The sequence below is a fragment of the Aromatoleum evansii genome, assembly GCF_012910805.1.
Classification (GTDB): domain Bacteria; phylum Pseudomonadota; class Gammaproteobacteria; order Burkholderiales; family Rhodocyclaceae; genus Aromatoleum; species Aromatoleum evansii.
Map to the genome: position 1 here is coordinate 1 of NZ_WTVK01000043.1, position 47,604 is coordinate 47,604.

Here is a 47,604-nt window from a genome sequence, read left to right on the forward strand (position 1 = left end):
GACCGGGGAGGGGTTGGGGGAGAAGTCCCCGCCTGCACGAAACCGGTGTGGTGCTCAGTTTTTCTTTGCGGCCGGTACGCAGATCAGCACCGAGACGATCGCAATCACGCAGGCGACGACGCCGGTCATGATCCCGCCGAATGCGGCGCTTGCGAGCCCGTCGGGGTTGGTCGAGATCATCGTGCCGTACACCACCGTGGCGATCGCCAGTCCGAAGCTGCCACCGAGCGAGCTCGCCATCTTGTAGATGCCGGATGCCGAACCGGCCTTTTCCGGGGGTGCTTCGCCGACCGCGATGTTGGTCGAAGGGGTGGCCGAGACGCCGAAGCCCAGACCCATCAGCGCAAGGCCGACCGCCACCAGCACGAGATACAGGGTGCCGTCGATGAAGGTCAGCGCCTGCAGGCCGATACCGATTGCCGCGAGCGTGCAGCCGACAAGCATCGGGCTGCGTGCGCCGAACTTGCGGCCGATCTTCTCGCCGACGCGGATCATCACGAGCGTCGCAGCGGTGTAGCCGAGGGTCAGCATGCCGGCATCGAAGGGAGTGAGACCGCGGCCCTGCTGCAGGTAGGTCATCAGGATCATCAGGCTACCCAGCGTCGAGTTCAGCATGAAGTTCGAGATCACGGCACCGTTGTAGGAGCGGCGGTTGAGCAGCGAGAGATCGACCAACGGCGACTTGCGGCGTTTTTCGTAGATGGTGAAGGCGAGCAGCACGACGAAGGCGATGACGAAGCCGCTGACGATCAGCATGTCGGTCCAGCCCAGAGAACGGCCCTTGGTGATGCTCAGATTCAGGGTCAGCAGGCCCACGACCAGCAGGGCGAGGCCGATGAAGTCGAAGCGCTGGTCGCGAGGCCCGTGCTCGTTCTTGCTTTCCGGCGTCTCGGCCATCGCGTACAGGGCGATCAGCGCGACGGGGATCACGAGCCAGAAGGACCAGCGCCAGCCGAGGTAGGACGCGACCGCGCCACCGAAGATGTTGCACAGGCCACCGCCGCCCCACGACGAGATCGACCAGAAGCTCAGCGCGCGCAGGCGTTCCGGGCCGGTGTAATAGGCATTTACCAGCGCCAGCGTGGAAGGCATGATCATCGCGGCGGCGATGCCCTGTAGCGCGCGGCCGATCGTCAGGATGGTGGTGTTTTCGGCGAGGCCGCACACTGCGGCGCCGATCATCGCAACCACCAGGCCCGCGCGGGCGACCTTAACGCGTCCGATCTTGTCGGCGATACTGCCGGCCGGGACGATGAAGACGCCCGACATCAGGGCGGTGATGCTGATCGGCAGGCCCAGTTCGTCGGCCGTGATGCCGAAGGCGCTGCTGATCGTCGGCACCAGGGCCGTGATAGCGAGTGCAAAGAGCCAATAAGTCGATACGCCGAGACACATGCCCAGGATCAGGCGATTGGTACCCCGGTAACCGGATGCCAGGGCATCTACTGACGCCCGGGTCGTGGCTAGTGCATTGGACATGATGCTCACCTTTAGTTTTGGCTGACTCGATTCGCTGCCGATGCGTGCGGCGCTTGATGCGCTGGTGCAGTCGGCGCTCGGGTGTCGAGGCTTAAGTTGCATGCTTCAACAGTTGCAAAACTAAACCAACAAGTTGCACGAAGCAACTAATAGTGAGTATGTGTTGACAATTGTCAAAAGAGCGTGCGGCGGCGTGGGGGCACGAACGGGTGGCGCAGGTCGTGGATAGGCGTCGAGCCGTCCCTGACCGCAGCGAGAAGAGGCTCGGCATTCGTGCCCGAAAGGCGTGGGACCTGGCGGCGCTTGAGGGCTTGCCGGCGGAAGAGGGAACCGCGTGCGGGAATGAAACGCGCGGGTGGTGCAGGCGCCGGAGCGGGCGCCTGCAAGGTGGGCTCAGGCCGCTTCGAAATGCTCCAGCATCAGCTGCAGGCTGGTGACGCCGTTGTATTCGTTCGGCGCCAGGCGGAAGGCCGCGCGGATCTGCTGCGGCGCGCCCTCGGCGAAGTTGAAGCGGATGCCGTCGAAGCGCACGTTGTTCTTCGACAGCTGAAGCTTGAGGTGCTTGTCCTTCAGCAGGCGCTGGTTGTCGACGCGGAACACGTCGTCGAACAGCGGTGCCGGGAAGCCCTGGCCCCAGATGTCCTGCTCGATCAGCCGTGCGGCTTCCAGGCTCATGTAACCGGTTTCGAGCGGCCCGTCGGTGTCCAGCGTGCGCGTCAGGTTGGCGGGTGCCACGAGGGACTGCACCGTCTCCTCGAACACGCGCTGGAAGCGGTCGTAGTCCGTCTCGCGGATCGTCAGGCCTGCCGCCATCGAATGCCCGCCGAAGCGCAGGATCAGATCGGGATATTGCTTGCTCACCAGATCGAGGGCGTCGCGCAGATGCAGGTTCTGGATCGAGCGGCCGGAGCCCTTCAACTGCCCCTCGTCGCCGCGGGCGAAGGCGATCACCGGGCGGTGCAGCCGTTCCTTGATCCGGCCGGCGACGATGCCGATCACCCCCTGGTGCCAATCCGGCTCGAACAGGCTGACGGTGGCGCAGTTGCCCGGGTCGAACTCCGCCAGGCGCAGCAGGGCGCCTTCCTGCATGTCCTGCTCGATGCTGCGGCGTTCGCGGTTGAGCCGATCGAGCTCCTGTGCGATGTTGAGCGCGCGGCCCATGTCGTCGGTGACCAGGCACTCGATGCCGAGGCTCATGTCCGACAGGCGGCCAGCGGCGTTCAGGCGCGGACCGAGCCCGAAGCCCATGTCGAAGGTGCTCGCACGCAAGGCGTCGCGGCCCGCCACCGAGAACAGCGCGCGGATGCCGGGCTGCATGCGGTCGGCACGCATCCGCGCGAGGCCTTGCGACACGAGGATACGGTTGTTGTGGTCGAGCTTGACGACGTCCGCGACCGTGCCGAGGGCCACGAGATCCAGCAGTTCGCCGAGGTTAGGCTCCTGGCGCCCGGCAAACGCGCCACGTTCCCGCAATTCGGCGCGCAGCGCGAGCATGGTGTAGAACATCACGCCGACGCCGGCGAGCGACTTGCTCGGAAAATCGCAACCCGGTTGGTTCGGGTTCACGATCACGTCGGCGTCGGGCAGCGTGTCGCCCGGCAGGTGGTGATCGGTGATCACCGTCGCCATGCCGTAGCTGCGCGCCGCAGCGACGCCCTCCACGCTGGCGATGCCGTTGTCGACGGTGATCAGCACGTCGGGCTCCATGCGTGCGGCCAGCTCGACGATGGCGGGCGTCAGCCCGTAACCGTACTCGAAGCGGTTCGGCACCAGGTAGCCGACGTCCGCACCGAAGGCCCGCAGGGCCCGCACACCCACTGCGCAGGCGGTTGCCCCGTCGCAGTCGTAGTCGGCGACGATCACCATGCGTGCGCCGGCCTCGATTGCATCGGCCAGCAGCTCGGCCGCTTCGCGCGCCCCCTTCAGGGCCGCGGGCGGGAGGAGCGCCTTGAGCGAGTAGTCGAGCTCTTCGCGGCGCGAAATGCCGCGCGCGGCGTAGATGCGGGCCAGCAAGGGGTGGGTGCCGGCGTCGATCAGGCGCTGCATGGAGCGGGGCGGGATCGCCCGCGGCTGGATTCGGGTCATCGTGTGCCTGGGGCGTGAGGAGGGGCGAGGTCGGCCGTGCCACCCGGCAGCGCCGCGGCTGCGGGTGCGATCGACTTCAGCAGGGTGTCGAGCGAGAGGGGCTTGCGCCAGAATTTCCATGCGTCGGTGGCGCGCAGCTCGAGCGTGAGCGTTCCGCGGTCGCCCGGCGCCGTGAGCTTCAGCGCGCGCAGGCGCTTGCCGCGCAGGGCCGCTGCGAGCGGCGCGAACCAGTCCTGCTCCAGCATCGTCAGCCGCTTGCGCCAGCTGTCGATGTCGAGATGCCGCGCGGGGAGCAGCAGGTCTTCCAGTACGACCAGCGAGTCGCCTTCCAGGGCCTTGGCGCAGTCGGGCGCGCCAACGGCGGTTCCGGCGGCGAGGGCGAAGCCGCGCACGAGCGGGTCGGCGGTCTGGACCATGCTCGCGCCCGGTTGCGCGGCGGCGCGAAGCGTGCCCGCTCCCCAGAACCACAGGCTGTTCGCCGGCCTGCGACCGGCCGCCTCGCGCGCCTGATTGACCGGATGGTTGTGCAGCACGATCTGCAGTTCGTTCATCGTGCGCTGCCACAGGCGCGCGTCGTCGCCTTCCGGAAGGAAGTCGCGGATGGGGCGGCCGACAACGTCGTGCAGCGGAAAGAAGCGCGCACGGGTCGTTGCTCTCAGGCGCAGGTACCAGCGGTTCGGCGTCGCGGCCTCGAAGCTCCCGAGGTCGCCGAAGGTGTCGTTCAGTGCCGCGACGAGCACGGCAACCTCTTCCGGCCGCAGCTCGTCGGCCGGAAATTCGCCGAGCAGCAGGTGCTCGCGTGCGAACGAGAGGTTGACCGGGTCGGCGCACAGCCAGTCCGTGTCGGCTGCAGCTGCGGGGAGCGCGGGTTCGCCGAGCCGGCGCAGGGCGGCGAGGGGAAGCGCTCCGGCATCGGCGGGGTAGCCCATCAGACGCGCGAGCTGCGCATCGAGCGGCTCGAAGGGCGCGAAGCTGCGCCGTCCCAGGCCGAGCAGCCATGCGAGCGAAGTCAGTTGGAGGCCCGAGGCGGGCCCGAGGGCGGAGACCGCCGGCCAGATCAGGCCGGGGACGACAAGATGAATCTGCATGGGACGCCGGGTGAAAATCCGCGGCGCAGAGTCTAGCACACCGGCCCGTCCCGCCCGAGCGCGGCACGCCGCGCGCAGGCGGAGTCCGGGGGGCTTAAGCCTTCTTCGCCCAGGCCATGCAATAGCCGTTCGGAGAGATCTCGGTGTCGTTGGGGAAGACCTTACAGCCACCCGGGGCGGTCGGCGAGGCGCCCGGGACGAACAGGTTGCAGTTTTCACACTTCTTGTCGCCTTCGGGCGTGTCCTTGTATTTCATCGAAGTGCGAATGCCTTCGTTCTTCGCTGCCAGGGCGACGATCGGAATCATTGCGAGGGTCATGCCACCCATCTTCAGCATGTTGCGGCGGGACTGATTCATCGGACTCTCCTGTTATCGCCCAGGTCGGGCGACATGTATTATCCATATGGGATTTATATATTCCAATTGAATTGAATGTCGAGTCGCCCGCATGCGCGTGGTGCAGCGCTATCAGCCGGGTGATCTGCCCCGGAAACGATGCGGGCGCCGCGGGACCATCGGTGCTGGTCCGGGGCGCCCGTCAGGTATCGGGATGCGCTTGCGGCATCCGCCGCGGCTTACTTCCCGCGAACGAGGACCAGCGAGGTGGTCGCGAGGCGAACCAGGTCCTCCGCGACGTTGCCGACGAACAGGCGCGCGAAGCCGCGGCGCCCGTGCGTTCCGGCGACGATCACGTCAGCCTGCCAGGCATTGGCGCCCTCGACGATCCACTCGGCAACGCGCTTGTGCGCCAGTTCGATCTTGTCGTCGCTTTCGAGCAGCGCCGAGTCGGCCAGCACGCCGGCGTCGGCGGCCTTCTTTACCGCGGCTTCGAGCAGGGCGTTGCCGGCCTTGCGCATCGCTTCCTCGACCTGCGCGACATCGAGCAGGGCCTCCAGCCCGACCGTGCTGCGCACCGGGGCTTCGTCGGCGACGTGCACGATGCGCAGGGCAGCTCCCAGAGCCTTGGCGAGCGTGATTGCTTCGTCCAGGGCGGCATTGGAGGTCGCGCTGTCATCGACCGCGACCAGAATCCTCTTGTACATGTGATGCTCCGATGAATACGGGATGATGGGTTTTCGCGCAGGGCCGGCGCCGCCCGCTAACGGGGCGCCGGCCGCTGTCGCCGACCTTTACGGCGTGGGTACCAGCAGGGTGAAGGGCGGCACGTACGCCTGCAGGGTCACCAGCAGCCCGACGAGGATGGCCAGCGCGATCGAGTGGAAGAACACATAGCGCAGGATGTCGCCTTCATGTCCGAACCAGCGGGTGGCGGTACTCGCCACGACGATCGACTGGGCATCGATCATCTTGCCCATCACGCCGCCGGAGCTGTTCGCCGACGCCATTAGGATCGGGTTCAGCCCGAGTTGTTCCGCCGTGACCTTCTGCAGGCCGCCGAACAGCACGTTCGCCGCGGTGTCCGAACCGGTCAGCGCCACGCCCAGCCAGCCGAGGAGGGTGCCGAACAGCGGGTACAGCGCGCCGGTGTTGGCGAAGGCGAGGCCCAGCGTCGCGTCGAGGCCCGAGTAGCGGGTGAGGTAGCCGAGGCCCAGCATGATCACGATGGTCAGCAGCGACATCTTCACCAGCTTGATCGTGCGCCAGTAGACACCGAAGAGCTGGCCCAGGCTGAACTTCATCAGCAGGCCGGAGACGATCGCGGCGATGAAGATGCCGCTACCGGTCGCCGACAGCCAGTTGAAGGTGTACACCGCCGCCTCCTTGTGCGGGGCGGCCACGACCGGCGGAACCTTCTCGATCAGGTTGTGCAGGCCGGCGAAGGGGATCTTGAACACCGAGAGCGTGTCAAGCCACTTCTTGAAGTCCGGGATGCCCCAGATGAACACGAAGACGGTGAGAACAACCCAAGGCATCCATGCGGCGATGATGGCGCGGCGGTCGGGGCGCACGTTCGACGCGGGCGTGGCGGGCTCCTGCGGCACCTGGCTCGCCGAGTCGTCCTTGCGGCCCTGCAGCGCGGTCGAGGTCCACACCTTCTTCGGCTTCCACACCTTCAGGAAGAGGATCAGCGTCACCATCGATACGATCGCCGCCACCACGTCCACCAGCCAGGGACCGTGGAAATTCGACACGAGGAATTGCGGGATCGCGAACGACACGCCGGTCACGAGGATTGCGGGCCAGATCTGGATCATGCCGCGGAAACCGGCGAATGCCCAGATCAACCAGAACGGCACCAGCACCGAGAAGAACGGCAGCTGACGGCCGATCATCGCGGAAAGCTGATGGAGGTCGAGGCCCGTGACGGCGGCCAGCGCGATCACCGGCGTGCCGAGTGCGCCATAGGCCACCGGTGCGGTGTTGGCGATGAGGGCGAGGCCCGAAGCGGCCAGCGGCGAAAAGCCGAGGCCGATCAGGATCGCGCCGGTCACGGCGACGGGGGTGCCGAAGCCCGCGGCGCCTTCGAAGAACGCGCCGAAGCTGAACGCGATCAGCAGCAGCTGCAGGCGGCGGTCATCGGTGATGCCGGTGAGGCTTTGCTGCAGCACCTTGAACGAACCGTTCTCGGTCGTGAGCTGATGCAGGAAGATGATGTTGAGCACGATCCAGCCGATCGGCAGCAAGCCGAACATGGCGCCGTACAGCGTGGCATTGCCTGCCATTGCGGCCGGCATCCCGAACACGAAGATCGCGATCAGGAGTGCGCTGCCGAGGCCCAGTGCGGCGGCGACGTGGGCTTTCATGTGCAGGAAACCGAGGCCGACGAGCATCACGACGACGGGAATCGACGCGACTGCGCTGGAGAGCCAGATGTTGTTGAATGGATCGTAAAGCTGTTGCCAGACCACGTTGGTGTGCCCCCTTAATTGTTTGAAGGACCGTGAACGTCGTTCCCGGTGCGCGGCAAACGATACGAAGAAGTTGTCTGACAAGCTACGGGGGTATTCCCTGTCGGGGGAAACCCCAATGGAATTCCGGCCTGCTCGTGGGGCGGCGGACACGCGAGTTCCCAATTCCGCCGCGCACAGGGCACAATGCCGGGTTTCCCGAAAAAGCAGACGGTTTCCGCCCCAAGCTATGCGATACGAATTACTGGTTGGGCTGCGTTACACGCGGTCGCGAAAACGTGCGCAGGGCCGCAATCGCTTCATCTCCTTCATTTCGCTCGTGTCGATGCTGGGCACTGGCCTGGGCGTTGCGGCGCTGATCGTCGTGCTGTCGGTGATGAACGGTTTCCAGGAAGAGTTGCGCACGCGCATCCTGGGGGTCGCGTCGCACATCCAGATATCGGGCCCCGGCGGCGAGCTGGAATCGTGGCAGCAGGTGGCGGACGACGCGAGCCGCCATCCGGACGTGCGGGCAGCGGCGCCGTATGTGCAGGAACAGGCCATGCTGTCCTTCGAGCAGGCGGTGCGCGGCACGCTCGTGCGCGGGGTGCTGCCGGACGCCGAGGACAAGGTCGCCGACTTCGCCCGCCACATGCGCGCGGGCAGCTTCCGCGCGCTGCAGCCCGGGCGCTTCGGCATCATCCTCGGGCGCGACCTGGCGTTCGCGCTGCGCGTGCAGGTCGGAGACAAGGTGACCCTGATCGCACCGCAGGGGCTCGTAACCCCCGCCGCAGTGCTGCCGCGCGTCAAACAGTTCGAAGTGGTGGGCATCTTCGAAGCGGGAATGTACGAATACGATTCCGGACTGGCGCTGGTGCACATGCAGGACGCACAGGTGCTGTACCGGCTGGACGAGCGCGTGAGCGGCGTGCGTCTCAAGCTCGACGATCTCTTCGCCGCGCCGCGCGTGGCGCGGGAACTGGTCGGATCGATGGAGGCGGACCTCGCCGTGAGCGACTGGACGCGCAGCCACGCCAACTTCTTCCGTGCCGTGGCGCTGGAGAAGACGATGATGACGATCATCCTCTTCCTGATCGTCGCGGTCGCGGCCTTCAACATCGTCTCGACGCTGGTGATGGCGGTGCAGGAAAAGTACGCGGACATCGCCATCCTGCGCACGCTGGGCGCGAGCCCGGGCTCGATCATGGGGATCTTCGTGCTGCAGGGCGCGATCATCGGACTCGTGGGCCTCGCGGGCGGCGTGATCGGCGGCCTGCTGCTGGCCAACAACCTCGACGTGATCATCCCCGCGCTCGAGACCCTGACCGGCGCGACGCTGTGGAACAAGGAAATCTATTACATCAGCGAGCTGCCGTCGAAGGTGCTGACGTCGGACGTCGTCACTATCGTGTCCGTGTCCTTCGTCCTGACCCTGGTTGCGACCCTGTATCCGAGCTGGCGCGCGAGCCGCGTGAACCCCGCGGAGGCGCTGCGCTATGAATGAGCCGATGAACGAAACCGTGCTGGCCTGCCGCGGCCTGACCAAGAGCTTCCGCGAGGGCGCCGATGCCGTGCGGGTGTTGCAAGACGTCACACTGGAGGTGAAGCGGGGCGAGCGGTTGTCCATCGTCGGGGCCTCCGGTTCGGGCAAGAGCACGCTGCTGCATCTGCTGGGCGGGCTGGACGTGCCGGGCGCGGGCTCCGTCGAGCTGATGGGGCGCGAGTTCTCGCGCATGTCGGACGCCGAGCGGGGGGCGGCACGCAACGAGAGGCTGGGCTTCGTGTACCAGTTCCATCATCTGCTGCCCGAGTTCTCGGCGCTCGAGAACGTGGCGATGCCGCTCTACATCCGGCGCCTGGACCGTGCCGACGCGGAAGCGCGCGCCGAAGCCATGCTCAAGGAAGTCGGGCTCGGCCACCGCCTAGACCACGCACCGGGCGAACTCTCGGGGGGCGAGCGCCAGCGCGCCGCGATCGCGCGGGCTCTGGTGACGCAACCGGCCTGCGTGCTGGCGGACGAGCCCACCGGAAACCTGGATCGCAAGACTGCCGAGGTGATCTTCGACCTGATGCTGAGCCTCAACGAGCGGCACGCGACCAGCTTCGTCATCGTCACGCACGACGAGGGGCTTGCACGCCGCACGCAGCGCACCCTGCGCCTCGAGGACGGACGCCTGCTCTGATCGCGTGCGGCGGCTGCCTGGCGGCTTTCAGGAGCCGGAGCTGCGCCGCGCGCGGCGGCCGTGCCAGGCGCGGATCAGCCACACGCGCCAGGCCGCCTTGACGCCGATGTAGCCGACGAGCGAAAAGACCGCCGCGAGCACGATCAGCCCCAGCGCCAGGGGCTTGCCCAATCCCACCATCCAGTCCGCCAGCGCGCCCAGCCATTGGGCGAACTGCAGTTCGCCCATGTCCGGCGGCTGCACGAAGCCGTTGGTGCTCATGCCCATCACGCGGCTGCCGACGCCATATGCGAGCACATACAGGGGCACGATGGTGAGGGGATTGGAGTACAGCGTGGTCACCACCGCGAGTGGCAGATTGACGCGAAACATCACGCATCCTGCTGCTGCCGCGAGTGCCTGGAAGGGGCCTGGAATCAAGCCGCAGAACAGGCCCAAAGCGATCGCTCCCGCAGCGGAGTGGCGATTCAGGTGCCACAGGCGCGGGTGGAGCAGGGAGTTGGCGAAGGGGCGCAGCCAGCGGTTGCTGTGCACCGATTCGTGATTCGGCAGGAAGCGTTTGATCGTGTTGCGCATTCTCGCTGTGGGCGTCGAAGTCCTGTTTGTCGTGGCGACGGCCGTCCGGATCGCTCGGCGCGCGGCCCTTGCCCGCGCTCGCTTCTGCGCGCATGATCCGGGTTTATGCAAATGGCAATTTTCGCGTTCGCTGCGGGCGTCTGGGCCGGGCAGTACCAGGCGCAGTTGCCGTCGCATTCCTGGCTCGCCGCACTATCGGGCGGTTTGACCGTCATCTGCGTCGTCGCGTTTCAATGGTACAAGTCCGGTGTCGCGCGCGCGAACCTGTTTCGCGCACTGATCGTGGCGATTGCGCTGGCCATCGGGTTCGCGTGGTCGAGCTGGCGTGCAGTGTGGCGGCTCGCCGACGAACTGCCAAGAGCCGTCGAAATGCGCGACGTGGAGCTGACGGGTTTCGTGGCCGAGTTGCCGGAGCCGGGCGGGCAGGGGGTGCGCTTCGTCCTTCAGGTCGAAAAGGCGTCCGCCGCTGTGCCCGAACGCGTGCTTCTGTCGTGGTACGCAGGCGAACGGGGTGAGGGCGCGCTGCCGTCGCTGCGGCCCGGCGAGCGCTGGCGCTTTACCGCCCGTCTCAAGCGGCCCCACGGCCTCGCGAATCCCGAACTTTTCGATTACGAGGCGGCGTTGCTCGAACGCGGAATTCGCGCCACCGGCAGCGTGCGCGCCTCGCCCGCGCCGGTCCGTATCGACGAATTCGTGGTACGGCCGGCAACGCTCGTGCACCGCCTGCGCGACGCCATCCGCGCGCGTTTCAACGCCGCGCTGCCGGGTGCCGACTATGGCGGGGTGCTCGTCGCGCTGGCCGTGGGGGATCAGCGTGCCATCCCCGACGAGCAGTGGGCGGTATTCCGCAACACCGGGATCAGTCATCTCATAAGCATATCCGGGTTGCATGTATCGATGATCGGCCTGCTCGTCGGCTGGCTGGCCGGAAAGGCATGGCGCCGGTCGCAGCGGCGGATGTTGCGGGTTCCGGCCATGAAGGTGGCCGCGGCCAGCGGGCTTGCCGCAGCGGCCGTCTATGCGGTCCTTGCCGGCATGGGCATCCCCACTCAGCGCTCGCTGATCATGATCGCCGTAGTCGCGGTGGCGATCCTCGGCGGGCGGGCGCCATCCGGCGGTATCGTGCTCGCGCTCGCATTGCTGTGCGTGCTCCTGTTCGATCCGTGGGCGGTGCTGGCGGCGGGGTTCTGGTTGTCCTTCGGCGCCGTCGCTATCCTGATGTTTCTCCTCGGCGGCCGCGTCCGTGCGGAGAAGGGTTGGCGCGCGGCGGTGGCGGGCCAGCTCGGCATCACCCTCGCGATGATCCCAGGGTTGGTCATCCTGTTCAATGGCTTCTCCATGGTTTCGCCGCTCGCCAATGCACTGGCGATCCCGCTGGTGAGCTTCGTCATCACGCCGCTCACGCTGCTGGCCATCGTCCTGCCCTTCACGAGCCTGCTGGAGCTGGCGCACTGGTTCTTCGGCGTGCTGATGGTGGTCCTCGAATGGCTGTCGGCCCGGCCCTTCGCGATGTGGTCGCAGGCCGCGCCGCCCGGCTTCCTCGCGGCAACGGCGCTCATCGGCGTCGGGTGGCTGATGCTCCCGCGCGGCACGCCGGGACGTGCGGCGGGGGCGCTGGCCATGCTGCCGATGCTCGCATGGGTGCCCGAGCGACCCGCTTACGGGGCGTTCCGCATGACCGTGCTGGATGTCGGTCAGGGGACGGCGGTGCACGTCCGCACGGCACGTCACGAACTCGTCTACGACACCGGGCCGGCCTACCGTCAGGGTGGAGACGCGGGGATGCGGGTCCTGCTTCCGTATTTCGGTGCCGCAGGTGTCAGGCGCATCGACCGCCTCGTCGTCTCGCACGACGACCTGGACCACTCGGGCGGCCTCGCGACCCTGCTCGCCGCCGGCGTCGTGAGCGGGGTGATGGCCAACTTCGATCTGCCTGCGCCTTCGGACGGTCGGCTGCAACCGCCCCGGCGCCCATGTCTGGCGGGCGACGGCTGGTCCTGGGACGGTGTGGACTTCCGTGTCCTTCATCCCGACGAGAGGGAACTCGACACGGGCTCGGACAACGACGCCTCCTGCGTGCTGCGAATTTCCGCGCATGGCGGCTCCGTGCTGCTGGCAGGCGACATCGAGCGTGCCGCCGAGCGGCGTCTGCTCGCCCGGGCGGGCGAATCTCTGGGCAGCACCGTCGTGGTCGTGCCGCACCACGGGAGCAAGTCCTCGTCCGGCGAGCCGTTTATCGCGGCCGTCGCCCCGCGTGCAGCGATCCACTCGGCGGGCTACCTCAATCAGTTCCATCACCCGCATCCGGGCGTGCTGGAGCGCTGGTCGGCGGCGGGTGCGACGAACTGGCGCACCGACGGGCAGGGCGCGATCCTTGTCGATGTCGGTGCGCGCGAAATCGAGATCACCTCCTGGCGCGATGTTGCGAGGCGCTACTGGTACGGGAGGTAGGCGTTCGTTCTGTTACACTTGAGAGCCCTGCCGAGCACACCGGGATTCCGATTCAATGAGTCTGCTAGATACCCTGCGCCGTCTGCTGAGGCCCGAACCGCCCCCTTCGCGCGCCGTGCAGCCCGTGGTGGACCGGCCGTGGCATGGCGTGCGAGAACGGTCGGTGCAGTGCATCGGTCCGCACGGGTTTCATCGCATGGCGTATGTGGAATGGGGCGACCCGGCCAACCGCAAGGTGCTGGTCTGCGCGCACGGTCTCACGCGCAACGGGCGCGACTTCGATTTTCTCGCCCGGGCACTGGCGGACGACTACCGCGTGGTGTGCCCCGACGTGGTGGGGCGCGGTCGCAGCGACTGGCTCGGCGTGAAGTCCGACTACGGCTTCCCGCTGTACGTTGCGGATATGGTGACGCTGCTGGCGCGGCTGGATGCCGACACGGTGCATTGGGTCGGAACATCAATGGGCGGGATCATCGGCATGCTGCTCGCCAGCAGGCCGCACACGCCGATTTCGCGGCTCGTCCTCAACGACGTCGGGCCGGTGATCACGGCGGCCTCGCTGCGACGCATCGGCGAATACGTCGGGAATGCGCCGAAATTCGGCAGCATGGCCGAGGCCGAGGCCTGGATCCGCGTCGTGAGTGCCCCCTTCGGTCCGCTCACCGACGATCAGTGGCAACACCTCACGCGTTATTCGGTGCGTCCCGTCGAGGGAGGTTTCGCGATGGTGTACGACCCCGGGCTGGGCGATGTCTTCCGCGCGGCACCCGTCGTGGTCGATATCGATCTGTGGGATGTGTACAAGGCGATCCAGTGTCCGACGCTTGCGATTCGCGGCGCCGAATCGGATCTGCTGACCCCCGAGACCTTCAGCCGGATGGGCGACACCGGGCCGCGGGCGCGCCTGGCCGAGATACAAGGGGTGGGGCACGCGCCGGTGCTGATGGACCATGAACAGATCGCGCTGGTGCGCGATTTCCTGCTCGAACGATGAGGCGCACGGTGCAGGAGGCGGGCACACGATGAGCAGCATCTCGACGCTCGACTGGGTTGCGCTCGGCTGGTTTCTCGCGGCCTGGGCGGGCTATGGGTGGCTATCGGAAAACAGCCGCTGGTCGCAGCGCGGCCTGATGGGCGTAAGCCATCGCTTCCGGCTCGACTGGGCGCGCGAGATGCTCGCACGCGACATGCGCGTCAGCGATGCGGCATTGGTGGGCAACCTCATGCAGAGCGTGTCCTTCTACGCGAACACCACGATCTACATCATCGCCGGTCTGCTCGCCGTGCTCGGGGCGCTCGACCAGGCGATGCGCTTCACCGCCGACCTGCCTTTTGCGCGCGCCACCTCGCGCGAGCTGGCCGAACTGAAGCTGCTGCTGTTGCTGACCGTGTTCGTCGTCGCCTACTTCAAGTTTACGTGGTCGCTGCGCCAGTTCAACATGCTCTCCATCCTCATCGGCGCGAGTCCGACGAATCCCGACGGGGCAGGGCATGAGCGCATGGTGCAGCGGGTCGCGATGGTGAACTCGCTGGCCGGCGACGAGTTCAATCGCGGTATCCGCGCCTACTATTTCGGGCTTGCGGCAGTTGCCTGGTTCATCCAGCCCTGGCTCTTCCTGTTCCTGACCGCGCTGGTGGTCGTGGTGCTGTACCGTCGTGACTTTGCTTCGTCGGTACTGGTGGTGCTCGACCGCGACGGCGCCTGAGGCGGCCGCGCCCGGCCCGGACGAATCAGTCGTCGCTTGCCGGGCGCGCCAGTCTCAGTGCAGGTGGCGGGGCGCCTGTTCGCCGTGCTCGTCAGGCATCTCCGCGTGCACGATCTCGCCCTCCGGTGAGGGGTAGAGCGGTGCACCGCAGTCATCGCAGTATTCGAGCGGGAAACGGTGCTCGAGGTTCACGATTTCGGTGACGCCGCAATCGCGCAGCACCGCCTCGATTTCGGCGTGCGAGTCGGTCGTCTCGTCTTCCGCGCCGAGCAGCGGCCACACGACGCCGTGAACGACTTCTTCCTTGCCGCGCAGGGTCAGCCCGACGCGGTACTCCTCGAGTTCGCGGTCGTAGAAGGGCGCGATCACGGCGCGGACGTTCGCGGCCGGCGTATCCAGCTCGGCGCCGAGGAAGGCCACCGAGGCGCGGATCGCATACGGGCGGCTGTCCTTGTCGGCCTGGCGGCTGGCAGCGAAATACGCTTCCGGCAATACGACTTCCATTGCACAGCCCGGCAGCAGGGGGGTGAGGCAGGCACCACCCTGCATGCGCCACTGCGTCATGCATTGCTCGCGCGTACGGTCGGACTGTTGCCAGGCGAACAGCGCCTCGCCCTTGGGTACGGCGATTGCGGCGAGCAGGTAACGCGTGTCGGACAGGAACTGCGCCGTTTCGGGCATACCTTCGGTGTCGATGCGCAGGTCCTTCCCGGCGACGGCAGCACGCCCTAGCTCGGCGGCGAACGCGGCAGTGGCGCAGTAGCCCTGTGGCAGCTGGTCGGGGCTGAAGAGGAAGTCGGCCAGCGCCAGTTTCACTTTGTCGGCGAGGACGTGGGCCTGCAGGTGCACCCGCAAATTCGCCAGAACGGCCGCGGAAACGGTGCTGGACGGGATGCGATAGCGCGACCATGCCAGCACCGGTGCGGCGATGAGCAGGATGTCGTGATCCGGGGAGATGCCGGACGCGCTCTCCGCACGCGACTCGATGTAGTCGGCGAGTTCGTCGTAGGCGCGCGGGTCGGCGGCGTACAGATGGTCGAGCGCAGCATTCAGGGTGTCTTCGCCGCCTTCCTCGAGAATGCGGTCGAGGCTCTCGCACAGCAGCCGGTCCCAGTAGCGGTCTTCCGCGCGGCTGCCGGATTCGGCCAGGCCCGTTGCGAGCCAGATCAGGTTTTCGGCGTCGCGGCCCAAACCACCGCGGCGTTTTTGACGGGGTCTCTTCATGGAAATTCCTGTTTGGGGGATCTTGCAGCGCCTGCGCAGTTCAGTACGCAGGTTTGTTGAGCCTTACGGCCTGTAGGATGGTAGCCGAAATCTCCTCGATCGATTTCGTCGTCGAGTCGAGCCAGGGGATGTTCTCGCGGCGCATCAGCTTCTGCGCAGCCTCGATCTCGAAGCGGCAGTTCTCGATTGCGGCGTATCGGCTGTTCGGGCGGCGCTCCTGGCGGATCTGCGAAAGCCGCTCGGGCGCGATCGTGAGGCCGAACAGCTTGCCACGGTGGCGGTGCAGTTCGCCGGGCAGCTTGTTGCGCTCGAAGTCCTCGGGGATGAGGGGGTAGTTCGCGGCCTTCACGCCGAACTGCATCGCCAGATAGAGGCTGGTGGGCGTCTTGCCCGAGCGCGACACGCCGACGAGGATCACGTCCGCGTCGGCGAGTTCTCCGTCCGTCGAGATCCCGTCGTCATGCGACATGGCGAAGTTGATCGCCTCGATCCGCGCCTTGTAGTCCTGGCTCTCGGCGATGCCGTGGAAGCGTCCCACCGTGTGGGTCGAGCGCTGGCCGAGTTCGGCCTCCAGCGGCACGATGAACTGCTCGAAGAGGTCAACGAACAGGGCATCGACGTCGCGCAACCCGCTTTCGGGGTGCGGATTCACGAGGGTGCTGAAGACGATCGGGCGGACGCCGTCGGCCGCCCGTGCCTCGCGGATCTGGCGGGCAGCGTCGAGTGCCTTGTCGAGGTCGTCGACGAAGGGGATGCGGACCTGGCGCAACCCGGAATTCGGGAACTGCGCGAGCAGGCTGTGGCCCAGCGTTTCGGCCGTGATGCCGGTGCCGTCGGAGATGAAGAATACGGTCCGGGGAGGATTTTCGCTCATGGTGGGGGCCAAAGATCGTTACATACGGGAAAACCTGTCATGCGGCAAAGCAGCAAAATTCGCTAAAATCACATTTTGCTTTCTCCCCAACGAAACCGGAAGGCCATTCATGACCCGTTATGTCATCCCCTTCACTGAACTGCGCATGTCGGACGTAGAGCAGGTCGGTGGCAAGAACGCCTCGCTCGGCGAGATGATCAGCCAGTTGCCCGCCAGTGTGCGGGTTCCTGGCGGATTCGCCACCACTGCCGATGCGTTCCGCGAGTTCCTCGCCCACCAGGGGCTCGCGGAGAAAATCCGTGCGGCGCTCGATGCGCTGGATGTGGATGACGTCGAAAAGCTGGCGAAGACCGGCGCGCAGATCCGCCAGTGGGTTGTCGATACCCCCTTCCCGGCCAAGTTGGAAGAGGAGATTCGCGCAGCGTACACCGCACTGACCGCTGAAGGCGAGGGCAGTTTCGCGGTGCGCTCGTCGGCGACCGCCGAGGACCTGCCGGACGCGTCGTTCGCCGGCCAGCAGGAAACCTTCCTGAACATCCACGGCTACGAGAACATCCTGCACGCGATGAAGGAAGTGTTCGCGTCGCTGTATAACGACCGTGCGATCGCCTACCGCGTGCACAAGGGCTTCGCGCACGCCGACGTGGCGCTGTCGGCCGGCGTGCAGCGCATGGTGCGCTCGGATACCGGTGCCTCGGGCGTGATGTTCACCATCGACACCGAATCGGGCTTCGACAACGTCGTGTTCATCACGGCCTCCTACGGCCTTGGCGAGACCGTCGTGCAGGGCGCGGTGAATCCGGACGAGTTCTATGTGCACAAGCAGACGCTGGCGCAGGGCAAGCCCGCGGTGATCCGCCGCAACCTCGGCTCCAAGCTGATCAAGATGGTCTTCGCCGACAAGAAGGAAGCCGGCAAGTCGGTGCGCACCGTCGACGTGCCCGAGGCCGACCGCGTCAAGTTCTCGCTGACGAACGAGGACGTGCTCGAACTGGCGCGCTACGCCGTGGTGATCGAGCAGCACTATGGCCGCCCGATGGACATCGAATGGGGCAAGGACGGCCAGGACGGCAAGCTCTACATTCTCCAGGCGCGCCCCGAGACGGTGAAGAGCCAGTCCAACGGGCTGGTGATGGAGAAGTACCGCCTCAAGCAGTACGGCAAGGCGCTGACGCACGGCCGCGCGATCGGCCAGAAGATCGGCGTCGGCACCGTGCGCGTGGTTGCCGATGCGTCCGAGATGAGCCGTGTGCAGGCGGGCGACATCCTCGTCACCGACATGACCGACCCGAACTGGGAGCCGGTGATGAAGCGCGCCAGCGCGATCGTCACCAACCGCGGCGGCCGCACTTGCCACGCCGCGATCATCGCGCGCGAGCTGGGCATCCCGGCCATCGTCGGTTGCGGCAACGCGACCGAAGTGCTGTCGGAAGGCGACTCGGTGACCGTGTCGTGCGCCGAGGGTGACACCGGCTACGTCTATCGCGGCAAGCTCGATTTCGAGGTGATCACGACGGACATGGGCAACCTGCCCGAGATCCCGGTCAAGATCATGATGAACGTGGGCAACCCGGAGCTCGCCTTCGAGTTCGCGCAGATCCCGAACGGCGGCGTCGGCCTTGCGCGCCTCGAGTTCGTCATCAACAACATGATCGGGATCCACCCGAAGGCGATCCTCGAACTGAACCAGGTCCCGGCCAGCCTGCGCGACGAGATCCTGCGCCGGTCGCGCGGCTACGCGACGCCCAAGCAGTTCTTCATCGAGAAGCTGGTGGAAGGCGTGGCGACGATCGCTGCGGCCTTCTATCCGAAGCCCGTCATCGTCCGCATGTCCGACTTCAAGTCGAACGAGTACCGCAAGCTCCTGGGTGGCGAGATCTACGAGCCGGAGGAAGAAAACCCGATGCTGGGCTTCCGCGGCGCCTCGCGCTACATCGCGCACAGCTTCCGCGACTGCTTCGAACTCGAGTGCATCGCGATGAAGAAGGTGCGCAATGAACTGGGGCTGACCAACGTCCAGATCATGGTGCCCTTCGTGCGCAACGTCGAGGAGGCCGCCGGCGTCGTCGACCTGCTCGCGCGGCACGACCTCAAGCGCGGCGTGAACGATCTCAAGCTCATCATGATGTGCGAGATTCCGTCCAACGCCCTGCTGGCCGACCAGTTCCTCGAGCACTTCGACGGCTTCTCGATCGGCTCGAACGACCTGACCCAGCTCACGCTGGGCCTGGACCGCGACTCGGGCCTGGTCGCCCATGCGTTCGACGAGCGCGATCCCGCCGTGAAGCAGCTGCTGTCGATGGCGATCAAGTCCGCCAACCGGCTCGGCAAGTATGTCGGCATCTGCGGCCAGGGGCCGTCGGACCACGCCGATTTCGCCGAGTGGCTGATGGACGAGGGCATCCAGACGATCTCGCTGAACCCGGATACGGTCGTCGATACCTGGCTCAAGCTGTCCGAGCACGCGGGCAAGTAAGACCGCTCCCGGCGGAAACAGGAACGGCGGCCGCGGCCGCCGTTTTCATTCTTGCGCCGCGCGCGTCAGAGCGCGGCGGCGATGCGCGTGCCCTGGTCGATCGCTCGCTTTGCATCCAGCTCCGCCGCAACGTCGGCGCCGCCCGCCAGATGGACCTCGACTCCCACAGCCTGCAGCGGTCCCTGCAGCTCACGCAGCGGATCCTGGCCGGCGCACACGACAATCGTGTCGACGGGCAGGAGCTTGTCCTCGTCGCCCAGCCGCACATGCAGGCCGGCGTCGTCGATCTTCGTGTAGCTGACGCCGGCAAGCATCTTCACGCCCCGCCGTCCAAGCAGTGTGCGCCGGATCCAGCCGGTCGTCTTCGCGAGGCCGTCGCCGACCTTGCTCGGCTTGCGCTGCAGCAACCACAGCTCGCGCGTACGCGCTTCCTCCACGGGCGGGCATAGGCCGCCACGCGCCGCGTAAGTGGCGTCGATTCCCCATTCGCGGCGGTAGTGCTCGATGGGGTCGTCGGCGAGATCGGCATGCGTGAGCAGTTCGCTGACGTCGAAGCCTATCCCGCCCGCGCCGATCACCGCCACCTTGCGCCCCACCGGCTTGCGGCCGGTGATCACGTCGATGTAGCTGGCGACCATGGGATGGTCGATGCCGGGAATGTCCGGCGTGCGCGGCGTGATCCCGGTGGCAAGCACCACGCTGTCGAAGCGGCCGGCGAGCTCCTCCGCGGTGACGCGGTGGTTGAGACGGATCTCCACCCCTGCCTTCTCCAGGCGCCGGCCGAAGTAGCGCAGCGTCTCGGCAAACTCCTCCTTGCCGGGAATCCGCTTTGCGAGGTTAAACTGGCCCCCGATCCGCTCCGTTGCCTCGAACAGCGTCACGGCGTGGCCGCGTTCGGCCGCAGTGGCGGCAGCTGCCATGCCCGCGGGGCCGGCGCCGACGACGGCGACGCGCTTCCGCGCCGGCGCCGGGGCGATCACCAGCTCCGTTTCGCGGCAGGCGACCGGGTTCACGAGGCAGGTGCAGGGCCTGGCCTCGAAGATGTGGTCGAGACAGGCCTGATTGCACGCGATGCAGGTGTTGATCTCGTCGCCACGTCCGGCGGCCGCCTTGGCGACGAAATCCGGGTCGGCGAGGAAGGGGCGCGCCATCGACACCATGTCGGCGTCGCCGCGGGCGAGAACCTGCTCGGCGACCTCGGGGGTGTTGATGCGGTTCGAGGTGATCAGCGGGATGCCGACCTCACCCTTCATGCGGCGCGTGACCCAGCTGAAGGCGGCTCGCGGCACCATCGTCGCGATCGTCGGAATGCGCGCCTCATGCCAGCCCACGCCGGTGTTGATGAGCGTCGCTCCGGCGGCCTCGATGGCCTTTGCGAGCGAGACGATCTCCTGCCACGGTGCGCCGCCGTCGACCAGGTCGAGCATCGAGATGCGGTAGATGATGATGAAGTCGGGGCCAACGCGTTCCCGCACGCGCCGCACAATCTCGACCGGGAAGCGATGGCGGTTCTCCATGCTGCCGCCCCAGCGGTCGGTGCGGTGGTTGGTGTGCAGAACCGTGAACTCGTTGATCAGATAACCTTCGGAGCCCATCACCTCGACGCCGTCGTAGCCGGCATCTCGCGCCAGCGCAGCGCAGCGGGCGTAATCCTCGATGGTGCGTTCGATGTCCTCTTCGCTCATCTCGCGCGGCGTCACCGGCGAAATGGGCGCCTTAAGGGCCGACGGTGCCACCGAGCCGCGGTGATACGCGTAGCGGCCCGTGTGGAGGATCTGCATGCAGATGCGTCCGCCCTCGGCATGCACGCTCTGCGTGATCAGGCGATGCTGCGCGACTTCCTCGTCGTTCGTCAGTGCGCTTGCGCCGGGGAAGATCAGGCCGTCCGAATTGGGCGAGATACCGCCTGTCACGATCAGGCCGACTCCGCCGCGTGCGCGCGCCGCGTAGAACGCGGCGAGCTTCTGGAAACCGTTGCCGGACTCCTCCAGCCCGGTGTGCATCGAACCCATCAGTACGCGATTCTTGAGCGTGCAGAAGCCCAGATCGAGCGGCTGGAGCAGGGTCGGGTAGGCGTTCGCGGCGGTCATTCGGGTCTCCTCGGAATTCGATTCTTGGGTGTCGGAACGTACGGTTCCGTATTGTGCCGTCCGCGTGATGATAGTGCCTGCAGTGGGGGCGGACCAGTGGGTCGCGCTTGAAGCATCGTGAGCCGCAAAGCCGCGTGAATGGCCGATCGGGCTGATTCGGGAGTGATCGGGGTGGTTCCGGCTTGACGCATCGTATTGATTTGGTGATAGAATTCGCCGCCTTTGTTCCGGCGTTTTGGATTTGCACGAATGGATTTGGCCGGGATCCGTTTTCGCCCATCGCACGCGTAGCGTGTGCGATGCCTGGTCAATGTCTCTGCTTGGAGGAGACGGATGGCTTTTGTCATTCTTTCCGCCGGAACGCTAACGCAGTCGAAAGTGCGCACGATCAGCGCACGGGCGTTCCTGGCTGGTGCGAGCATCGCGGTCCTGGCCGCGCTCGGTGGCGGGTTCGCCCTCGGGTACGGCTTCCAGTCGCCCGCGAACTCCGCCGCATCTCAGGAAGGTGCTGCCGACCCTTCCGCGAGCCCTGAAGCACGTCTGCTCATCGGCCGCTTCGGCGAGCTCGCGGGGCGGATGGTGCAGCTCGAGGCTGAAGCCAAAGGGCTCGCCAACCGCATCGGTGTCCTGAGGGATTTCGAAAGCCGCCTCAGCGAGAGCGCCGACGCGGAAAGCAAGTCGGGCCGCATTGCCAAGACGCCCCCGGCGTCGTCCGGTGGCCCGCTGCTCGATCCGAGCTCCGCGTTCGTGCCTCGCGTCACCGATCCGGTCACTGCGCTGCTGCGCTCGCCGCTGATGTCCGACTCGGACGGCGCCGGCAAGCTCTCCGACGAACTCGAGCGAATGGAGCGCGACATCGAACGCGTCAGCGAGACCTTCGCCCATCTCGACGGCCTTGCAACCTCGTTCAGCCTCGCGCAGATGGCGTTCCCCGGGCGCGCGCCGGTTCCCGATGTCGAGGTGAACTCCAATTTCGGCAACCGGCTCGACCCGTTCCGCAACCGTCTCGCGTTCCACAGCGGTGTCGATTACCCGGCCCCGCGCGGCACGGCCATCGTCGCCAGCGGTGGCGGACGCGTCGTCTACGCGGGCCATCGCGTCGAATATGGCAAGACCGTCGAGATCGATCACGGTGGCGGCCTCGTGACGCGTTATGCCCATGCATCCAAGGTCCTGGTCACGCCCGGGCAGATCGTGATGCCGGGGCAAAAGATCGCGGAGGTCGGGTCGACCGGCCGCTCGACCGGTTCGCATCTGCATTTTGAAGTCATCAAGGATGGCCTCGTGGTCGATCCCGCTGCCTATCTGGCGCGATTCTGAGTGGAGCCGATGAAGCCGTCGCGGCGTTCGCCGAATCACGACCTGACGCGTAATGAATATGCACTGAGTCCGGCAAGCCGCGGTGTCGGCCGCATGGCGTTCGTGCTCGGGGCCATGCTGGTGGTGGTGCTGATGGCGGTCGTCGGGCTGCGATTCTTCGAAAATAATCTTGCGCCGACATCCTATCTTTCCGATGTGCGTGCGGAAAACCTCGAACTAAGGAAGGAGCTTGCCAAGCTTCGCCTCGAGCTCGAGGTGGAGCTGGCGACGCGCAGCGAGCTGGAGCGACAGGTCGCAACGCTCAACGAACAACTGAAGCAGGTTGGCGACGAACTGGCGTTCCTTAAATCCGCCGGGGCGCGCAAGCCTGAAAAATGACCCGCCGCGCCGGCGTGGGACTGGAAAGGGGAGACAGGAACGATGTTCTTCGGACGCAAGGGCAAGCGCACGATCGAGATGACCAAGCTTTCGAGTCTGGTTGCGGACAATCTCGAGATCGTCGGTGATGTGATCTTCTCTGCCGGGCTGAGGGTCGACGGCCGCATCCAGGGTAACGTGATCAACAAGGAAGGCGAGCGCAGCCTGCTCGTGCTCAGCGAGAAAGGCTCGATCAACGGGCGCGTGCGGGCCTACGACGCCGTGATCAACGGCGTGATCGAGGGAGATCTCGAGGTCGAGCATTTCCTCGAACTGCAGGCGAACGCGCGGATCTCCGGCAACATCATCTACCGTCAGCTGCAGATGGAATGCGGCGCGGTCGTCGATGGCAAGCTGGAAAAGCTCGAGGATGGTGCCTCGGGCGCGAAGAATGTGATCGAGCTCACCAGCTCCACGCCGGCATCGGCCGCTCGCTAGTCGGGGCACACGCCACCGGCGAATCAGGCAGCGCTTCCGCGCTTGTCGTCGCGTGCCGCAAACTGGTCCGCGGTTGACGTGTACTCCTGCAGCCAGCCCAGCCGCAGGAAGATCATCCACGCCGCCCAGGCTGCGAACCACGTTGCATAGAAGCTGAAGACGATATCGCTCAGGAAATGCCCGCCCTGGGCAATCCTGCCAAGGCCGAAGAGTGTTCCGACTGCGAGGCCGATCAGGGTCCAGCGCCGCCGGGCCGCGACCCCCCCGAGAAATCCGAGGCTCACCAGGTAATAGCCGGCGGAGGCGTGACCGCTGACGAAGGAGCAATTGTTGTCGCACTGGTCCGACGGTTGCGTCGCGGGCGTGAACGCCTTGGTTCCGCCGAACTGTTCAACCTTGTAAGGGCGTGCGCGGCCCCAGTAGTCCTTCAGGGCGACGTCGATCAGCAGGCCCGGGCCGAGAAGCAGCGCGGCGATCAGGTAGGCAACCTGGATGCGACGTTTCTGCCCGGTCGCCCCGCGCTGCATCGAGTAGGCGAAGAGTGCGATGAACAGGCCGATGATGGTCGCCTTGGACATCAGCGGGATGCCGCGGTAGAGCGATTGCACGAGCGGGTTGTAGTCGCCCGAGAAGCCGCGCGCGGAGTCGTAGAACGCGCGCGATACCGCGAGATCGAGCTCGGGCCACACCGTGAACACCACGGCGCAGACGGCCATGGTCAGGGCCATCCAGACGGTCAGCCGATTCATGCGGAGGCGCCCCGGCGGCGCAGGCGAGTCGTTCGCGGGGGTTGCAGCGGCGGGCGTTCTGGGAGCATGCGGTACTTCCTTCGTCGATGCCGGTTCTGGCATGGCGCTCAATCGGGCAGCTTGCGCACGAGTGCGACGCCGCCCTTGCGGTAGAGGATGTCGACGCCGCTGACCGGAACACGGTCGGTGCGCGTGATCGCGAGTTCGCCCGCAGTGGGGGCGCGGTCAGGTGTCACGGCCTGTCGATAGACGCTGAAGCTCGGGGCGTAGTAGCGCCATGCGACGACGGGCTCTCCGGTCTTGCGTGCGAGCAGTCCGGCTTCCTTGACGGGGCCTTGCAAGACCGCGCCGGCCCAGGGGACGACCACCCCCGCGAGGACGATGACCTGGATGACGGCGGCGGCGCCGACCTTCATCCACGCTGCGGCGTTCCAGCGCAAGGCCAGCCAGATCCACGCAAGCAGCCCGCCGACGGCGACCAGGTAGTATTCGGGGGTGGCCTCGGTCAGCGCGAGCGCGAGCTGGGCACGGTAATACTCGTTGCCGGCCGCGCTGGCGGCGAGCGCGTCGAAGATCAGGGGCAGGAACGGCAGCAGCGCGAGAAACAGGGTCGGGGCGAGCAGATGCAGCGGGGCCCGGCGCAGCTCGTTGCGGTGGACGGCGATCAGCAGGAACAGCGGCGTCGAGCCGTAGAGCACGTAGTGCGGGAGCTTGGTGCCGGACAGGGAAAAGAAGGCGACGACGAAACCGGCCCAGATCCACAGGAAGCGGCGCACCCCGGTATCCAGGTCGCCGCGCATCTGGCGCAGGGTGCCGAACAGTGGTCCCGTCCACGGCAGCAGGAGCAACGGCACGGCAATCACGTAGTAGAAGAGGCTGCCGGCGTGGCCTTCCAGCGTGCCGGTGAAGCGCTCGACGTTGTGCTTGAGGATGAAGCCGTCGATGAAGGCCTGTCCGTGAATCGCCAGGGCGGCGGCATACCAGGGCACGACGATCGTCGCGAGGATGACCAGTCCGACGGGGTCGAACACGGCGCGCGCCCAGCGTTTCCATTCCCCGCGGCTTGCGCAGTACAGCAGGCTCACGGTGCCGGGGACGATAAGCGCAATCGGGCCCTTGGTCAGTGCGCCCAGTCCGATCCACACGAAGCTGCGCAGCAGCGGGGCGCGGCGGCCGGATTCGAGGTGCCGCCAGGCATCGAACAGCGCGAGGGCTAGGAGCAGGTTGAGCAGGGCGTCGGCCGTCGCGGCGCGAGCGATGGCGAAGGGGCCCAGCGCGCTCGACGCGACCGCGAGTGCAGCAAGGGCGGTGCTCGCACCGAAGCGCTCGCGCGCGAAATGCCAGGTCGCATAGCTCCACAGCACCCCGGCTACCGCTGAGGGCAGGCGGAAGCCCCATTCGGTGGGGCCGAACACCAGGTAGCCGAGCGCCTGCAACCAATACACGAGGATCGGCTTGTCGAAACGGTTCTCGCCATTGAGGTAGGTGGAGAGGAAGTCTCCGCGCTCGAACATCTCGCGCGTGGCTTCGGAGAAGGCCCCTTCGTCGACGTCGAACAGCGGCGCGCCGCCCAGTCGCAGGAAGAAGGCGGCGAACGGAAGCAGGAAGATCGCAAGGGCCAGCGACGCGCGCGGCTGGGGCAGGGAAGCCGCGGGTGTGATCATCGGTCGCCTTTCCTGTGCCATCCGTCTACGTCGTCGAGCGCAGTGCGCGGCCGCGCTAGATAGGCGCGGGAGCTGCCCGATTCGTAATACACGCGCGCCAGCAGTTCCGCGAGCACGCCAGAGGTCACCATCTGCACGCCCGCGATGACGAGGAAGAAGCCGCCGAAGAGCAGCGGCCGGGTGCCGATGTCCTCGCCGAGGAAAAGCTTGAGGGCGAGGAGGTAGCTGAGGATGAGTGTGCCAAGCGCACCGAGGCCGATGCCGATGCCGCCGAAGAAGTGCCCCGGGCGCGTGCGGTAGCGCATGAAGAAGTAAACGAACACCAGATCGAGCACTACCCGGAAGGTGCGCGAGATGCCGTACTTAGACTGACCGAAGACGCGCGCATGGTGCGTCACGACTTCCTGGGCGATGCGGCGCGGGGTCGTCACGGTCGCCAGCCAGGCGGGAATGAAGCGGTGCATCTCGCCATACAGGCGCACGCTCTTGATCGCGCTGGCGCGGAAGACCTTGAGGCTGCAGCCATAGTCCTTGAGGTGCACGCCGGTCATGCGCGCGATGAGGCGATTGGCGATGCGCGAGGGGATCTTGCGCAGCAGCAGTCCGTCCTGGCGATCCTTGCGCCATCCTGCCACGAGGTCGAGATCCTCGCTCAGCAGTCGCTTGACCATGCGCGGGATGTCGATCGGGTCGTTCTGCAGGTCGCCGTCCATGGTGACGATGACGCTGCCGCGGGCGGCGTCCAGTCCGGCCTGCATCGCCGCGGTCTGCTTGAAGTTGCGCATCAGTTCGACGATACGCACATGCGGGCCGTACTTGGCGGCGCAACGCGCGAGTTCTGCGGGTGTCGCGTCGGAACTGCCGTCATCGACGAGCACCACTTCCCAGGGGCAGGGATAGGGGCCCAGCGCGAGGTGGATGCGTTCGAGCAGCGGCTCGACGTTTTCAGCCTCGTTGTACATCGGCACGACGACCGAAAGGGTGTGCTCGGGCATATCCGCGGGAATCTGCGGTTCGGCAGGCGGCAAGGGCGACTTGTTCATGCGGATCAGTGTCTTCAGGAAAGATGCGGGCGATCGGGGTCTCTGGCGGAAGCGGCGCGCGCCGGCACGAGCCAGGCGAGGGCGCCGGATGCTACCGCACAGGCGATGACGAAAAGGTGAAGGGCGAGAGCGGCCTGCAGGCCGCTCGCGAACGGGACGCCGTTCGGCAGCATCGCCGCCGCGGAGCCCGCCTCGTAGGTGCCGAATCCGGCGACCCCCTGGACCGGGAGGATGGCGGCAAGTTCCGCGCCCAGCGCACCGGCCGCGCCGACGGAAAGGGTCGCCGGGACCAGGGAGGCGAGGAGCCAGGCTTGGGTGGCGAGCTTCACGGACCAGTTCGCGAGCGTCCAGATCCAGCCGAAACGCGCGTGCCGTGTCGAATCGGCGAAGGCATTGCGCAGCTTGGCGAGTTTCGCCGCCGCGCCGCCGCGCTCGGCCCAGGCGTGCGGGGCACGCGCCCAGCGCGGCAAGTACCACGCGAAGGCGACCAGGGCCGTGATGCCGGTGAGGCGCAGGGGCAAGGGCAGGCCCGGCCAGACGGTGACGGCCACGACGGCGACGACGAGGGCGTCCTGTAGTCGAAACCAGAACAGCGAGGCGAGGGCGCGGGCCAGCGGTGTGCCGAAGTTGCGTCCGAGCAGGACGGGGAAGGCGGCTTCGCCGCCGCGGAAGGGCACGACGTTCACCATCGCGTTGTGGATCAGCACGATGCGCAGGCAGGTTCCGAAACGGCCTCGCGCATCGGAGCGGAACTCGTCGTACACGCGGCCCGCGCGCAGGGCATAGCTGGCCGCAAAACCGGCCAGTGCCAGCGTCGCGGCGAGCGGGTCGAGGCGCCGGAACGCATCGCCGAGACCTTGCCAGCGGCCGTCCCATGCGAGCCATGCCAGCAGCGCGAGGCTCGCGGCGATCGCAAGCAGGCGCTTCATGCGTCGGCCCTTTGTGGTTGGGGGCCGCGTGCGAGCGCGACGGCGATGCCGCCGAGGCCCCAGGCGCAGAGCACGTACTGAATCCAGCGCCCCTCGGGATAGCCCAGCTCCTCGAAGAATATCGAGATCGAGAAGGCGGCAAGCAGGGCGGCGAGCACGCGCCAGCCCGTGCGCCTCTCCCAGAAGCGCCAGTGCGAGGACCACCACACTCCGAACGCGCCGCAGAGCCAGCCGCCGGCCGCGCCGGCGAAGATGTCGAGCGGCCAGTGCGCCCCGACTGCAACGCGGGAGAAGGCGACGGCCGAGGCAAGCGCCAGCGCGGACAGGGCAACCAGTCGCCGGCCCGATTGCACCGCGCACAAGGCCGCCACGGCTGCGAAACCGAAGGCCGTGGCAGAGTGGCCGGACGGGAATGAGCCGGTGCGCAGCACTTCGCCGATCACGTTGAAGTTCTCCGGGCCCAATACGGCCGCAGGCCGTGCTTCGTCGAAAAATTCCTTGGCGCCATGCGTGTAGAGCGCGCCGGCCGGAACCGCCAGCAGGGCGGAAGCCGCCCAGCGCGGATACCAGGCGAGGAAACCGGCGAGCACCGCGAAAGCGCCGGAGGTTGCGCCGAGATTGGTCAGTCCGGCCCACACGAAGGCAGGCAGCGCCGCCGCCGCGCCGTTCCAGCCCAGGAACCACTCGCTGTTGCGTCCGCTTGCCAGCGTCGCCAGCGCACACAGCGCGAGGATGGCGGCGGGAACCGCGATCCAGCAGGCGCTTTCGCGCGAGCGACTGGGCGAAGGCAAGGGGCGTGTGCTCATCAGGCTGCGTCGGACAAAACACATAATTCTACCCGATCTGCGCGCGCAAGCCTTGAACGGGTCGGCTGTGCACGCGGGCGGGGCGCCGTGGCGAGGGTTGCGGGGGAGGGAAACTACCTGCGGGAGCGGGCGCGACCGTCGGGTATAATTCCGCTCTTTCCGTACGTCGAACACCTGTTCGCGTCCTTCCCGATCCTTCGCACCGACTCAAATGGCCGAAATTCTCAAGCTGCGCGGCGCTCCGGCGCTCTCTTCCTCCCGCCTGGAGCGTCTCTCGCGTACCGTTGCCGAAGCGCTGCCCAAACTGAAGGGGCTCGCAGCCGAACACTGGTACCTCATCGAGATCAAGGAGCCGTTGAACGCCGCGGAACTCGAGCGGCTGGTCGATCTGCTGGGCGCGGTGCCCGCGACGCCGCAGGCGCCGGCGGGAACACCCGTCGTGGTCGTGCCGCGCCTTGGCACCATCTCGCCGTGGTCGTCAAAGGCCAGCGACATCGCCCGCCAGTGCGGTTTCGACAAGGTCGTGCGCATCGAGCGCGGTATCGCCTATTCTCTGGACGTGCGGGGCGGCCTCGACGACCGGCAGTTCGCCGCGGCGCTCCCCCTGCTGCATGACCGCATGACCGAATCGGTGCTGCAAAACGTCGAGGCGGCCGAGGCGCTGTTCCATCACTACGAGCCCAGGCCGCTGACGACCGTCGACGTCATCGGCGGCGGCCGTGCCGCGCTCGTCGCGGCCAACGGCGAGTTGGGTCTTGCGCTGTCCGACGACGAGATCGACTACCTCGTCGACAACTTCACCCGCATGGGGCGCAACCCGACCGACGTCGAGCTGATGATGTTCGCCCAGGCGAACTCGGAACACTGCCGCCACAAGATCTTCAACGCGGACTGGGTCATCGACGCACGCACGATGGACAAGACCCTGTTCGGCATGATCCGCGAGACGCACAAGGCCCATCCCGAAGGGACGGTCGTCGCCTATTCGGACAACGCCTCGGTCATCGAAGGCGCCGTCATCGACCGTTTCTACGCGGACGCGGACGGCCAGTGGCGCTTCCGCGCGGAAGAAACCCACATCCTCGCCAAGGTCGAGACGCACAACCATCCGACCGCAATCTCGCCCTTCCCGGGCGCGGCGACCGGCGCGGGCGGCGAGATCCGCGACGAAGGCGCGACGGGCCGAGGCTCCAAGCCCAAGGCCGGCCTGACCGGCTTCTCGGTGTCGAACCTGAACATCCCCGAATTCGTCCAGCCCTGGGAAAAGCCCTACGGCAAGCCCGAGCGCATCGCTTCCGCGCTCGACATCATGATCGAGGGACCGATCGGCGGCGCGGCGTTCAACAACGAGTTCGGGCGTCCCAACCTCGCGGGCTACTTCCGCGCCTTCGAGCAGGAAGTGCAGAGCGAGGTGCGCGGCTACCACAAGCCGATCATGATCGCCGGCGGCGTCGGCAGCATCCAGGCTCAGCAGTCGCACAAGGTGCAGTTCGCGCCCGGCACGCTGCTGATTCAGCTCGGCGGTCCGGGCATGCTGATCGGTCTCGGCGGTGGTGCGGCGTCCAGTATGACGACCGGCACGAACACCGCGGATCTCGACTTCGCGTCGGTCCAGCGTGGCAATCCGGAAATCGAGCGCCGCTGCCAGGAGGTCATAGACGCGTGCTGGCAGCGCGGTGAGGCGAATCCCATCCTCGCGATTCACGACGTCGGGGCCGGCGGTCTGTCGAACGCGATGCCGGAACTGGCCGATTCCGCGAGTCTCGGTGCGCATTTCGAGCTGCGCGAAGTACACATCGAGGAGCCGGGCATGAGCCCGCGCGAGATCTGGAGCAACGAGTCGCAGGAGCGCTACGTGCTCGCGATCGCGCCGGAGAGCCTGGACGAATTCCGTGCCATCTGCGAGCGCGAGCGCTGCCCCTTCGCGGTGCTCGGCAAGGCGACGGCCGACGGTCACCTCACCGTGAGCGACCGCCATTTCGACAATAAGCCGGTCGACATGGAAATGCAGGTGCTGCTCGGCAAGCCGCCGAAGATGACGCGCAACGTGTCGCGCCGCGCCGTGCACGTGCCGCCCTTCGACGTCACCGACGTCGACCTGAAGGAGGCCTGCCTGCGCGTGCTGCGCCTGCCGACCGTGGCCTCCAAGAACTTCCTCATCACGATCGGCGACCGCTCGGTCGGCGGCATGACCGCGCGCGACCAGATGGTCGGCCCGTGGCAGGTGCCGGTGGCAGACGTTGCGGTCACCGCCATGAGCTTCCACGGCTACAAGGGTGAAGCCTTTGCGATGGGCGAGCGTACGCCGGTTGCCTGTCTGGACGCCGTGGCGTCCGGGCGGATGGCGGTGGGCGAGGCGATCACGAACATCGCCGCGGCGGACATTTCCGACCTCGGCAAGGTGAAGTTGTCCGCGAACTGGATGGCGGCTGCGGGGCATCGCGGCGAGGACGCGAAGCTCTACGACACCGTCAGTGCCGTGTCGCAGTTCTGCCAGGCGGCGGGGCTGTCGATTCCGGTCGGCAAGGATTCGCTGTCGATGAAGACGGCGTGGAGCGAGGAGAGCCAGGACAAGCAGGTGGTCGCGCCGCTGTCGCTGATCGTCACCTCCTTCGCGCCGGTCGAGGACGTCCGCCGCACGCTTACGCCGCAACTTAAGTTCCCCGAAGGCGTCGAGACCGAGCTCATGCTCATCGACCTCGGCAATGATCGCAACCGCCTCGGCGGCTCGGCGCTGGCGCAGGTGTTCGGTTCCGTCGGCGAACATGCGCCGGACGTCGATGCGGAACAACTGGCGAAGTTCTTCGCGCTGATCCAGCAGTTCCGCCGTGACGGGCTGCTGCTCGCTTACCACGACCGCAGCGACGGCGGCCTGTTCGCGACGCTGTGCGAAATGGCCTTCGCGTCGAAGTGCGGCCTGTCGGTCGTGCTCGACACGGTGTGCTACGACCTGTACATGAACGACGTGGATGGCCTAGACAAGAAGCCGGACACGATCAAGGGCCGCCTCAACGACCGTCTGTTCGGCGGGCTGTTTGCGGAGGAGCTCGGCGCGGTGATCCAGATCCGCCGCGAGGATCGCGCGCGCCTCACCACGCCGCTGCGCGAGGCGGGGCTCACCTACCACTTCCTCGGCGAACCGAACGAGCGTGATGAGCTGCGCTTCTGGCGCAACGCCAAGCTCGTGTTCAGTGCGCCGCGCGCGGAACTCCATCAAACCTGGTCGGAAACGAGCTACCGCATCGCGCGCCTGCGTGACGACGCCGATTGCGCGCGCGAGGAGTTCGAAGCCCTTGCGGACCTCTCCAATCCCGGCCTGAGTGTCGTCACCAGCTTCGACCCGACCGAGGACATCGTCGCGCCCATGATCGCGACAGGCGCCCGTCCCAAGATCGCGATCCTGCGCGAGCAGGGCGTGAACTCGCAGGCCGAGATGGCCGCCGCTTTCGAGCGCGCAGGCTTCGCTCCGTTCGACGTGCACATGTCCGACCTGCAGGCGGGCCGCCGTCACCTGTCCGACTTCCACGGCCTCGCGGCCTGCGGCGGCTTCTCCTACGGCGACGTCCTCGGTGCGGGCCAGGGCTGGGCGAAGTCGATCCTGTTCAACGCGGCGCTGCGCGAGCAGTTCGAAGCCTTCTTCGGGCGCAGCGACACCTTCGCGCTGGGCGTGTGCAACGGCTGCCAGATGATGGCCAACCTGGCCGCCATCATCCCCGGTGCCGAGCACTGGCCGACCTTCCACCGCAACCGCAGCGAGCAGTTCGAGGCGCGTTTCGTGATGGCCGAGATTCCCGAGAGCCCGTCCATCCTCTTCGGCGGCATGGCGGGCAGCCGCATGCCCATCGTGGTCAGCCACGGCGAGGGCAGGGCGGTGTTCGCCCGGGAGGCGGATCGCGGCAGCGTGATCACCGCTGTCCGCTATGTCGACAATCACGGCAAGCCGGCCGCGACTTACCCGTTCAACCCGAACGGGTCGCCCGACGGCCTGGCGGGCGTCACGACCGCGGACGGCCGCTTCACGATAATGATGCCGCACCCGGAGCGCACGGCACGCACGGTGCAGATGAGCTGGCATCCCGAGTCCTTGGGCGAGGATTCGCCGTGGATGCGCATGTTCCGCAACGCGCGGCGTTGGCTGGGCTGATCGGCCGGACGGATAGTCGGGCCCATGGGCTGCCGAAGCGTGATGCAGTTGGCAGCCAACTTCTTTTTTGCGCTTGACTGCAGTCAAGGGAAACGGGAGCCTCGTGGCTAGAATGCCTGCGACACGAGGCCTCCATACGCCCATGCATATCAAGCGCTCGACCCGCACCCTGACGGCATGGATCGCGTTGTTCGCGATCCTGCTTGGTGCCGTCATGCCGGCCATGAGCCACGCGCTGTCGCGGCTCACCGGCGACGAAACGCGCTGGACCGAGGTGTGTACCGTTGCCGGTACCAAGCTGGTGGCGGTTGATGATTCCTCCGGCAACAGCAAGGGCGGCAATGCTGATTTGTTTCCGGCCGAGCGTTGCGCCTTCTGCGCCACGCATGGCGGGATGCCTGCGCTGCCGACGCCCGACTCGGTGCCCTTCGCGCGCGAATCCGGCATCGATGAATTCCCCCGGCTCTACTACGACTCCCCGCGCCCACTGTTCGCGTGGATTACGGCGCCTCCGCGCGCACCACCACTCCTCGCCTGAGCGTTCTTCGCCCCGATCCGCCTGACCGAAAAGGAAGCATGGCGGCGTTCATGGGGCGTATTCCCGGTAGTTCATCAGCTACGTCTGCGGCGCTTCGATCCCGTTGACGGGTTTCTCGCCGTATTTCCTTCGTCCGTACCGGCGCAGGCTCGTCGCGCCCTTGCCGGACGGATCGCCAGACACGCAGGAGTGGAAACATGAAGCATTACATCGCAGCAGCCCTGTCCCTGATCGCGTTTTCGCTGCCCGCACAGGCAGACCTCAAGATCGAGGATCCGTGGGTGCGCGCAACCGTGCCGCACCAGAAAGTCACCGGGGCCTTCATGCGGCTCACCGCATCCGCTGATGCGAAGTTGGTCGCCGCGGGCTCGCCGGTCGCCGGTATCGTCGAGATCCATGAAATGGCGATGGAAAAGGACGTGATGAAGATGCGCCCGGTCGCAGCGGTGCCGCTTCCTGCCGGTCAAACCGTCGAGCTCAAGCCCGGCGCGCACCACGTGATGCTGCTCGATCTGCGGAAACCGCTGCAACCGGGCGATACCGTGCCGCTGGTCATTACCGTCGAAGGGCGCGACGGCAAGCGTGAAACGCTCGAGGTCAAAGCTACGGTGCGCCCGCTCGGCACGATGGGAGGCGCTGGCCATGAGCGCTGAACGAATCCGCGCGCTGGTCGCGTTTTCGTGCGCCTGCGCAATCGGTGGGGTATCGGCGGCAGATGGCGAGACCATCCTCGAACAGGTGACCGTCACCGGCACGCGGGAAAAGGAGCGCCTGGTCGAGACCCCGGCGTCGGTCGGAGCCGTCAAGGCGGAGGCGATTGCGGCGGACAAACCGGCCCACCCCGCCCAGGTCATGAACCAGATCCCCGGTGCCGCGGTCGCCGTCACCAACGGCGAAGGACACACGACCTCCATCCGTCAGCCCTTCACGACGAGTCCGGTGTACTTGTTCCTCGAGGACGGCATTCCCTCGCGGTCTCCGGGTTTCTTCAATCACAACGCGCTGTACGAGATCAACGTGCCGCAGGCGGGCGGCATCGAGGTGAACCGCGGTCCGTCGTCCGCGCTGTACGGATCGGATGCGATCGGTGGCGTCGTGAACGTGCTGACGCGCGTTCCGCCGACGAAGCCCGAACTCGGAGGCTCGGTGGAGATCGGCGAGCACGGCTGGCGGCGGGCGCTCCTGAGCGGCGGCTCGGGTTATGCGAACGGCGGCTTCCGTGCCGACCTCAATCTCTCCGCGACGGACGGCTGGCGCGACGACACCGCCTATGACCGCAAGAGCGGGACGCTGCGCTGGGACCACTTCATAGGCGACAACACTTCGCTGAAAACCGTGCTCGGCTTCTCGGAGATCGACCAGGACACCGGGGCGAATTCGCCGCTTGTGCGCGAGGACTACAAGCACGATCCGACGCGCAACTACCTGCCGATCGCCTTCCGCAAGGTCAGCGCGCTACGCGTCTCGACGAGTCTGGAGCACGAGACCGCGGATTCCCTGCTGTCGATCACGCCCTACTTGCGCGACAACAGCATGGACCTGCTGGCGAGTTTCGCCCTCCGTTTCGACCCCAGCCTCGCCGAGACGCGGAATCAGTCCTACGGCCTGATGGCCAAGTGGCGCCAGGATTTCGTGCCGATGCGCGCGCGCCTGATCGCGGGTGTCGATCTCGACGTCAGTCCCGGGTCACGGCGCGAGAATCGGGTCAATGCGACGACGCGTGGCAGTGGTGCGAACCAGGAGTTCATCGACTACACGGTGGGGCCGCGCATCTATGATTACGACGTGGAGTACCGCGGCATCTCGCCCTACCTGCATGGCGAGTTCTCGCCCACGGAAAGGTTGCGCCTGACTGCGGGCCTGCGTTACGACGACATGCGCTACACCTTGCGCAATGACTTCACCGCGGGTGCCGTTCAGGTTGGAAGCAGCTTCTATGGGCAATCTGCCGACAGTACGGTGAGTTTCCGCCGCGCGACGCCGAAGTTCGGCGCTACCTACGCGCTCGATCGCGACACCCACCTCTTCGCCTCGTATAACCAGGGTTTCCGCGCGCCGTCCGAATCGCAGCTGTTCCGCCCATCGCGTGCGACGAGTCGTGCATCGGCGCTGGCGCTCGCGCAGTCCGCGCTCGAGCTGGAGGCCATCCGGGCCGAACAGTTCGAGCTCGGCATCCGCGGGGTGGTCGCCGGCGTGTCCTGCGATCTGGTCGCCTATGATCTCACCAAGCACGACGACATCGTGAGCCAGCGCGATCCGGAGACGACGCAGACGATCACGACCAATGCCGGCAAGACGCGGCACCGGGGTATCGAACTCGGGCTCGGTACGCCCCTGCACCGCACCGTCAGACTCGACGTTTCGATGTCGTACGCGTGGCACGAGTTCGAGGACTGGGAGACGTCGCAGGGCGATTTCGGTGGGAACGAACAGGCCAGCGCGCCGCGCTTCATGTCGAATACCCGCCTGACCTGGACCCCGACGACTGCAGTCCGGGCTCAGGTCGAATGGTCGAGGATCGGCTCCTACTGGCTCGATGACGCGAACACCGTTAAGTATGGCGGGCACAACCTCTTCAATCTGCGGGGGAACTACGCGCTCAATCCGACGTGGTCGCTGTTCGGCAGCATCCAGAACCTGACCGACAAGCGTTACGCCGAAAGCGCGCAACTGTCGACGCGGAGTACGCCGGTCTATTCGCCAGGCCTGCCCCGGACCGTGATCGCAGGGGTGGAGGCGAAATGGTGAGCGTCGCAACCCCAAGGACTGCGGCCCGGAAGGCGTTGCTGGCGTTGCTGGGGATCCTGGCCATCGCCAATGTCGACGTGGCCCACGCTCAACCGGCTCAGCACATGCATGGAGTGGCTGGCACCAAGCCTGCGAGACCGGAGCTGGGAACGAGCGCGGCCTTCGCTCCCGATGGCGCGCTGTACGCGGTGACCAAGGATGGTCAGCATGTGTTGCTGCATCGCAGTCCGGATGACGGCCGCAGCTGGGATGCGCCGGTCGTCGTCAACACGGAGCCGGAGCCGATCTCGGCCGACGGGGAAAATCGTCCCAAGCTCGCCTTCGATGCGGATGGCGCGGCGCTGGTGTCCTGGACCCGGCCACTGGCGAAGCGCTTCACCGGCGAGATCCGCTTCGCCCGTGCCGATGACCGTCGTCACTTCACGGCGCCCGTCACGGTGCATCGCGATCGCCAGGAGATCACCCATCGCTTCGAGTCGCTCGCCGTGACCGGTGCCGGCAAGGTCGTCCTGGCATGGATCGACAAGCGCGACCTCGAGCTAGCCCAGGCGGCGAATCGTGACTACCGCGGCGCGGCGATCTACGCGGCGGTGTCGGACGACGGCGGGCGCAGTTTCCGGCCCGAGCAGAAGATCGCCGACCATTCCTGCGAATGCTGCCGCATCGCAATCACCGGGGATGCGGATGGTCTCCCGCTGCTGATGTGGCGCCATGTCTTCGAGCCCAACGAGCGCGATCACGCGATAGTGAAACTGGGTGCGGACGGGGCGCCGGGAAGTGTCGCGCGCGCCACCTTCGACCGTTGGCGCATCGACGCCTGCCCGCATCACGGCCCCTCGCTCGCCGTGGCGCCGGATGGCACGCGCCACGCGGTGTGGTTCAACGAGAAGGACGGGGAAGGGCGGGTCTTCTACGGCCGTCTGGGGGATGGCCGTGTGGAGGGGCAGCGCGCGCTCGGCGGCGAACGGGCGGCGCATGCCGATCTTGCGGTCGTGGGGCGGCGCGTCGCCGTCACCTGGAAGGAGTTCGACGGCGAGCGCACCGCCCTGCGGGCAGAGGTGTCGGCGGATGGTGGAGCCACGTTCAGTCCGCGGGCGCTTGCGGCGACCGAGGGCGCGTCGGACCAGCCGCGCCTGATCCGTCGCGGCGACGCGCTGCTCGTGTTCTGGCGGACGGAGACCGAGGGCATGCGGGGGTATTGGCTGGAATGAAGATCCGAAACCTCATTGCGGCGCTGTCGTGGTGCCTCGCCGCGGCAGCTTCCGCGGCAGAATTCCAGCCCCTCGATCGGGTCGCAGCGGCCCGCATCGTGGATCCGGCGAGCCACACGGTTCCGACGATCGTTGCCCTGTGGTCGTCGGAGTGTGTTCACTGCAAGAAGAACCTCAAGCTCTTTTCCGAGATGGCCAGGGGAGATCGCCGGTTCAGGCTGGTCACGGTGGCAGTGGAGCCGCAGTTTGCCGGCCTGGCCGAACTGCTGGACCTGCTTTCCGTGCCCGGGCAGCGTTTTGCCTACGGGGTTGATTCGCCCGAGGCGCTCGGTTACGCGCTCGATCCGAAGTGGCGCGGCGAGTTGCCGAGAACGATCTTTTTCGACGGGAAGGGTGGCAAGTCAGCCCTGTCCGGCGTCGTCACCGAGGCGAAGGTCCGCTCGGCCCTCGGTCTGTAGGCGGCCCCGTAATGACGCCGGCCGGAAAGTAAAAAGGGCGGACGAAACCGCCCTTTGCCGTCGCTGGCCCGGGGCCGGGGATCACATTCCCTGGTAGATCGGTCCCTCGCCGCCCTGCGGCACGACCCAGTTGATGTTTTGCGTCGGGTCCTTGATGTCGCAGGTCTTGCAGTGCACGCAGTTCTGCGCGTTGATCTGCAGGCGCGGGTTCTGACCCGACTCGTCGCGCACGATCTCGTACACGCCCGCCGGGCAGTAGCGCTGCTCGGGTGCATCGTACTTGGCGAGATTCACCGCGATCGGCACCGACGCATCCTTCAGCTGCAGGTGGCAGGGCTGGTCTTCCTCGTGATTGGTGTTCGACAGGAACACCGAGGAGAGGCGGTCGAAGGTGAGCACGCCATCGGGTTTCGGGTAGTCGATCTTCGGGCACTCGGACGCGGGCTTGAGCTTGTCGTGGTCGGAGCTGTTGTGCAGCGTCCACGGCGCCTTCCCGCCGAACACCTTCTGGTCGATGCCGAAGAGCAGCGAACCCATCCACAAGCCCTTCTTCATGTAGGGCTTGAAGTTGCGCGTCTTGTGCAGTTCCTCGAACAGCCAGCTGCTCTTGAACGCCTCGGGGAACGCCTTCAGCTCGTCGCGGCTGCGCTCGGCCGTCACGGCCTCGAAGGCCGCCTCGGCGGCAAGAGCGCCGCTCTTGATCGCGGCGTGGCTGCCCTTGATGCGCGCGGCGTTGAGGAAGCCCGCGTCGTCGCCGATCAGCGCGCCGCCCGGGAACACGAGCTTCGGCTGGCTCTGCAGGCCGCCCGCGGCGATCGCGCGCGCGCCGTACGCCAGACGCTTGCCGCCTTCGAGATACTTGCGGATCTCGGGGTGCGTCTTGTAGCGCTGAAACTCCTCGAAGGGCGAGAGATGCGGGTTGGTGTAGTTGAGGCCCACCACGTAGCCGATCGCGACCAGGTTGTCCTCGAGGTGATAGACGAAGCCGCCGCCGTAGGTGTCCGAGGGCAGCGGCCAGCCGGTGGTATGCACGACCACGCCCGGCTCGTGACGTTCGGCGGGGACTTCCCACAGCTCCTTCAGGCCGATGCCGTAGGTTTGCGGATCGACGCCGTTGCGCAGATTGAATTTCGCTTCGAGCTGCTTGCCCAGGTGCCCGCGACAGCCTTCGGCGAAGAGCGTGTATTTGGCGTGCAGTTCCATCCCCGGCTGGTAGGCGGGGCCCTGTTCGCCTTCGCGCGTGACGCCCATGTCGCCGGTGGCGACACCCTTAACGGCGCCGTTCTCGTCATAGAGGATCTCCGCCCCGGCGAAACCGGGATAGACCTCGACGCCCAGCGCTTCGGCCTGTTCGCCGAGCCACTTGGCGACGTTGCCCAGGCGCACGATGTAGTTGCCGTGGTTCAGGAAACAGTCTGGCAGCAGGCCGTTCGGGACCTTGCGCCCGCCCGTCTCGTTGAGGAAGATCACGCGATCTTCGGTGACCGCGGTGGTCACCGGCGCGCCCTGTTCCTTCCAGTCGGGGATCAATTCGTTCAGCGCGCGCGGATCCATCACCGCGCCCGAGAGGATGTGCGCGCCGATCTCGGCGGCCTTTTCGATCAGGCACACGGAGACGTCATTGCCCTTCTCGGCGGCCAGTTGCTTCAGCCTGATCGCCGCCGCGAGCCCCGCAGGGCCGCCGCCGACGATCAGGACGTCGAATTCCATCGATTCGCGTTCCATTCAGTTCTCCATTTGAATACGCGGATATTGGTTTTGTGCATCGCGGAGATGCAGTTTAATACATGCGCAGCCCCGCACGGGCATGCCATTCGCCGCCGCGATGCGTGTATAACATACGGTACCGTATGTTAGAGTGTCTTGTCGAGCCAAACCAGAGGAACCCACTCAATGGAAGAGAAACGGAAGTTGGTCCATACCACCCGCATTCCGGTGCGCTGGGGCGACATGGACTACTACGGGCACGTCAATAACACGGTGTATTTCCGCTACTGCGAGCAGGCGCGCGTCGAATGGATCGAGCTGCTCGGCTTCGGCGTCGATCCCAATTGCGGGTCGGGTCCGGTCGTGATCAACGCCAGCTGCACCTTCCTGCTGCCGATCAACTATCCGGCCACCGTCATCGTGAAGATGTATGCGGGCGAACCCGGCCGGAGCAGTGTGATGACCTGGTATGAACTCTTCGTCGAGGGCGAGGAGCGCCTCTACGCGGACGGCGCGTCCAAGGTCGTGTGGATGGACATGGCCACGAACAAGTCGGTGCCCCTGCCGGAAGGGCTGCGCGCTTTTCTCTGACGCGTCCTTGTCGGCCGGTTCGGGTAGAGTCGGGGGTGAGGATGATGCATGCGTGGCCGATCCGGGTCGAAGGGTATCTGGCTGCCGGTTTAACAGGGAGATCGGATGATGCTGATGAACTGCGAAAAATCCGTCCTGCTGATTGTGGACGTGCAGGAGCGGCTCGCGCCGGCAATCGCCGAGAGCGAGGTCATTGTGCGCAATTGCGCGTGGCTCGCCGGCGTCGCCGCGCGCGTGGGGGTGCCGGTGGTCGTCACGGAGCACTTTCCGGACAAGATCGGCGGCACGGTTGCGGAAGTGAAGGGCGCCGCAGTGGCCGCAGGCGCGCAGTTCGTCACCAAGCAGCATTTTTCGGCTGAGGCCGACGGATGCCTCAGGGGTACGACCATCGACGACAGACGGCAGGTCGTGGTGTGCGGAACGGAAGCCCATGTGTGCGTCCAGCAGACCGCGCTGGGCTTGCGCTGGGCGGGCCGCGACGTCTTCGTGGTGGCGGATGCCGCCGGCTCGCGGCGAGCGAGCGACCGCGATCTGGCTTTTGCACGCATGCGCGGTCACGGCATCGAGATCGTGTCGCGGGAAATGGTCGCCTTCGAATGGTTGCGCCGCGGCGGCACCGAGCTCTTCCGCAGCGTGAATCGCGACTTCATCCGCTGATCTCCGGCGGAAACAGCGGCTCGTCGTCCGGCGTGCGCCACTGGCGCGGCACCTTGCACCAGGTATCCGTGTAGCGCGCCGCCTTGTCTGCCGCGCTTCGCACGAGGCAGCGCGCAGGCACCCCGAACGCGTTCGCGACGATCCAGCCATGCAGGCTGGTACCAACGTACGCGTGAGCCCCCGCGAGCAGGGCGCAGATGTCCAGAACGCGGGGCGACTCGAGGATCGCCAGGGGAGCGTTCGCCCCGAGCCGGTCGGCAAGACGCCGCAGTGTATCGCGGTCGTCATGCCACGGCGCCAGCCCGGCGCGGAACAGTGCGATGCCGCCGTCGCGTGCGTCCGATGCGCTGTGCAGGGAGCGCGCGACGCGGTCGAGCGTCGCATCGTCTCCCCATTCCGCGCCGAGTTGCACCGCGATCCATGATCGCAGGCGGGCATGCAGCGCCGCGATCTCGCCGCCCCGTCCGCGCTGCCGTATCGTCGTACGGAAAAGTCCGGATGTCGCCGCGGCCGGATCCGGCTGGAGATCGGGGGCGAGTCCGGCATGGCGAAGTGCGTTCAGGGTCGTGCTGTCGCGGACGCCGAGCGTGGTCGCGCCCTGGAGCGCCCCGAGGACTTCATTGCGCTCCGCGGCCGTCAGCGCGTCGAATGCGACGCCGCCCACGGCGCGGAAGTGGGTGCGCCAACGGGCGGGGAGTGCTTCCCGTGCGACGACGTAGGGTATGCGGCGCGCGGTCCCGAGGACGGACTGCGCCCACGCCGCGCGCGCATCCGCGTTACGGTCATGCAGGGCCACGATGCGTGGCACGTGTGCCGGCGGCTGGAGCATCACGGCCGCTTCCCAGGCGGTGGTGGTGAGCAACTCGCCGCCGACGTGCACGAAGTCGGCGTCCTCGTTCCCGTAGGCGGCGATGGCGTCGGCCAGCGCCAGGGTGCGGAACCCATCGGCTGCGTGCAGGTCGCGTGCGGCAAGTCCTACGAACACGATTTCGCTGCGAGCGCCCGCTGCCGCACACCGGGCGAGCAGCAGGTCGCCGAAATTGTGGCGGTCGAAGGCTCCGAACAGGATCAGGCGCCGTCCGTTCGCCGGCGCAGCCTGGCGTGTCGCGCTCGTCATGGTGGTCACGATCCCACCGTTTTCGGCCGTTGGAAAGGGCAGGTGCCGCACATCGCTTCCGGCCCGCGGGCCTCTTCGGTTATCATCGCGCTTTCCCGCAGCAACGTTCCCATGACCAAATACGTCTTCGTTACCGGCGGTGTCGTGTCCTCTTTGGGCAAAGGCATTGCAGCGGCCTCGCTGGGGGCCATTCTCGAATCCCGCGGCATCAAGGTTACCCACCTCAAGCTGGATCCGTACATCAACGTCGATCCGGGCACGATGAGCCCGTTCCAGCATGGCGAGGTCTTTGTGACCGAGGACGGCGCCGAGACCGACCTCGACCTGGGCCACTACGAGCGCTTCACCAGCGCGCGCATGAGCAAGCGCAACAACTTCACCACCGGCCAGATCTACGAGTCGGTGATCAAGAAGGAGCGCCGTGGCGAATATCTCGGCAAGACCGTCCAGGTCATCCCGCACATCACGGACGAGATCAAGCAGTACGTCAAGCGCGGCGCAGAAGGTGCCGACGTGGCGATCGTCGAGGTCGGCGGCACCGTGGGCGACATCGAGTCGCTGCCCTTCCTCGAGGCGATCCGCCAGATGGGCATCGAGGAGGGCCGCAACAGCACCTGCTTCATCCATCTGACGCTGCTTCCCTACATCCCGACCGCAGGCGAGCTGAAGACCAAGCCGACACAGCATTCGGTGAAGGAGTTGCGCGAGATCGGCATCCAGCCCGATATCCTGCTGTGTCGCGCCGACCGCTCGATCCCGGCCGACGAGCGCCGCAAGATCGCGCTGTTCTGCAACGTGATGCCCGAAGCGGTCATCGAGTGCCTGGACGCCAACTCGATCTACAAGATTCCCGGGCAGCTGCACGACCAGATGCTCGACGAGATCGTCTGCCACAAGCTCAACATCCTCGCTCGCGCGGCGGACCTGAGCGTGTGGGACAAGCTCGTCCATGCGCTCGAGAATCCCAAGGAGACCGTCGACGTCGCCTTCGTCGGCAAGTACGTCGACCTCACCGAGTCCTACAAGTCGCTCATCGAGGCGCTGAGCCACGCCGGGATGCACACCGAGAGCAAGGTGACGATCCACTACCTCGACTCCGAGGACATCGAGCGCGATGGCTGCAAGGCGCTCGAGAAGATGGACGCCATCCTGGTGCCGGGCGGCTTCGGCAAGCGCGGCACCGAGGGCAAGATCGCGGCCATCCGCTACGCGCGCGAGAACAAGGTTCCCTACCTGGGCATCTGCCTGGGCATGCAGCTCGCCGTGGTCGAGTTCGCCCGCGACGTGGCCGGCATGGCCGGGGCGCATTCGACCGAGTTCGAGCGCGACACCCAGTATCCGGTGATCGGCCTGATCACGGAATGGCAGGATCGCACCGGCAAGGTCGAGAAGCGCAGCGAAAGCTCCGACCTCGGCGGCACGATGCGCCTGGGTGCACAACTGTGCCACCTTGCGGACGGATCCCTGGCGCGCGATGTCTATGGCTCTGCCGACGTCGTCGAGCGCCATCGCCACCGCTACGAAGTGAACAACAAGCTGCTCTCGCAACTGGAAGAAAAAGGCCTGGTCGTCTCCGGCCGTGCGCCCGGAACCGACCTGTGCGAGATGATCGAACTGCCGGCCGACGTGCATCCCTGGTTCGTCGGCTGCCAGTTCCATCCGGAATTCACCTCCAACCCGCGCAAGGGGCATCCGCTGTTCACGGCCTACGTGAAGGCGGCGCTGGCGCGCAAGGCGGCCGCTGCGGCGGCCTGAGGGAGTCGCGATGAAACTCTGCGGATTCGAGGCCGGGCTCGACAAGCCCTTTTTCCTGATCGCTGGTCCCTGCGTGATCGAGTCGCGCGACATGGCCTTCGAGACGGCCGGCGCGCTCAAGGAGATCTGCGCTGAGCTGGCGATCCCCTTCATCTACAAGTCGTCGTACGACAAGGCCAACCGCAGTTCGGGCAAGTCCTACCGTGGCACGGGCATGGAGAAGGGCCTCGAGATCCTCGCCGACGTGCGCAAGCAACTCGGCGTGCCGGTGCTGACCGATGTGCATGCGATCGAGGAAATCCCGGCCGTGGCGGCCGTCGTCGACGTGTTGCAGACGCCGGCCTTCCTGTGCCGCCAGACCGACTTCATCCATGCGGTCGCCGCGAGCGGCAAGCCGGTGAACATCAAGAAGGGCCAGTTCCTCGCGCCGGGCGACATGAAGAACGTCGTGGACAAGGCGCGCGAGGCCAACGGCGGCGCGGACACCATCATGGTGTGCGAGCGCGGTGCATCCTTCGGTTACAACAATCTCGTGTCGGACATGCGCAGCCTTGCGATCATGCGCGAAACGGGTTGCCCGGTCGTGTTCGATGCGACGCACTCGGTGCAGCTCCCCGGCGGCCAGGGTACGGCTTCGGGCGGGCAGCGCGAGTTCGTGCCGGTGTTGGCGCGTGCGGCCATGGCAGTGGGTGTGGCGGGGCTCTTCATGGAGACCCACCCCGATCCCGCAAAGGCCCTCTCGGACGGCCCGAACGCATGGCCGCTGCCGAAGATGAAGGCGCTGCTGGCGACGCTGAAGGATATCGACAGCCTGGTGAAGCGCCACGGCTTCATGGAGCTGGCCGGCTGAAGCAGTTGCCGGTGTTGCGATCAACTTATTTTTGACCCCTTGAAGGACAGGAATACCAATGAGTGCAATCGTTGATGTCATTGCCCGCGAAATTCTCGATTCGCGCGGCAACCCGACCGTCGAAGCGGACGTTCTGCTCGAATCCGGTGTGATGGGCCGTGCGGCTGTGCCGTCGGGCGCCTCCACCGGTTCGCGCGAAGCCATCGAACTGCGTGACGGCGACGCCGCGCGCTACCTGGGCAAGGGGGTTCTGCGCGCGGTCGAGAACGTCAACACCGAGATCTCCGAGTCGATCATCGGCCTCGACGCCGAAGAGCAGGCCTTCATCGACCGCACCCTGATCGAGCTCGACGGTACCGAGAACAAGTCGCGCCTGGGCGCCAACGCGATGCTGGCCGTGTCGATGGCCGTCGCCAAGGCCGCGGCCGAAGAGGCCGGCCTGCCGCTGTACCGCTACTTCGGCGGTTCGGGCCCGATGGCGATGCCGGTGCCGATGATGAACGTCATCAACGGCGGCGCCCATGCGAATAACAGCCTGGACATCCAGGAATGCATGATCATGCCGGTGGGCGCGACCAGCTTCCGCGAAGCGCTGCGTTGCGGCGCCGAGATCTTCCATCACCTGAAGAAGCTCACCGACAAGAATGGCTATCCGACGACCGTGGGCGATGAGGGTGGTTTCGCGCCGAACGTCGGCAGCACCGAGGAAGCGCTGAACATGATCCAGGACGCCATCTCCGCCGCCGGCTACGAGCCGGGCCGCGAAGTGGTGCTGGCGCTCGACTGCGCAGCCTCCGAGTTCTACAAGGACGGCAAGTATGTGCTGTCCGGCGAAGGCCTGACCCTGAGCTCGGAAGGCTTTGCCGACTACCTCGCAACGCTGGCCGACCGCTTCCCGATCGTGTCGATCGAGGACGGCATGGCGGAGAACGACTGGGCCGGCTGGAAGACGCTGACCGACAAGCTCGGCCGCAAGATCCAGCTCGTCGGCGACGACCTGTTCGTGACCAACACGAAGATTCTCGAGCAGGGCATCGACCAGGGCATCGCCAACTCGATCCTCATCAAGATCAACCAGATCGGCACGCTGTCGGAGACCTTCGCCGCGGTCGAGATGGCCAAGCGCGCGGGCTACACCGCCGTGATCTCGCACCGTTCGGGCGAGACCGAGGACTCGACCATCGCCGACATCGCGGTGGGCCTCAACGCGATGCAGATCAAGACCGGTTCGCTGTCGCGTTCGGACCGCATCTCGAAGTACAACCAGTTGCTGCGTATCGAGGAAGATCTCGGCGATACCGTCAGCTACCCGGGCCGTCGCGCCTTCTACAACCTGCGCGTGCGCTGAGCGTCCCGCGTTCTGCGGCGGCCCGTAGGGGCCGGCCGCAATGATTCAATGCACAAGGCCGGCGATGAATTCGCCGGCCTTCTTTTGATTACGAGCAGATCTTCGTCCCTTTATGCGCTGGCCTCTGGTCATCCTCGTCCTGCTGGTTGCACTCCTGCAGTATCCGCTCTGGCTGGGCAAGGGCGGCTGGTTGCGGGTGTGGGACGTCGACCGGCAACTGCAGGAGCAGCGCGAGAAGAATCGCGAGCTGGAGCAGCGCAACGCGGGCCTGGAAGCCGAAGTGCGCGATCTCAAGTCCGGCAACGAGGCGATCGAGGAGCGCGCACGCTTCGAGCTCGGGCTGACCAAGCCCGGCGAAGTTTTCGTTCACACCCCCCGGCAGAAGCCCTGACGGCGGCTGCCCCGGGGGGAGTGCCATCTGCTCAGAGCACTTCGGCGATCGCCTCGCGTTGCAGCAGTTCGCCCTCGAATTCCACGAGCTCGGGGCCGAGCGCGTCACGCGCAGACACCATTCCGACAGGCCGGCCGTCACTCACGACGGGTACGTGCCGGAATCCGCCTTCGAACATCAGGTGCAATGCGTGGCCAAGTGGCATTTCGGGCGTTGCGGTCATCACATGCGTGGTCATCGCGTGCGCAACAGGGGTCACCTGGGGGTCCAGTCCCGCGGCCAGCACCCGCACGAGGGCGTCGCGTTCGGTAAAGATCCCGATGAGGCGGCCGCCTTCGGTGAGCATGATGGATCCGACCTTGGCGGCGGCCATCAGGCGTGCGGCTTCGCTCACGGTCAGGTCCGCCGGGCCCGTGAGGATGGGGCGCCCGGCGATGACCTCGCTGATCTTTCGTGTATGCATGATTCTGCTCCTGCTGAAGGGTGGGTGAGATGCTTCCTGTCAGCGTCGGCGGGTGTAGCGCCGCCCCGGGTTGTAGGCGCCCGGGCCGCCTTGTTCAACTGTCCGCCAGGAGCGTCCTGGCACCGTCGAATCTGGATCTGAAATAGGGGCTGTCGAGCCGTTCGACGCGCACTCGCCCGCGGCTCGATGGTGCGTGAACGAACCTGCCTTCGCCCATGTAGATGCCCATGTGGGAGTAAGGTCGGTTCATGGTGTTGAAGAACACGAGGTCGCCCGGCTGCAGCAGCGCGAGGCTGACCGGCCGTGTCCGGTCGGCGATCTGCGCCGCGTTGTGCGGCAGGCGGCGCCCGGAAACCTGTTCGACGATGTAGGACACCATGCCGCTGCAGTCGAGGCCCGCGTCGGGGTTGCGGCCGCCGAAGCGGTAGCCGGTGTCGAGCAGCCCCAGCGCAAAGATGACCATTTCGCGCGAATGCTCGGGGTCTTCGAGGACGAAGTAGTCGGCGCTGACCGGCCCGGAAGGGATGCGCGGCGCGGTGGAGGTTTCGGGGCGCGGGGCCGGGACGCTGCTGCAGGCAGCCACGAGGGCTGCGATCGTCGATGCCGTCAGGGCATGAAGCAGCTTGCGAACGACCATGGAGCCCCCTTGCACGTTATTCCCGAACGATAGGGGAATTTGCCTGCGGGTGTCCAGTGGGTGTTCGGGCTGCGGCGGTTCGCGGCGCGGTGTCAGAGCGAGGTCTTGCCGGTGGCCCGGCATGCCTGGCTGTCGGGAAGGCCCGGTCGTTCGAGCGTGGCCTGGTCTCCGCTGGCCGAGAGCAGCGTATAGCCGTCTGAATACTTCCCTCCGCCGGCCGTCTTCTCGCCGGTGAGGGCGAAGATGCCCGCGCCGGTGCGCAGGCGCACGTGACCGTCCAGGTACTCGACGGTGAATTGCTCGCCGCCGGGACAGGTGTAGCTGACAACCCGCGATCCTTCGCTGGTCCAGGCGGTACCGGCGAGGGCGCCGGCGCCGATGAGAAGTGCGGATAGGGCTGCCAGATGGCGATTGAGGTGCATGAAGTGTCTTTCAGAAGCGTGCGGCGGGTGGTGCCGCGTTAGTCCGTCAGTTCGATGGTTCCGCTGACGGTGACGATGATCTCCGTCTCGCCGGCTTCGACGGGCATCGGCGTGGCCTCGGCGGCGAATGCCACCGCAGCGCGTGCGGCGGGGAAGGGCTGGCTCTTATACACATCTTA

The 47,604-nt window shown here is 66.5% G+C and carries 41 protein-coding genes; 21 read left to right on the forward strand and 20 right to left on the reverse strand.

Annotated elements, in window-relative coordinates; genetic code table 11:
* Positions 1-54: 54 nt before the first annotated feature.
* The 6 genes from GO615_RS19600 to GO615_RS19625 all read right to left on the reverse strand — a co-directional run bounded on the left by GO615_RS19600 (position 55) and on the right by GO615_RS19625 (position 7,463).
* Complete coding sequence (locus GO615_RS19600; protein WP_169131144.1) at positions 55-1,479, reverse strand: MFS transporter; 1,425 nt, start codon at positions 1,477-1,479, stop codon at positions 55-57.
* A 393-nt stretch (positions 1,480-1,872) separates the two neighbouring features.
* On the reverse strand, positions 1,873-3,564 hold the full coding sequence (gene recJ, locus GO615_RS19605) for a single-stranded-DNA-specific exonuclease RecJ (RefSeq protein ID WP_169131146.1): 1,692 nt from the start codon (positions 3,562-3,564) through the stop codon (positions 1,873-1,875).
* Positions 3,561-4,652 (reverse strand): hypothetical protein, encoded by a 1,092-nt coding sequence (locus tag GO615_RS19610; protein WP_169131148.1) that lies wholly within the window; start codon positions 4,650-4,652, stop codon positions 3,561-3,563. Before GO615_RS19610 ends, recJ begins: the two co-directional genes overlap by 4 nt.
* Before the next feature lie 94 nt (positions 4,653-4,746).
* Entirely contained in the window at positions 4,747-5,010 is a 264-nt protein-coding gene (locus GO615_RS19615; RefSeq protein ID WP_169131150.1) for a high-potential iron-sulfur protein, read from the reverse strand.
* A gap of 218 nt (positions 5,011-5,228) precedes the next feature.
* Positions 5,229-5,696 (reverse strand): universal stress protein, encoded by a 468-nt coding sequence (locus tag GO615_RS19620; protein ID WP_169131153.1) that lies wholly within the window; start codon positions 5,694-5,696, stop codon positions 5,229-5,231.
* A gap of 87 nt (positions 5,697-5,783) precedes the next feature.
* On the reverse strand, positions 5,784-7,463 hold the full coding sequence (locus GO615_RS19625; RefSeq protein WP_169131155.1) for a lactate permease LctP family transporter: 1,680 nt from the start codon (positions 7,461-7,463) through the stop codon (positions 5,784-5,786).
* Positions 7,464-7,692: 229 nt separating this feature from the next.
* Between GO615_RS19625 and GO615_RS19630 the strand changes: the two genes are divergently transcribed.
* A complete protein-coding gene (locus tag GO615_RS19630) occupies positions 7,693-8,946 on the forward strand; it encodes a lipoprotein-releasing ABC transporter permease subunit (protein ID WP_169131156.1) in 1,254 nt (417 codons plus the stop codon).
* Entirely contained in the window at positions 8,939-9,625 is a 687-nt protein-coding gene (lolD, locus tag GO615_RS19635; RefSeq protein WP_169131158.1) for a lipoprotein-releasing ABC transporter ATP-binding protein LolD, read from the forward strand. The genes GO615_RS19630 and lolD overlap by 8 nt, the downstream gene beginning before the upstream one ends.
* A gap of 27 nt (positions 9,626-9,652) precedes the next feature.
* Here the strand turns inward: lolD and GO615_RS19640 are convergent, their stop codons facing one another.
* Positions 9,653-10,201 (reverse strand): DUF2062 domain-containing protein, encoded by a 549-nt coding sequence (locus tag GO615_RS19640; protein ID WP_169131160.1) that lies wholly within the window; start codon positions 10,199-10,201, stop codon positions 9,653-9,655.
* A 111-nt stretch (positions 10,202-10,312) separates the two neighbouring features.
* Here GO615_RS19640 and GO615_RS19645 point away from each other — a divergent pair, with 111 nt between their 5' ends.
* Genes GO615_RS19645 through GO615_RS19655 form a run of 3 tightly spaced genes read left to right on the forward strand, consistent with a single transcriptional unit; the run spans position 10,313 to position 14,358 of the window.
* The gene (locus tag GO615_RS19645; protein WP_246262377.1) at positions 10,313-12,652 is read left to right on the forward strand and encodes a DNA internalization-related competence protein ComEC/Rec2; all 2,340 of its coding nucleotides are present in this window, start codon (positions 10,313-10,315) and stop codon (positions 12,650-12,652) included.
* 55 nt (positions 12,653-12,707) lie between these two features.
* Positions 12,708-13,646 carry an alpha/beta fold hydrolase gene (locus GO615_RS19650; RefSeq protein ID WP_211167239.1) on the forward strand — a complete coding sequence of 313 codons (939 nt, stop codon included), beginning with the start codon at positions 12,708-12,710 and terminating at the stop codon, positions 13,644-13,646.
* A gap of 28 nt (positions 13,647-13,674) precedes the next feature.
* Entirely contained in the window at positions 13,675-14,358 is a 684-nt protein-coding gene (locus GO615_RS19655; RefSeq protein ID WP_169131164.1) for a DUF599 domain-containing protein, read from the forward strand.
* A gap of 54 nt (positions 14,359-14,412) precedes the next feature.
* Here GO615_RS19655 and GO615_RS19660 read toward each other — a convergent pair whose 3' ends face one another.
* Complete coding sequence (locus GO615_RS19660; protein WP_169131166.1) at positions 14,413-15,582, reverse strand: DUF2863 family protein; 1,170 nt, start codon at positions 15,580-15,582, stop codon at positions 14,413-14,415.
* 40 nt (positions 15,583-15,622) lie between these two features.
* Positions 15,623-16,456: a posphoenolpyruvate synthetase regulatory kinase/phosphorylase PpsR gene (gene ppsR / locus GO615_RS19665; protein WP_169131168.1), complete on the reverse strand. Its 834-nt coding sequence runs from the start codon at positions 16,454-16,456 to the stop codon at positions 15,623-15,625.
* 109 nt (positions 16,457-16,565) lie between these two features.
* Here ppsR and ppsA point away from each other — a divergent pair, with 109 nt between their 5' ends.
* Entirely contained in the window at positions 16,566-18,932 is a 2,367-nt protein-coding gene (ppsA, locus tag GO615_RS19670) for a phosphoenolpyruvate synthase (RefSeq protein ID WP_169131170.1), read from the forward strand.
* Between the two features lie 65 nt (positions 18,933-18,997).
* On the opposite strand, the gene GO615_RS19675 is transcribed toward ppsA, so the two are convergent.
* Complete coding sequence (locus GO615_RS19675) at positions 18,998-21,022, reverse strand: NADPH-dependent 2,4-dienoyl-CoA reductase (protein ID WP_169131172.1); 2,025 nt, start codon at positions 21,020-21,022, stop codon at positions 18,998-19,000.
* A gap of 378 nt (positions 21,023-21,400) precedes the next feature.
* Here GO615_RS19675 and GO615_RS19680 point away from each other — a divergent pair, with 378 nt between their 5' ends.
* The 3 genes from GO615_RS19680 to GO615_RS19690 are packed head-to-tail and all read left to right on the forward strand — an operon-like array spanning position 21,401 to position 23,197.
* Complete coding sequence (locus GO615_RS19680) at positions 21,401-22,342, forward strand: M23 family metallopeptidase (RefSeq protein WP_339380089.1); 942 nt, start codon at positions 21,401-21,403, stop codon at positions 22,340-22,342.
* A complete protein-coding gene (locus GO615_RS19685; RefSeq protein WP_169131174.1) occupies positions 22,343-22,720 on the forward strand; it encodes a hypothetical protein in 378 nt (125 codons plus the stop codon).
* Between the two features lie 42 nt (positions 22,721-22,762).
* Positions 22,763-23,197 (forward strand): bactofilin family protein, encoded by a 435-nt coding sequence (locus GO615_RS19690; RefSeq protein WP_169131176.1) that lies wholly within the window; start codon positions 22,763-22,765, stop codon positions 23,195-23,197.
* Positions 23,198-23,220: 23 nt separating this feature from the next.
* Here the strand turns inward: GO615_RS19690 and GO615_RS19695 are convergent, their stop codons facing one another.
* The 5 genes from GO615_RS19695 to GO615_RS19715 all read right to left on the reverse strand — a co-directional run bounded on the left by GO615_RS19695 (position 23,221) and on the right by GO615_RS19715 (position 28,388).
* Complete coding sequence (locus GO615_RS19695) at positions 23,221-23,946, reverse strand: phosphatase PAP2 family protein (protein WP_169131178.1); 726 nt, start codon at positions 23,944-23,946, stop codon at positions 23,221-23,223.
* Positions 23,947-24,053: 107 nt separating this feature from the next.
* Positions 24,054-25,610, reverse strand: coding sequence for an ArnT family glycosyltransferase (locus tag GO615_RS19700; RefSeq protein ID WP_169131180.1), 1,557 nt, complete (start codon positions 25,608-25,610; stop codon positions 24,054-24,056).
* Entirely contained in the window at positions 25,607-26,653 is a 1,047-nt protein-coding gene (locus tag GO615_RS19705; RefSeq protein ID WP_169131182.1) for a glycosyltransferase family 2 protein, read from the reverse strand. Before GO615_RS19705 ends, GO615_RS19700 begins: the two co-directional genes overlap by 4 nt.
* 14 nt (positions 26,654-26,667) lie before the next feature.
* On the reverse strand, positions 26,668-27,582 hold the full coding sequence (locus GO615_RS19710; RefSeq protein ID WP_169131184.1) for a lysylphosphatidylglycerol synthase transmembrane domain-containing protein: 915 nt from the start codon (positions 27,580-27,582) through the stop codon (positions 26,668-26,670).
* Positions 27,579-28,388 (reverse strand): phosphatase PAP2 family protein, encoded by an 810-nt coding sequence (locus GO615_RS19715; RefSeq protein ID WP_169131186.1) that lies wholly within the window; start codon positions 28,386-28,388, stop codon positions 27,579-27,581. The genes GO615_RS19710 and GO615_RS19715 overlap by 4 nt, the downstream gene beginning before the upstream one ends.
* A gap of 211 nt (positions 28,389-28,599) precedes the next feature.
* On the opposite strand from GO615_RS19715, the gene purL reads away from it, so the two are divergent.
* The 6 genes from purL to GO615_RS19745 all read left to right on the forward strand — a co-directional run bounded on the left by purL (position 28,600) and on the right by GO615_RS19745 (position 37,487).
* Positions 28,600-32,532 (forward strand): phosphoribosylformylglycinamidine synthase, encoded by a 3,933-nt coding sequence (purL, locus tag GO615_RS19720; protein ID WP_169131188.1) that lies wholly within the window; start codon positions 28,600-28,602, stop codon positions 32,530-32,532.
* A gap of 142 nt (positions 32,533-32,674) precedes the next feature.
* On the forward strand, positions 32,675-33,070 hold the full coding sequence (locus GO615_RS19725) for a DUF2946 domain-containing protein (protein ID WP_169131190.1): 396 nt from the start codon (positions 32,675-32,677) through the stop codon (positions 33,068-33,070).
* A 197-nt stretch (positions 33,071-33,267) separates the two neighbouring features.
* On the forward strand, positions 33,268-33,723 hold the full coding sequence (locus GO615_RS19730) for a copper chaperone PCu(A)C (RefSeq protein ID WP_169131192.1): 456 nt from the start codon (positions 33,268-33,270) through the stop codon (positions 33,721-33,723).
* Entirely contained in the window at positions 33,713-35,818 is a 2,106-nt protein-coding gene (locus GO615_RS19735) for a TonB-dependent receptor (protein WP_211167240.1), read from the forward strand. The genes GO615_RS19730 and GO615_RS19735 overlap by 11 nt, the downstream gene beginning before the upstream one ends.
* Positions 35,815-37,029, forward strand: coding sequence for an exo-alpha-sialidase (locus GO615_RS19740; protein ID WP_343037787.1), 1,215 nt, complete (start codon positions 35,815-35,817; stop codon positions 37,027-37,029). Before GO615_RS19735 ends, GO615_RS19740 begins: the two co-directional genes overlap by 4 nt.
* Positions 37,026-37,487 (forward strand): thioredoxin domain-containing protein, encoded by a 462-nt coding sequence (locus GO615_RS19745; protein ID WP_169131196.1) that lies wholly within the window; start codon positions 37,026-37,028, stop codon positions 37,485-37,487. Before GO615_RS19740 ends, GO615_RS19745 begins: the two co-directional genes overlap by 4 nt.
* A gap of 81 nt (positions 37,488-37,568) precedes the next feature.
* Here the strand turns inward: GO615_RS19745 and GO615_RS19750 are convergent, their stop codons facing one another.
* Complete coding sequence (locus GO615_RS19750) at positions 37,569-39,212, reverse strand: electron transfer flavoprotein-ubiquinone oxidoreductase (RefSeq protein WP_169131198.1); 1,644 nt, start codon at positions 39,210-39,212, stop codon at positions 37,569-37,571.
* A gap of 168 nt (positions 39,213-39,380) precedes the next feature.
* Here GO615_RS19750 and GO615_RS19755 point away from each other — a divergent pair, with 168 nt between their 5' ends.
* Both GO615_RS19755 and GO615_RS19760 read left to right on the forward strand, forming a co-directional pair.
* Complete coding sequence (locus GO615_RS19755) at positions 39,381-39,785, forward strand: acyl-CoA thioesterase (protein WP_169131200.1); 405 nt, start codon at positions 39,381-39,383, stop codon at positions 39,783-39,785.
* A 108-nt stretch (positions 39,786-39,893) separates the two neighbouring features.
* The gene (locus GO615_RS19760) at positions 39,894-40,442 is read left to right on the forward strand and encodes an isochorismatase family protein (protein ID WP_169131224.1); all 549 of its coding nucleotides are present in this window, start codon (positions 39,894-39,896) and stop codon (positions 40,440-40,442) included.
* On the opposite strand, the gene GO615_RS19765 is transcribed toward GO615_RS19760, so the two are convergent.
* Complete coding sequence (locus tag GO615_RS19765; protein ID WP_246262379.1) at positions 40,432-41,559, reverse strand: polysaccharide pyruvyl transferase family protein; 1,128 nt, start codon at positions 41,557-41,559, stop codon at positions 40,432-40,434. The genes GO615_RS19760 and GO615_RS19765 overlap by 11 nt on opposite strands.
* A gap of 111 nt (positions 41,560-41,670) precedes the next feature.
* Here GO615_RS19765 and pyrG point away from each other — a divergent pair, with 111 nt between their 5' ends.
* The 4 genes from pyrG to ftsB all read left to right on the forward strand — a co-directional run bounded on the left by pyrG (position 41,671) and on the right by ftsB (position 45,903).
* Complete coding sequence (pyrG, locus tag GO615_RS19770; RefSeq protein WP_169131204.1) at positions 41,671-43,314, forward strand: CTP synthase; 1,644 nt, start codon at positions 41,671-41,673, stop codon at positions 43,312-43,314.
* A gap of 10 nt (positions 43,315-43,324) precedes the next feature.
* Entirely contained in the window at positions 43,325-44,164 is an 840-nt protein-coding gene (kdsA, locus tag GO615_RS19775; protein WP_169131206.1) for a 3-deoxy-8-phosphooctulonate synthase, read from the forward strand.
* A gap of 58 nt (positions 44,165-44,222) precedes the next feature.
* A complete protein-coding gene (gene eno, locus GO615_RS19780; protein ID WP_169131208.1) occupies positions 44,223-45,512 on the forward strand; it encodes a phosphopyruvate hydratase in 1,290 nt (429 codons plus the stop codon).
* A 112-nt stretch (positions 45,513-45,624) separates the two neighbouring features.
* Entirely contained in the window at positions 45,625-45,903 is a 279-nt protein-coding gene (gene ftsB / locus GO615_RS19785) for a cell division protein FtsB (protein ID WP_169131210.1), read from the forward strand.
* Between the two features lie 31 nt (positions 45,904-45,934).
* Here the strand turns inward: ftsB and GO615_RS19790 are convergent, their stop codons facing one another.
* The 3 genes from GO615_RS19790 to GO615_RS19800 all read right to left on the reverse strand — a co-directional run bounded on the left by GO615_RS19790 (position 45,935) and on the right by GO615_RS19800 (position 47,425).
* Positions 45,935-46,366 (reverse strand): CBS domain-containing protein, encoded by a 432-nt coding sequence (locus GO615_RS19790; RefSeq protein WP_169131212.1) that lies wholly within the window; start codon positions 46,364-46,366, stop codon positions 45,935-45,937.
* A gap of 94 nt (positions 46,367-46,460) precedes the next feature.
* Entirely contained in the window at positions 46,461-47,003 is a 543-nt protein-coding gene (locus GO615_RS19795; RefSeq protein WP_169131214.1) for a C40 family peptidase, read from the reverse strand.
* A 92-nt stretch (positions 47,004-47,095) separates the two neighbouring features.
* On the reverse strand, positions 47,096-47,425 hold the full coding sequence (locus GO615_RS19800) for an MliC family protein (RefSeq protein ID WP_169131216.1): 330 nt from the start codon (positions 47,423-47,425) through the stop codon (positions 47,096-47,098).
* Positions 47,426-47,604: the final 179 nt, after the last annotated feature.

Bases quoted from the DNA above. Each gene is read 5' to 3' on its own strand.
- GO615_RS19755 (WP_169131200.1), top strand. From the start codon at position 39,381: ATGGAAGAGAAACGGAAGTTGGTCCATACCACCCGCATTCCGGTGCGC.
- GO615_RS19765 (WP_246262379.1), bottom strand. From the start codon at position 41,559: ATGACGAGCGCGACACGCCAGGCTGCGCCGGCGAACGGACGGCGCCTG.
- GO615_RS19735 (WP_211167240.1), top strand. From the start codon at position 33,713: ATGAGCGCTGAACGAATCCGCGCGCTGGTCGCGTTTTCGTGCGCCTGC.
- ppsA (WP_169131170.1), top strand. From the start codon at position 16,566: ATGACCCGTTATGTCATCCCCTTCACTGAACTGCGCATGTCGGACGTA.
- GO615_RS19645 (WP_246262377.1), top strand. From the start codon at position 10,313: ATGGCAATTTTCGCGTTCGCTGCGGGCGTCTGGGCCGGGCAGTACCAG.
- GO615_RS19690 (WP_169131176.1), top strand. From the start codon at position 22,763: ATGTTCTTCGGACGCAAGGGCAAGCGCACGATCGAGATGACCAAGCTT.
- GO615_RS19615 (WP_169131150.1), bottom strand. From the start codon at position 5,010: ATGAATCAGTCCCGCCGCAACATGCTGAAGATGGGTGGCATGACCCTC.
- recJ (WP_169131146.1), bottom strand. From the start codon at position 3,564: ATGACCCGAATCCAGCCGCGGGCGATCCCGCCCCGCTCCATGCAGCGC.
- GO615_RS19715 (WP_169131186.1), bottom strand. From the start codon at position 28,388: ATGAGCACACGCCCCTTGCCTTCGCCCAGTCGCTCGCGCGAAAGCGCC.
- eno (WP_169131208.1), top strand. From the start codon at position 44,223: ATGAGTGCAATCGTTGATGTCATTGCCCGCGAAATTCTCGATTCGCGC.
- GO615_RS19725 (WP_169131190.1), top strand. From the start codon at position 32,675: ATGCATATCAAGCGCTCGACCCGCACCCTGACGGCATGGATCGCGTTG.
- GO615_RS19750 (WP_169131198.1), bottom strand. From the start codon at position 39,212: ATGGAACGCGAATCGATGGAATTCGACGTCCTGATCGTCGGCGGCGGC.
- GO615_RS19610 (WP_169131148.1), bottom strand. From the start codon at position 4,652: ATGCAGATTCATCTTGTCGTCCCCGGCCTGATCTGGCCGGCGGTCTCC.
- ftsB (WP_169131210.1), top strand. From the start codon at position 45,625: ATGCGCTGGCCTCTGGTCATCCTCGTCCTGCTGGTTGCACTCCTGCAG.
- GO615_RS19700 (WP_169131180.1), bottom strand. From the start codon at position 25,610: ATGATCACACCCGCGGCTTCCCTGCCCCAGCCGCGCGCGTCGCTGGCC.
- GO615_RS19655 (WP_169131164.1), top strand. From the start codon at position 13,675: ATGAGCAGCATCTCGACGCTCGACTGGGTTGCGCTCGGCTGGTTTCTC.
- GO615_RS19650 (WP_211167239.1), top strand. From the start codon at position 12,708: ATGAGTCTGCTAGATACCCTGCGCCGTCTGCTGAGGCCCGAACCGCCC.
- GO615_RS19640 (WP_169131160.1), bottom strand. From the start codon at position 10,201: ATGCGCAACACGATCAAACGCTTCCTGCCGAATCACGAATCGGTGCAC.
- GO615_RS19760 (WP_169131224.1), top strand. From the start codon at position 39,894: ATGCTGATGAACTGCGAAAAATCCGTCCTGCTGATTGTGGACGTGCAG.
- pyrG (WP_169131204.1), top strand. From the start codon at position 41,671: ATGACCAAATACGTCTTCGTTACCGGCGGTGTCGTGTCCTCTTTGGGC.
- GO615_RS19800 (WP_169131216.1), bottom strand. From the start codon at position 47,425: ATGCACCTCAATCGCCATCTGGCAGCCCTATCCGCACTTCTCATCGGC.
- GO615_RS19710 (WP_169131184.1), bottom strand. From the start codon at position 27,582: ATGAAGCGCCTGCTTGCGATCGCCGCGAGCCTCGCGCTGCTGGCATGG.
- purL (WP_169131188.1), top strand. From the start codon at position 28,600: ATGGCCGAAATTCTCAAGCTGCGCGGCGCTCCGGCGCTCTCTTCCTCC.
- GO615_RS19675 (WP_169131172.1), bottom strand. From the start codon at position 21,022: ATGACCGCCGCGAACGCCTACCCGACCCTGCTCCAGCCGCTCGATCTG.
- GO615_RS19790 (WP_169131212.1), bottom strand. From the start codon at position 46,366: ATGCATACACGAAAGATCAGCGAGGTCATCGCCGGGCGCCCCATCCTC.
- ppsR (WP_169131168.1), bottom strand. From the start codon at position 16,456: ATGAGCGAAAATCCTCCCCGGACCGTATTCTTCATCTCCGACGGCACC.
- GO615_RS19695 (WP_169131178.1), bottom strand. From the start codon at position 23,946: ATGAATCGGCTGACCGTCTGGATGGCCCTGACCATGGCCGTCTGCGCC.
- GO615_RS19660 (WP_169131166.1), bottom strand. From the start codon at position 15,582: ATGAAGAGACCCCGTCAAAAACGCCGCGGTGGTTTGGGCCGCGACGCC.
- GO615_RS19600 (WP_169131144.1), bottom strand. From the start codon at position 1,479: ATGTCCAATGCACTAGCCACGACCCGGGCGTCAGTAGATGCCCTGGCA.
- GO615_RS19630 (WP_169131156.1), top strand. From the start codon at position 7,693: ATGCGATACGAATTACTGGTTGGGCTGCGTTACACGCGGTCGCGAAAA.
- lolD (WP_169131158.1), top strand. From the start codon at position 8,939: ATGAATGAGCCGATGAACGAAACCGTGCTGGCCTGCCGCGGCCTGACC.
- GO615_RS19745 (WP_169131196.1), top strand. From the start codon at position 37,026: ATGAAGATCCGAAACCTCATTGCGGCGCTGTCGTGGTGCCTCGCCGCG.
- GO615_RS19705 (WP_169131182.1), bottom strand. From the start codon at position 26,653: ATGAACAAGTCGCCCTTGCCGCCTGCCGAACCGCAGATTCCCGCGGAT.
- GO615_RS19795 (WP_169131214.1), bottom strand. From the start codon at position 47,003: ATGGTCGTTCGCAAGCTGCTTCATGCCCTGACGGCATCGACGATCGCA.
- kdsA (WP_169131206.1), top strand. From the start codon at position 43,325: ATGAAACTCTGCGGATTCGAGGCCGGGCTCGACAAGCCCTTTTTCCTG.
- GO615_RS19620 (WP_169131153.1), bottom strand. From the start codon at position 5,696: ATGTACAAGAGGATTCTGGTCGCGGTCGATGACAGCGCGACCTCCAAT.
- GO615_RS19730 (WP_169131192.1), top strand. From the start codon at position 33,268: ATGAAGCATTACATCGCAGCAGCCCTGTCCCTGATCGCGTTTTCGCTG.